Here is a 51247-nt window from a genome sequence, read left to right as displayed (position 1 = left end):
CATATGAATCAAAGAGTGATTCCAGAGCCTCCTGTTCTCAAGCGTGAGTAAATTCCGAAAAACGAATATTAGGAAATTTTGAATTTTGATCAGGGAACATTTTAGATAGCAATGTAGACTTAATATTCATTAAAAAGTCATATTTTTGCTGATGAAGTGTAAGGTAAGAATCTAAGGAAGTTAAAAGTTGGGAGATTTTTTGTTGTTCAGTTGTATTTTTAGGTTTTTTAAAAGTAATATTACTAAAATTTCCTAGTGTAATTGTTGGTATTGTACCAACAGTAACATTTTTAAGCGTTTGAGAATGAACATTTCATGTTTTTAGTAAATAATATACAAATTCCAGGTTAAATTTATTTCTTATTTCTATCCCTAAAATACCTTGTTTTGTGCAAAGGGGTATTTTATTGATAGAAACATTTCCAATAGTAGCTCCATTTGTAAAAATTATGCTATCTTTTTTAATCATTCATGCAGAAGAATTTTTTAAACCTTCTTCAGTAATAAAATTATTTGTTTGATAAACATATTTGCTTGATGTATCTTCTATTTTTAAAAAAGGAATTTTTCCATTTTTATAATAATTCTCTATGTTTGTATTTGGGGTTCCGCCCTCAGAAGCATAATCGTAAATGTTTCCCAAGAGATCCTCTTCTCAATCACCAGTAAATTCCTTAAATCTTATTTCAGGTATTTTTTTGTTCATCTCTACCACCTTTGGTTATATATTATAAATTATTTTCTATAACTTATTTGTTATTTATAAAATTCGATACAAAATATAAATATATCTAGTAATTAAAATCCACTCTTAATCAACTACAAAACAAAAAACGAAAAATAACCTATAAAAATGCAAGTTTTTTTATACTTTTTAGAAAAATAGTATAATAATATCCTAAATAAATAAAGGAGAATTAATGCAAAAAATATTACTTTTAGACGGTAATTTAATTAACAAGGATCATTCATCATATACCGGTGATACTATGGATTATCTTGAAACAAAATTTAAAAGTGAAGGTAAAGATGTTAAAAGATTTGATCTAAATGAAACTCATGGAGACATCTTTTTAACCAAAAAAACATACCCAGATTATTGAAAACAAATTGATTCAGATAAGTGAATTAATTTGTTAAAAGAAACTGATTTAGTAGTTATTTCTACATCAATGATTAACTTTGCTGCTTCAGTTGTAGTTAAAAACTTTATTGACAGTGTTTCGTTAGCTGATAAAACTTTTTCATATAAATATTCTAAAAAAGGTGAAGCAATTGGATTATTAGATCACCTTAATGTTTTGATTATTGCTTCACAAGGAGCGCCACAAGATTGGTATCAATGAGGTTCACATGTTTCATGACTTGAAGGAACATGAAAATTCCTAGGTGCTAAAAATGTGCAAATTTACCGTATTAATGGAACTAAGGTAAAACCTATTTCAGAAGAAAAAGCTACAGTTTATGTAGATAACCACAAACATGAACTTGATCATGTTCTTGCAAAATTCTAATCATTTAATTTTTATAAAAACAAAATTGTGATAGAATTAAGAAGCATAAATTAGCAGCAGTTTGTTATTGTTTTGTATAAATTTAACGCGTATAACTTGTTAGTAGATAAAGCTGAATTTTGAAAGCATTAAGTTAAAGTTATTAAACAAGAAATAAACCCTCTTCTATATGCAGAAAAGAGGATAAATGTCAAGATATACTGGACCAGTATTTAAAAAATCACGTCGTCTTGGTTTTTCAATTTTAGAAACCGGAAAAGAGTTTTCTAAAGGTAGAAAAAGAACATATGCACCAGGGCAACACGGAAATAAAAAAGTTAAACTATCAGATTACGGATTGCACTTATATGAAAAGCAAAAAGTAAAACACCTATTTGGACTTAACGAAAAACAACTTCGTAGAACTTTTGAAAGAGCAACCAAATTAAAAGGTATTACAGGTACCAACTTCCTACAATTATTAGAATTACGTTTAGATAACCTTGTTTATCGTGCCGGATTCGCTTCAACACGTAGACAAGCTCGTCAATTAGTTAACCATAATCATTTCACCTTAAATGGTAAAAAAGCTAATATTCCTTCAATAACTGTATCAGTAGGAGATGTTATTGAATTAAAAGAAAAATCAAGAGCAAATGTACAAATTACTGAAAGTTTAGCAAATAAAGTAGCATCTGCTTGATTAACCAGAAAAGACTTTAGTGTAAAATTGGATCGCTTACCAGAAAGAACAGAAATTCACCCAGAAATTAAAGACTCATTAGTAGTTGAGTTCTACTCAAAATAATAAGGAATAAATATGAAAAAAGATTTACACCCAGATTACCATCAAGTTAAAGTAACTTGTTCAACATGTCAAAGTGAATTTCAATTTAATTCAACTAAAAAACATTTTACAGTTGATGTTTGTTCAGGATGTCATGCTGTATATACTGGAAATAGAACACAAGCAAAAGCAACTGGAAGAATTGATAGATTTAACAAACGTCTTGAAAAGAAGGCATCTAAATAATATTATAGATACCAATATTTGTGATTAATAAAAAACTTATCCATATCGATAAGTTTTTTTTAAAACCATCATGCCAAGGTTTTTTTTGGTATCGTCCTTGTATTAATATAACTTTTATAATATGCATTATTAAATGTAATTCCTAAAAACATAAAATACACAAATCAGTTCACAAAGAATCCGATACTAAAAAAGAATCCTACTGCTGCTCCATAGTTATTATTGGTAAATAATCTACTTAAATATGTATATGCGATAACTAAAATAACAGATGGAAGAGCAGAAATAATAACACCTTTGTAAATGCCTTTAAAATTTATTTTAAAGGAAGGAACAAATTTAAATAAATATAAAAATATTATGATAAAAAATATTATAGTAAAAATAATATATAACAAGTCGTTAACACCACTTCCATCAAGTCTGTGTGCATTGAATAAACGAGCTTGAATAAAGATATTAAGAGTAGACATTGTTCATAAAATTATAGCTACACCAAGTACGATAAACAGCCCTTTTGCTTTATTGCCTCAATATGTTCCTACTTTTTCGTGCGAATAAATTACATTATAAGAAGTGATAAGTTTTCCATAACCACCTGCTGCTATGTATAAAGCAGGTAAAGCTACAAAAGAACCAGGAATCAAGGTGTATAACTTTTGTAGCAAATTATTAACCTGTATTTTACCAGGTGATGGGTTAAAATAAAGATCTCCACCTGGAATAAATTTATTAAAGATAGTAACATTAAAAAGTGCTTGAAAAGTACTAGTGTTACCATATTTGTTTTCAACTGTTTCTTTATAAAAACTATCTACATAGTTTGTAAATGAACCAATGTTATCATTTATGGTAATGTTTAAAAAATAAACAATATAAATAACAGAAACAAAGGAAATTAACATATAAAAAGCAGTAGAGAGTCAAATAAAATTATATTCAGATGAAGAGAATTTATCATAAACATAGTTTACAACCTTACGACGCTTAACTTTTTGATTTTGGTTATAACTACGAATTAAAACAAAAGCAAAAATACTAATAATTCCTTTGATAAAAAACTCATAAATCCAATAAAAGAAATCAAAGGTAGCAAAATAAACAATATTAAGATAAAATCTTTTATATATCTTTTTTGGTATTCGCATTTTAATTAGTTTTTTGTAACTAAGTGGTTTATTTTTTGAAGCGAGCATCGAGAACCTTAACTGCAATTTCGTTTGAAATTATCGGATTTACTTGTCCATTTGTCTGTTTCATTAAATTACCTAGCACAAACTTCAATACTTTTTCAGGCCGATTTAAGTATTCAGAAACTAATGCTGAATTATTTTCTATTATTGCTTGTAAATAATTTGTAATAAGTTTTGGATCTGAAATTTGTTTAAGTTGATGTTGGTCTAAAAGATCGTTGATATCAGAATCAAAGTTTACAAGTAAAGGAATCAATTTCTTTAGAGACTTACCTGAAATAACTCCTTGGTCTAAAAGTTGCATTGCTTTAGCGATATCCTCAACTTTTATCCCTAAATCATAGGCTAAAACACCTTTTAAGTTAGCAAGTGAAACTATTTCAGCAAAAAATACTTTTGATAAAGCTTCTTTATTTTCATAAGGAATCAAATCAAAATACTGTGCTAATTTAATATCATCTAATAAGCTATTGATATAAATATTTTGAATTTTTAGACTTTGATATCTAACTCTTCGCTCAAGTGGTAGTTCTTTTAATACTACTGAATTAATAAATGCATCAGAAAGTTTGATATAAGGAATATTAGGTTCAGGGAAGTAGCGATAATCAACTGCTGCTGTTTTAGTTCGCATTACAACATTAGCATTGCTTTGATCGTCAAATCTCTTGGTTTGTTGTAAAATTTCTTGTCCTAAAAGTAACTTACTTCTTTGTAATTTAATTTCATATTCAATTGCTTTTTTAATATTAGAAAGCGAATTCATATTTTTAATTTCAACTTTTGTACCAAATTTTTCTACACCATAAGGACGTAAAGAAATATTAATATCAGCACGTAATGTTCCTTGCTCTAGTTTTCCATCTGATATATCAAGTGACTGCACAGTCTTTTTAATCATATCGACATATGCTGCAGCTTCATCAGCATTTTTTATCACAGGATATGTTACAATTTCAATCAGTGGAACTCCGGCACGATTGTAATCTAATAAAGTCCCTTGCTCACTATGATGTTGGCGTGCTGTATCTTCTTCTAAATGGATTCTTTCAATTGCTATACTTTGTATTTTATCATTTACTATGATATCAATTTTACCGTTTTTACCTATCGGACGGTAAAATTGAGTGATTTGATATCCTTTTGGTAAATCAGGATAAAAATAATTTTTACGGTCAAAGTGTAATTGTGTATCAATTTGCATATTTAATGCTTTAGCAAGTGCAATAGCATACTTTACAGCCTGCTTATTAACTTGTGGTAAGGTCCCTGGATATCCTAAATCAATTTGATTTGCTGTGGTATTTACCGGTGCATTATAATCATTTAACATTGCAGAAAACATTTTAGTTTTAGTTTTTAATTCAACATGGATTTCAATTCCAATAATTGTTTCAAAATTATTCATGTTTTTCTCCGATTAGTTCTTCAAATCATTCTGCATATGCTAATAACTTTTTATCATCATAAATCTTGGTTTCTAATGCTATCGAAAATGGTAAATTATGATGCTTTGCTAATGGTAATGTAATCGATGGATTCCCTGCTAAATTGGCAGTAGTTAAGATATAACTCATCACATCGTAGTCTTTAGGAGCATCAAAAGTAGGAGCAACTGCAGCAAAGGCTGGGAAAATAACTAAATCACCTTGATCTTGCAAGGATTTTCAATACTCAACTATTACCCTACGAGCTTTTTGAGCCTTAAATAACATTTCTTCAACATTTTCAGCATATAAAAAGTAACTACCTAGCGACAAGCGTTCTTGAACCATTTTTCCAAAGTGTTTTGAACGAGTGCTACGAATAATTTCTTCTCATGAACTTGCATCAACACGATTTGCAAAACCGATACCTGTTAAATTAGCTAAATTTGAACTTGCTTCTGAATAAGAAATTATTTCATAAGCAGGTTTTACACATCTTAAAATATCTATATTTGGTTTAATTTTTTCAACTTTTATCCCTGTAGCAGATAACTTTTGCAACAATTGTTGATATGCATCATTGATATAATCTTCACAAAATTGTGAAAAATCAAGTGCAATTACACTCTTAGGTTTACTTTTAATAACATCTTTAATTTCAACATCTACAGATGTCATATCTTTGTTATCTTTACCATATAACACCTGTGACATTGCAATAATATCGTTAACATTATGAGCAAAATAAGCAACTGTGTCAAGCGAAGATGCATAAGCATATAATCCGTAGCGACTGATTGCTCCATATGATGGTTTAAATCCTGGGATTCCATTATAACTACCTGGTAATCTTACACTATCACCAGTATCAGAACCTAATGCAATCGAAATGTTTTCATTAAATGTAGCAACAGAACCTGATGAAGAACCACCTGCATAACGATTTTTATCTAACGGATTTGTTATTAACCCGTATCCACTGTATGTTCCGGTTCCTCCGAGTGCTAATTCATCAAGATGTACTTTGGCAACAAAGTGTGCTCCATTAGCATATAGTTTTTTAACTGCAGTAGCTGAATAACCAGGTTCAAAATTTTCTAAAATTTTTGATGATCCTGATGTTGGAGCACATTTAGTTGCATAGTTATCTTTAATTGTTAAAACTGCTTTTGATAAACTCATATCTTTGGTATAAAAATCTGTATTATAAGGAAATAAGTACGCAACAGCATTGTTTTTATCATTTTTTAAATCATTGTATGCAGCATCATAATTTCCAAGATGTTTGATTCTACGCACTATTTTACCACCTTTGTTAACTTAAGGTAATCACCATCTGATTCAGGTGCATTAGATAATATTCTTGCTTTTGTAATGCGATCTTCTTCATTATATTCATCTTCTCTAAGAAAATCAATTTGATAACTTTCATTAATATGACTCATTGGTTTAACATTTGTTAAATCTAATTTATCAAAATATTTAATTTGTTTTTGCAGTTTATTTCAATTTTCAAGGATGTCATTAACTACTTGCTTGGTAGGTTCAAACATCAAAGTTTTAACAATTTCATTCAGTTTTTCTTTAGTAATTTTAATCATATTTCTCCTATCACTTTGCTGGTGCATAAAATTCAAAGTTATTTAAATAAGCTAAATTACCAGATAAACCTACAAATTTTAAATAATATGAATGTAGCATCAATCTAGATGCTTTTTTACCACCATATTTCATATCACCATAAATTGGTTTACCTAGGAATTTTAATGATAAACGGATTTGATGTTTGCGTCCAGTCAGCAATTGTGCTATTTGTTTGTTGTTTTCTATTGAAAAGATAGTCTTAGCATATTTATAACCATCTTTAGTCTTAACTGATGTTTTAATTTTATTATTTTGCTTACCAAAATATAATTCAACTTCTTTATATGCTTCATTAAAGTCACTTTTAAATAAATATTTTTTAATAAAATTAATACTAGAAGCATTTAAAGCGACTAATGAAGCATAATTTTTAGCATATAAAATAATTCCACTGGTTTCTTTGTCTAAACGACCTACATGACTAGGTTTAAAACTATCAATTTGCTTATAATTAAGGTATGAAAGAACTTGCTGATCTAAACTATGTTCATCACCATGAACCACTACTCCTGCTTGTTTATTAATTAAAAGAATATTATCATCTTCATATAAAATATTTAAATCAAATGATACTTTTTTAAAGGTATTTTTAAATATATCATTTATCCCATATACAACAATTTCGTCATTTTCATTGATTATTAAATCTTTGCTTACTTTTCTACTATTATTAACTTTTATATCTTTTTTTCGAAAAAGCTTCTCTATCCGTGAAACTGGGACATTATTCAAATATTTAATTAAAAGCTTAAATAATGTTCGCCCTGAATCGTTATTTGTTGCACTAATTTCAAACATTTTACTCCTATATAAATTAAATTATACATTATTTTATCTTTTTGATTATTTGATGCTTTTATATAAGTTATAAATATATCAAAATTACTTTTAATACTACAAACAAGCATTAAAAGTAATTTTGATTAATGATGTATTTTTTTATGTATCCGATAACGAGAAATAACCATTGCAATAAGGATGATAAAGAATAAAATTGCATAAAGGATGAACATATATTCAAATCCATATGAATCATCTAATCAAGTAAATATAACTAAGATTAAACAATAAAAAATGATTCGTATAATTAATGTCACAGCATTTTGTTTATTGAACTCATTTTTATCAAAAATTAAGTACAAATAATTATTTCCGATAGGAAATAGCAATGATTGTGATAGTTGCATAAATGAGTTTAAAATTATATATGTGATAAGCAGTGCTAATTTGTCTTCCTTTACAGCAAATAAAATCGGGATTCAAATAAGATTTAAAAGAGAAGCAACAATTGTAAGTCCCATAAACAACCGATTTCGCGATACTTTCTTTTTTGCTGTTATATAACCTAAAATTGCACCGGTTCCTAATAAAGCTGAACCACCTATAATCATCGAAAATAAAAATGACCATTTTTTATAATCATATTTTATATAATTAAAAAACTGCAAAATCCCTGTTTGTTTAGGAAATAAGAATATCGAGAAAAATAATCCTAAACTAAGAGCAAAAATTCATTTTTCATATTTAATTTTTGCAATTTTATCTTGTGTATGTTCTTCAACTAACTTTAATGAATGCTGATTAGGCTTTAATAAAATAAAGAAAAATAAGGATATTGCAAATGTAATAATGTTAAAAATAACAACTGCAAAAAAAGGTCATGCAAATAAAAATAAAGTGAATAAAGGAGAGATGAATGTCGAAATCGCAATAGCTAATGCATTTGTGATATTAAACATCGGAAGTTCTTTGCTTTGGTTTGCTAAATAATAGACAATATTTTTAAATGCTAAAATTCTGAATGAGTTGACTATACTAAATAAACCACTAGCAACTATTAAAGAATATGAAAGTGCTTTATCATGTGTTTTAAATGCAATGATTAAAACTATTAATAATATAAATATACTTGCTGAATCAGAGAAAATTAAAATATTTTTGGATTTGAATAACTTTATAATTTTTGGTCCGAAAATAAAAACAAATATCATCGGAACTTGAATTAAAATATAATAAAGAGTGATATATCACAAGTTATTTAAACTTTGAAAAATATATACTGATGCTCCGATTTGAAAACCTTGACTACCAAAAAATAATACAAAAACTGCAATAAATCAATAAATTTTATTAGTGATTTGTCTATTAATGCTCACCATAAAATCTCCTTGTATTTATTATTTTACAACTTTATTTTTATTTTATTATTGTTAATGTAAAATTTAAACATTTAAGGAATATATGTATTATGTAAGCGATTATGATAAAGTTTTAAATGAAGTTATTGTAAAACTAAAAGAACTTGATATAAATTTCTCTAAAAGTTATAGTGATGGACGAATTAATTCAATTTTTAATGAAGAAAAAATAGTAAAAATTCTTTTAAATAGCCAAAAAGAAATAAATATTTTAAAAGAATATGATGTCAAAATTTATGAACAACCAAAACCAAGATTTTGATATGATATAGTAATCAAAAATACTGATAATTCGTTTTTTCACCCGTTGAATATTAAAATAACTAATCCAAATCTTAAATCAGCAAGTAATATAAGTTCGAAAACAGGTTTATATTTTGCATTAACAGGTGATATATATCCAAATTTTTCAAATACATGAGGAAATTATTTTTATAAGTTAGCAAAGAATTTAAAAGCAACACAAACAGATTATTATTTGCTAGTATTCAACAAAAATAATCCTAATGATATTTTCTTTACATCTTTAAAAAGAATGCAATCTTTAATTCCGAATGGTAATAATTTACCTTTTCAATTTAATCCTAATTTAAACCGTAAATTAGTTAATCGAACATATGCACAATCCAAAGAGTTTTTATTAAATATACTTTTTCAATCTGTTAAGAAGAGAGCAAAAATTTTAGATGATTTTAATGAAAATTTTAAAAATTAAATATTGCTTGTAAGATACTTTGTGTAAAATGATACCTTCCGTCTCTTTTTATTCCCATTAATTCTCAGTCAATGTTGTTTAAAATATCAACAATTTTCTTAGTATTTTGATAATCTAAATTTACATATATTGACAAAACTGATGCATCATAATGGATAAATTCGCCTTTTTCTTGAAAATCTAAAACATAAAAAGGTCTTTTATTTCTTGTTTTACAGTTAACAAAAATTTGATATGTAAATTTTCTTGGTGGGATGGGGACAGGTCGAATTCATTTATTTGGTTGATACAAAATATTATTCAGTTGTTTTGTTCTCTCTGTATGTGAAACAACAAAAGATATATTCCCTTTTTGCAATTTTGAATTGAAGCCACTTGCTCCACCTACTTTTACAATAATATCTGTAGGTAATTTTGGTTTTTTACCAAATAAAATTTTTCAATTAGATCAAAAATATTTAATTTTATCTTTATGATTTTTAACTTTAACTATCTTTATAATAGCAGTAGGAACAGAAGCGTTTTCTCAAATGTTTTCAGGGATTAATTCAAAGTATGTAATTGAAAAATTATCATAAATAATTTTTAACAAATACTTTGCAGAAGTTGTTGTAAAAATTGCAGCAGGAATTATTCAAATAAGTTCGCCATTTTGCTTTAAATCTGATAATGCTTTTTCTAAAAAATATAAATATAGGTTAGGTTTGTGGATTAAAAATTTACTTTTGGGTGCATCTATAATATTTTTATAATCTACATATGGTGGATTTCCTATAATAACATCTGGATGATAATTAGTATTAAAATATGATATGACTTTTGCTCCTACATGTGCTATATTTTCATCTATTTCTAATGCTATAAGATTATTATATTTTTTGATTAATTCAAAATAAAAATTACCTGTTCCAGATGAAGTTTCCAATATAAAAGAATTGTTATCAAAAGAAATTAAAGATATCATTTTTAAAACGATATCTTTTGGCGTAAATACTTGTCCATAATTAATTTTATTCATATTTTACTTTATCACCTTTAATTTTTGTTTAATTATTATATAACAATTTATGTTTAAAATATCAAAATTTGAAAATACAGCCTTATTAGGCTGCTAATGTTATGTCATTAAATATTTTTCATATATTGTAAAATCGAAAATATCAGAACATTCAATGTTTTTGCTTTTTTCAATATACTCAAAAAATAATTCATTTATTTGGTTATTTGATAATTCTTGTTTATTCGGTGTATTCATTTATCTCCTTTATTCTTCATTTTCATAATATGGTTTAGCATTTTCTAGAAATTTTCTGGCGTGGTATTCATATGTGGCACCATAATCTATTTTTTCATACATTTCGCTTCCTGTATAAGGATATCCAGAAGATGAAGGCCCTTCTCTGTATCTATACTTTGATTTTTTTGAAATACCATCATAGATATCTCTTAGTTCTTTTACCAGCTTGATTAATTCATTATAATTAATTATTTTTTTGTTCAGAACCGCAATAGTTACATCTTTTTCTCTGTTTAGCTCACCAGCTACACCTCATTTTCTTCTGTATTCATAATTTTCTAATTTTAAATCTTCATATTGTTTTTTTGTGAATTCATATTTATTAATCATACTTTGATAATCAGATAATAATTTAGTTTTATTGTCCTTTAAATCGTTGTTTCTCTTATTTAGTAACTGAATTTCATTTAAATTATTATTATTTTGGTTTTGTAAATTGTTGAAATTAGTAGTCAGTGTATTAAGTGATGCCTGAAGTCGATTCTTCTCTTGATCTGTATCTGCATATTTTTGGTTTATATCATTTAACTGTTCTTTGAGTTTGTTTATTTCTAAATACATTGCTACAATGTTTTCACCATAATTTTTGGTATTATTTGCTATTTCATCTCTTGCTTGATATGCACTTCTTAATGTTTGTAATAAGTGCTTTATTTCTTTGTCTTTTCCTTCAATAATTTTTGTATTTTCTGCTATTGTTCTTTGATGTTCTAAAATTTCTTCATCTTTTTGTTGTATTTGCTCTCTTAGTTCACTATTTTGATTTGTAAGTTGTTGTATTTCTTTTGCCTTTGCATTTATTGCATTTTGATTCTGTGTAAGCTGACCATTTAGTTGTTGGATTTGTGTATTTAAATTATCTATTATTTCAACTTTGCCATCAAGTTGACCATTTAATTGCTGTATCTTTTGTCTATTAAATTGAATTTGTTCTTGAATTTTTAAATTTTCTGTATTTATTCTGTCTATTTCGTTACGTTTTGTTTGAATTAATTTTTCATTTTCAGAATCTTTTTGTCTTAATATCTCTATTTCTTTGTTTTTTGTGTTAATAATTTTTAAGTTATCATCATTTTGTTGATTCATTTTATTTGTTATTTTTTTGGTTTCATTTAATTTTTGCTCTAGTTCTTTTTTATCATTATCTAACTGTGTTAATTTAGATTCAAGTTTTCTTTTTGAATCTGTTAAATCATTAATATTACCTTTTAATAAATCGATTAATTTCTTTTTATCATTAATATCTGTTTCTAGTAATGCTATTTGCCTACCTTGTGCTTTTATAGTACTCATATTTTCTTCATTGATAGAAAAAAATAATGAATTTGCATTAGATAATTGCAACGAACCAGTAAAATATTTATCGGTATTCTTTAATATTTCATCATATTTATTTATTTCTTGATTAATTTGATTTTGAGTTTGTTTTATTTTGTTATCAGTATCTTCAATTAATCTTTTAGTTTTATCTATATCTCTTAGAAAAATTTGCTTCTTTATATATAGTTCATCACTGTTATTTTCTTTATAAAGTTTGTCTATTTTATCTAACTCATTATTTTGTCTAATCAGTTCATTTTTTAAATCCATATTTCTATGATTTACTTTATTAAGTTGATTATATAAATTTAAAACTACAATATTCTTATCGTTTAATTTTATATCGTTATCAAATGCTTTTTTCGAAACATTATTCTCGTTATCTAAGACATTTTGACTTAGTTTATACCAATTCTTTTGTAAAAATCAAAAATCCTTACTTATAAAATTACTTATATTATTAAATTTATTTTCTGCTTTTTCTTCTTTGTTATATTTGTCTTCAAATTCTTTTTCTTGCTTGCTTATAGCATCATTCATATTGCTTGCTATTTTTTTTATATCATTGTTTTGGCTTGTTTTTAATGCGCTTTGATATAAAGTAAGTTGCTTTGTATATGCATCATTAATCACTTTCTTATAGTTATTTAGATAGTTTAAATAACTTTCTTGCTTTTGTTGCAGTGAGTTTTTAGATTCAGATAATGTCTTTTTTAACAAATTTGTTGATTCAATAAATTTGTTAACTGTTTCTTTATAAGTTTGCAAATTCTGATTTAATAAATTCATATTTTGTTGCAAACTTTTTAAAGAACTTTCGTTATTCTTAATCGAATTAGCATAATTGATATTAATATTCAAATCATGCTTTATTCAAAAATTTATGTATATATCGCTTGAATCAATTAATCCAATAACATCATTAATAATCTTATTTATATGATTATAGTAACCTAAAAAATCATCGGTTTCCAATCAAACATTATTATTTATTTCATTTAATAAAGTTTGTATATTAGATTCTAATAAAGCGGTTTGTTCATAACTTTGCTTTACTCATGGAATTTCATCTGTATCAGCTGATAGTTTTTTCAAATTTTCATTATGTTTTTTTATCAATTTTAGATAAATATCTCATTTAGAGTTCAATCTATTGTTATTTTCATCTAAAAAACTTTTTAATGATTTTATTTGATTTGAATTAAGTTCTTGATTCAACTTAACAGCTTGTATTTCGTTATTTTTGTCTATAATATCGTTTAAAAAAATTTTTAAATCTTCTTTAATCGGTAAGATATTTTGATTAAAAGAAAGATTTATATTTTGCGTTCGTTTTAGTTCGTCTTGGATTTTATTTTGAAAACCTTTTATTTTATTTATTCTCTCATTAATTTGGTTTTGTAATTTTACAAATGCATCTTTTTCTGCATTTAAATTATCAAAACTAGGTCTTTGCTTATTAAAATTGTCTATATTTTCAATTACCTTCTGATATTCAAAACTTTTTTGATTTGTAAGAACAGGTGAATTAGATGAATTTTTCTGCAGTTTCGTTATTGCAAGCTTAATTGGATATGCTGCTGCTCCTGCAACAACTGCAGTTGAACCTAAAATCATAATCAGTTTTATGTTTTTTGTCATTTTACCTCCACTTTATATATATTAAGAGAACAACAAAAGAACAAATTAGAAACAAAAAAAGTAAAATATTTTGATATTTTATAATATCAAATACTATATATACTTTTATAACAGGATTTATATAACTAAAAAGTTAAATTTTTATCATTTTTTTAGGAAAAAATTAATTTTTTGCTATTATTTATTGATATATAATTAAAAATCAATATATTAGGAGTGATTAAATGAAAAAAATTAAAGGAAAGAATTTTCTTTTCTATGGTATAAATTATATCGTCGGATTTGGTCTTCTTGCCTCGATTGCTAGTGTTTTAAAAACAGGTAGTTACAGTATTTTAGTATTTGCTATTACTTCCTTTATTGCAGGTGGTGTTATGCTTGCTTTTGCACGTGGAACCCAAATGTATTCAAAAGAAGTTGGTGGATCATATGTTTTTGTTAAAAAAGCATTCCCAAAAAAAAGATGACTATGATATTTTAACGGATGAAACCAGTTCTTGCAGGCTCCCTTGTTTTCTGCAACTACACCTTTGTTCTTTATATCTATTATTAGATTATTTATCAACAATTCATCAGTCTATGAGAAATATTCATTGTTAATACAACTTTTAGCATTACTATTTTTTATTGTTTTAACAATTATTTCAGCATTAAATTTTGGTATTTCTAAAAAAGTTATTGTTTGAACAGCTTATATAAAATGGATTGTTATTGCGATTATTTTTGCTTCTGTTATAGCTTTATTAATTCAAAATCCAGGGAATTCATTTATTAAAAACACAGAAAAAGTTACACCATTTATGATAATAAGTTCAATCTTAAGTTTCATATATGCGTATGGTGGCGTAGAAGGATTATCAGGTTTATCAACAGAAGTTGAAGCGAAAAACTTTAGAAAAATCTTGCTTTCTGTTTTTGGTATCATCTTATTCATTTATTTAGTATTTTATTTAATGTTTATTTTTATTGATTCATCAAGTGTTTCAACAAAAACTATCTCGAATTATACCGCTGCAATAATGAATAAGGTTATGGGAATTGCAGGATTGATTATATTTACTATCGGACTTTTATTTAGACAAGTTACTTCAACCGTCTTTTCAATGATATATTATGCAAAAGCAGTTGTTCCATTAGCACAAGATGGATTTTTACCAAGTCAATTATCACAAGTAGCTAAAAACGGACAACACCGTAAAGCAATCGTTTTTGCAGCATCCATTACTATAGCTTCAATGATTATCTTTACAATTCTACCAGGTTTATTGGGTGTACCAGATCAATTTGAAACTATCTTAAATGCAGGTAATTTAGTCTTCTTTGTGCAATATTTACTTGCTATTATAGCAGTATTAGTTCTTTCGAAAAAATTGCGCAATGAAGTTAAGTTTCCATTATGAGAAAAGATAGTATACATTATTACAAGTATCTTAATTATTATAGTATTATTAATTACATTTATTCCACCTATTGTAGGTGAAGCATATGATAGTTCACAATTAATAACAATATTAAGTTATATTGTATTTATGGTAATTGGATTTATTGTTTGAGGAGTATATTTATTATTCAAATGATTTATTGACTTTAAAAAAGCAATTATAAACCCACAAAATCAATCACAAAATCTTTCTTCAAAAGAATATACACAACTACTAAAACAAAATAGCGATCACACACATAATTGTGAAATTGAACATCCTAATACAAATTAAGAACTGCATCTTATGTAGTTTTTTTTAATATTTTTACACTAAATAAACATACTTTTAGTTTATTGTTCCACAAAGTTGCATAAGTTTATATTATTTTTAGCATTTCCCTAGAAAATTTATGAAATAGTTTATAATATATAAAGATTTATTTTAACTTCTTTAAAAGGAGGATTTATGAACAAAAATTATGATCATAAATTAGTTGAAAAAGGTATAGAAGCAAAATGACGTGATAAAAAATATTTTATTACCCACGATGTTAAGAAAAAACCTTTTTCAATCTTGCTTCCGCCTCCGAATGTAACCGGGATGCTACATTTAGGGCATGCTCTTGATTCATATATTCCTGACACAATTATTCGTTATAAAAAACTTAAAGGTTATGATGTGATGTGAATTCCCGGTATGGATCATGCCGGAATTGCCACTCAATCTAAGGTTGAAGATGTTATTTTTAAAAGTGAAGGTAAAACTCGACACGATTTAGGTCGCAATGAATTTATCAAGCGAGTTTGAGAATGAAAGCATAAGTATGCTGAAATATTTAAACAACAATGATACAAGATGGGATTAGCTCTCGATTATCAAAATGCACGCTTTACCTTAGATGAAAAAGCTAGTGCTGCAGTGCAAAAAGTATTTGTTGATATGTATAACAAAGGTTTATTATACAAAGGAATGCGAGCAATCAGTTGGGATATAAAATTACAAACTGCCCTTTCAAATATTGAAGTTAATAATGTACCTACCCAACAAAAAATGTATTATATTAAATACCCAATTTATAATTCAAATGAATCATTGATTATTGCTACTGTGCGTACTGAAACACTGCTAAGCGATGTTGCTGTTGTTTATAATCCGACTGATATTCGTTATCAAAAATATCAGGGGATGTTTGTTGTGCACCCGATTACTAAGAAAAAACTTCCAATTATAGCTGATTCATATGTTGACCCAAAATTTGGAAGTGGTTTAATGAAATTATCTGCACATTCTGAAGCAGACATTGAAATAATAACAAGGTTAAACTTACAAATTAATGAAACTATTGATAAAAACGGTTTTATTAATGCTCCCGGTTGTGCTTTTGATAAAATGGAACGTTTTCAAGCACGTTTAGCAATTGCTAACTACTTAAAAGAGCAAAATATGCTTGAAAAAGCAGAAGATGTAATTTCAAATATTGCTGTTTCTGATCGTTCTAAATCAGTTGTTGAGACATTGGTGCTTCCACAATGATTTGTGAAAATGGATAAGTTAAAAAATCATATATTAAATGATTTAAAATCCAAAAATGGAGTTAAATTCTATCCGAATAGGCTTAAAGACACAATGAAGCAATGGATGGAAAATGTGCATGATTGAACCATTTCACGTCAGCTTTGGTGAGGACATCGATTACCGGTTTGATATTATCAAGATCAAATTAAAGTCCAAATAGACAGTCCTGGTCCAAATTGGATTCAAGATCCTGATGTTCTTGATACTTGATTTTCATCAGGGATAGCACCATTTACTTTCTTAAACTGACCTGATTTGAATAATCTATTATTAAAAAGATTTTACCCTACATCTTTATTAGTTACAGGTTATGATATTATCTTCTTTTGGGTTGCTAGAATGTATTTTATGAGTTTAGAATTCATGAAGCAAATACCATTTAAACAATTGTTATTTCACGGATTAATTCGTGCTGAAGATGGACGTAAAATGTCAAAATCATTTAATAATGGAATAGATCCAATGCAATTAATTGATCAATATGGTTCCGATGCTCTTCGTTGATTTTTGCTAACTAATACAGCACCCGGAATGGACATTCGTTTTTCAAGCGAAAAAGTTGAAGCCGCATGAAGAGTAAATAATAAATTATGAAATATAGCAAACTACATTAAAGAACTTCCTGATTCAAAGGATAAATCATTAAGTCCAGCTGATAAATGAATTTTTAACAAACTCGCATTCTTGTCAAGAAAAATAAGCAAGTTTGTTAATAAATATGATTTTGCTGTACTCGGCAGTGAAATATACAAATATATTTTTAATGATTTAAGTGGTTGATATGTTGAATTTTTAAAAACTAATTCTAATAAAAAGATTGCATTGCAAGTGTTACAAAAAACATTAATTATTCTACACCCATTCTTACCTTTTTTAACCGATTATTTATACAAAGATATCTATAATACAGAACTTTTAGAAGCAAAATGGCCTATTTTGAAAATCAAAAAAGGTATTGAATATATTGATGAAGTCATCGAAATAACTACCGCTATTCGTCGCTTCCGTGATGATAATAAAATCTCTAAAAAAGATGTTATATATTACGATTATCAAGGCAATTTACCTAAAAATGCTATTGAAATGATTAATAAATTAGCTAATGCACTAGTTTCAGAAAATAATGATTTTCTTATTTCTATTCAAGGTAAAAACCTTTATATTAAAGTAGATGCAGCTTTAAAAGAAAAAAATAAAGCAGACCTGTTGAAGAAAATTAAGGATACTGAATTTGAAATACAGCGAGCTAAAAATATGCTTTCAAACCAAAAATTTGTTACTTCTGCACCTGCTGAAAAAGTTGAAGCAGAACGAATTAAGTTACAAAAATATTCACAAGACCTAGAAAAATACCAAAAGGAGCTTAAATGAAAATACTAAGTGGAAAAGAATTAGCCCAGGCAGAACTTTTAAAATTAAAAGCAGAAGTTGCACAACTCGATGATGAAGATAAACCGAATTTATCAATTGTGCAGGTTGGAGATAATCCAGCATCAAATAAATATGTAGCAGCTAAATTAAAAAAATGTGAAGAAATTGGTTTAAAAGGAACATTATATAAATTCCCTGAAACCATTACACAAAAGCTACTGCTTAAGAAACTTGATATTATAAATGAAAAATCTACCGGAGTTATCATCCAACTACCTTTGCCTGCACATATACCTCAGCAAGTGATATTAGATGCGGTCCCACACGAAAAAGATGTTGATGGACTTAGTGCAAAAAATGAATTTACACTTTATAACGATATTCCTACTAAGCATTTTGTTCCAGCTACCGCAAGGGCTGTCTTAGAATTAATGGAGTATCATAATATTGATGTTAAAGGTAAAAAAGTGTGTGTTGTAGGACGTAGTAAAGTGGTTGGTAAACCTATTGCTCATATTATCAAGCGTATGGGTGCAGATGTAGCCACCTATAACGAACGCACTGGTTTAAAGGGTGTGGAAAGTGGTGATATTATAATTGTTGCTATCGGTGTTGCTAAGTATGTTAAAGCAATGAATGTTAAAGAAGGTGCGATCGTAATCGATGTAGGAACTAATTTAGATAGTCAACTTAGCGAGACTTTAGCAGGTGATGTAGACTTTGAATCTGTAAAGGATAAAGTTTCAGCCATTACCCCTGTTCCGGGTGGAGTAGGACCTGTTACTGTAGTTTGTTTATTAAAAAACTTACTTGATATTGTAAGATAGGAGAATAATGAAGAAAATTGCTATATTAACTTCTGGTGGTGACGCACCTGGAATGAATAATGCATTAAGAGCAATTGTAAAAACTGCAAAAGCAAACGGAATCCAAAGTTATTTAGTATTTGAAGGATATAAAGGTTTATGCAATAATGAAATAATTCCATCAGAAAAAGTTAATTTAGACAACTATATCAATCAAGGTGGAACATGCATTTTTTCAGCCCGTTATCCAGAGTTTAAAGATGAAAAAACTCGTTTAGTTGCTGTAAAAAACCTAAAAGAACTTGGTATCGAAGCATTAGTTGTTATCGGTGGAGATGGAAGTTATAAAGGTGCTCAGTTATTACACGAATTAGGTGTAAAAACTATAGGTTTACCAGGTACAATTGATAATGATATCGCTTCAAGCGATGTAACCATCGGTTATGATACCGCATTAAACACCGTGGTAGAAGCTATTGATCGCATTCGTGATACAGCACAAAGTCATAAACGCATTATGTTAGTTGAAGTAATGGGAAATGGTTGTGGTGATTTAACTTTATATTCTGGTTTAGCTACTGGTGCTGAAATCATTGCAACCGCTGAATTAAATCTTTCTAACGAAGAAATTGTTGAAAAAGCACTAGAGTTATCAAAACAATCATGACGTCGCAGCATTATGATTGTAATTTCAGAGAAAAAATATGATTTAAATTTACTGCGTTCATTAATTCAGCAAGCAACCAAATGGGAAACTCGCATTAATCCACTGAATCACATCCAACGTGGGGGTAAACCGACTGCTGCTGAACGTGTTTTATCATCTGTGATGGGAATTAAAGCAGTGGAATTATTACTTGAAGGTAAATCTGGTTTAGCAATTGGATTAATAAACGGCATAGTTACTGGAATCCCTATTTTACAAGCTTTATCGATGGATAATCCAGCCAAAGATAAAGCAGTTGAACTAGCTAAGAAATTTAATAAACTAAATCAATCATAAAAGTCCCTAATTTAGGGACTTTTATTGATATTGAATTTCAATTTTGAATATATTTTCTTTTAATTCCGATTCATTTGGTTGCTTATTTGCATTCTGCTTTTTATTTAAAGCATCTAGATAATTATATAAATCATCTGAAATTTGGAAGAATAAATCAACATTAGAATTTTCTATAAAACTATCTTTATTGAAAAATAATGCAAAATTTGAGAATAATCCTGGGATGCTGCCTTCAAAACTGTCAGCATTATAATTATAATTACCGTTATCAAATTCATTTAATAAACCTAGTTTTAATACATTGTCTGCTTTATCATAATTTACTGAATTTACTGTAAATAAATTGATTAAAGCTAGTTTATATGGTTGTAATGCTTGCTCATCTTCTGGATTAAGAAACATTTCTCTTACATTAAAGTATGAAGCATATAAGTTAACAAAATCATTATGGGATAGGGTAAGTTTAGCAAAATGTTTTACATCATCAGGAATAAGTGTAGATAAATTTGTAGTATTATCATCCAAATCAAAGTCATTTAACCTAAATTTACCAGTATTATCCTTTGAATATACAGTTAAAAATAAATTAGCAGGATATTGATTATCGCGATACTTAAAAGTAGCATTTACAGGTAAAAAGAATTGATAATCAACATCATTTCTTATATCTGTTTCTGGTGTATTACCTTCTTTTAAAAGTTTTTCTTGAAGGTTTTTAAGCTGCTGAATTCTTGTTTCGTTTGCATTCTTCTCTTTTTCATCCTTGTCTTTATTCTTGCTTAATTTATCAATATAACTAGATAAAGGTTCATAATTATCTATGATTTGATTTTCTATCTCCAATTTAGTATCTTTATATTTACCGATAGCAAAACTTCATATTTGCTTTTTATGTTCTAATTGTAAATAAGTTTTTCAAAACTCATTAAGTTTTAAAAATGTATCATTTAGTTTTTTTGTTAAATCTTCGACTTTTGTAATTATTTCTTTATTTTCTAAATAGTTAGTTTCCTGGATTTGTTTTAAAATATCATCAATTTGACTGTGAAAATTGATAGATTCTTTTTGGATATCAGTTATTTTATTTTGATCGATTTGTTTAACGTTAGACAAAACATTTAAAACACTTTCCGATCAATATAAACGAGCTGTAAAATTCAAAAGTGCATATATTTCGCTATATTTTTTTACATAATCAGTTATTTTCTCTGCATCTTCATGGTTGGTTTGAAGTATTTGTGAAATTATATATATACGATTTTGAAAAATTATACGACCTATATTAGTAATTTTCGCTGTGAAATTATAGTATGGCTTATGTTGATAAAAGTTTGCTTCTAAAAGTTTCTTATTAATATCATTAAAACCATTAAGCAAGTCATCGTATTTAGTTAATTGTGTAATTTGGTTTTTTAATTCAGGATTCTCTGTGAATTGCTTCTGTTTATCTTTGTTATTTAATAAATCATTAGCACTTTTTGTTACCTGTGTAATAATCTGTGGGATGACTAAATTAAAAGCATAGTTATGTACTTTTTGCAAAGTTTCTATTCGTTGATTTTGGATTTTTATCTCGTTTTCTTTGTTCTCTGCTTCTTTATCTACAACATTTTCAGAGCTGCTGACTTGTTGCTTAGGTGAACAAGCTGCTGCTATTAATGTTGTGGTAGTAGCAAAGGTTGATAACAATGATAAAAATTTATATTTTCATTTTTTTTGCATAATTTTAATTATATTATATCTTTATAAAAATGAAAATACATAGCATATGATGAGTTGTAAAACAAAATTAATAAATTATGATATTTATAATCAAAATATTAAGAAAAAAATAGAATAATATATAATAATAAAACTTATAAGTAAGGAAATTATGATAGCATTAACAGTAATTTTAATTATTATATCTTTTGTAATCTTAATTGTCTCCTTTTTAATGTCACCTGATTCAAATGGTTTTTCAGGTGCATTAGTTGGTTCTGGAGACCTTGATTTATTTAAAATTTCAAAAGAAAGGGGAATTAAAAAAGCCTTAAAATATACTATGATTGCATTAGGAATTTTATTATTTGTAATTGCAATTTTATTAAGGGTTTTTGTTCGTTAAATTATGAATAAAGAAGAAGTTTTAAAATACATCCAGTCTGTTAAATCAAGAAGTTTTTTAGATATAGCAAGACGTTTTCGGATTCTGCCTAAGAACAATCGTGAACTAACAAGTTTATTATCTTTATTACAACGAGAATATAAGTTATTTAAAAATGTTAACGATGAATATTATGCACCAGTTTTAGTTGATAAAATTGAGGGTATTTTAAATGTCAATGCTAAAGGTCAATTTGGTTTTGTTGACTATAACATTGATGAAGTAAATAAAACTAAGGATCGTGTTTTTATTAAAAACTTTAATTTCAATGGAGCAATGAATAACGACAAGGTTTTTGTGTATGTTTATTCAAACCCGTATGAAGATAAAAACCAATTGAACTCTGGTGTAGTTGTAAAAGTTTTAGAACGTGGTAACAAAGAAGTCATTGGTTTTATAAAACATAAAAATTATTCAACTTATTTTATCCCTGTTGAAACTCGGATGAAAAATGTAACTTGAAATATTATCGAATCAAATGTTGAAACAAAATTTAATGATTTAGTAGTTGCAAAAATTATTAAATATGATGGAAAAACCGTTTCAATTAAAATTATTAAAGTAATTAGCAATGAAGCTGACCCGATGGTGTATGTTAAATCATACCTCGAGCATATTAAAGCCCCTTCAAATTTCCCAGATGCAATGACTTCAGAAGTTGCAAACATCCCACAAACAATAGACAATGAAGATTTAAAAAATCGTGTTGATTTAACTGATAAAATGATTGTTACCATCGATGGTGATGATACCAAAGACTTCGATGATTCAATTTATGTTAAAAAATTAGATAATGGAAATTACTTTTTAGGTGTATATATTGCAGATGTTTCCTATTATGTTAAATCTGGTAGCGCAATTGATCATGAAGCACTAAAACGTGGGACTAGTATTTATCTACCGGATCGTGTTATACCGATGCTTCCTATTGAATTATCAAACGGAATTTGTTCTCTTAATCCAAATGTTCGACGTTTTGTTATGGGTTGTGAAATGGAAATTGATAAGGATGGGAATAACGTTTCAACAAAAATTATTCAAGGAATCATAGAAAGCAAGTTTCGCTTAACCTATAAACAAGTTGATAAGTATTACCAAAGTGGTTTAATTAATGAAGAATGCGATCCAAAGCAAGTATCACAACTAAAACAGATGTTAAATGATGCAAAGGAACTGAGTTTAATTTTACATGAATATAAAATTAAACAAGGTTATGTTGACTTTGAACTTCCCGAACCGAAAATTAAACTTAACGATGATGGAACTGTTAAAGAAGTTTTAATCAATGATCGTGGTTTTTCTGAGGTGCTAATTGAAGACTTTATGGTTAGAGCCAACGAAACAGTTGCTAAATTCTTATTTGATCATAAATTACCTGTTTTATACCGTGTTCATGAGGCTCCCGATGCTGAAAAATTAACATTATTATCAAACTCATTGAACGCAATTAATATAAGCAGTGAAGCAATCAATTCAAATACTAGTATTAAACCAAATAAATTTGCTGATTTTGTAAATCATGTAAAGCAAATGCGCAATGATGATTTTATTAAATTACTATTTTTACGTACAATGCAAAAGGCAGTTTATTCACCAGATAACATCGGACATTTCGGACTAGCATCAAAGTTCTATTGTCATTTCACCAGTCCAATTCGTCGTTACCCAGATTTAGTAATCCATCGCATCATTCGTGACTTTATTATCAATAAAAATAAAAAGAATCTTGCTGAATATAAACATCAAATCAGTATATTCGGCGATCTAAATACTCGTTCTGAACAAAAGGCAGTTCAAATCGAACGCAGTGTTAATGATTTAAAATTTGCAGAATTTTTAAAAAACAAAGTTGGACAAACTTTTAAAGTCCAAATTGTTAGTGTTCTTAATTTTGGTTTCTTTGTGGAATTTGACTTTATGGCATCTGGTTTAGTTCACAAAACTACATTAATCGATGATATTTATGAACCTAACGAAAACCTTACTAAATTAATTTCAAAAAAACGCACCTTTGCTATTGGTGATTATGTCGATATTGTTGTTTTAGATGTCGATTTAGTTGAAGGTAAAATAGATTGCTGCCTTGCTGATTTATATACTGAATATGTTAAGAAAAAATTCCATCATGAACGAATTAGAAAATAAATTACCAAAACAAAACTGAATCAAAAACTCTTTAGGTTTTGATAGTGATTTATATGTTTATCAAGACAAAACGATGTTTAATTACTCAGTTGATACAATTTTACTGGGTAATTTTGTGTTTTTATCAAATCATTTTACAAATGCTCTAGAAATTGGAACTAATAATGCTGCCTTATCAATTTTTATCGCAGCACGCAGTGAAAAACTACATATTGATGCAATTGAAATACAGCAACAAGCAATACAGTTAGCAAAATATAATGTAGCTTTGAACGAACTTGATAAGCAAATAAATGTGATTAATGCTGATTTTAATTTATACTGAAAGCAATTTAATCAACAAAATCAAAAAAAATATCAAATAATTTTTTGCAACCCACCTTTTTATCGTTTTGATGCATCCAAAATTAAGCAAGATATATCAAAAGCAAAATTGATTGCAACCCACGAAATTACACTTAATTTAGATGAATTAATCTTAGGTTGCTCAAAAATAATAGAACAAAAAGGATTTTTATCACTAGTTTTACCTGTAGAACGTTGCATCGATGCATTTGAATTATTGCGTAAATACAATTTCGAACCTAAACGCATTCAATTTGTGCATCCGAGGTTGCAAGATAAAGCAAAATTTGTTTTAATTGAAGCGCGATATCAAGCCGGCTGAGGTTCACACTTTTTACCTAATTTATATCTTCACGATGCAAAAGATTTAAATAATCATGATTATCTACCACAAATAAAACAACTGTATAAACCTATAAAATTAAATAAGGAATAAGATGAAAAAAACTTTTTATATTACTACTCCTATTTATTATGCAAGCGGAAACTTACACATTGGACATTTATTTACTACCACACTCGCTTGAGCGATTACAAATTATAAAAAAAGTCAAGGTTATGATGTCAAAATGCTCACTGGTTCTGATGAACACGGACAAAAAATACAACAAATTGCACAGCAACATAATTTAGCACCCCAGCAATTTGTGGATCAAGTTGTAAGTAAATTTAAAAATATGTGAGAAGTTTTTGATATTAATTATGATTATTTTTCAAGAACCACATCTACAAAACATAAACAAATAGTTAAAGATATTTTTAGTTATTTTTTAAAGCAAGGATATATTTATAAAGGTAAATATCAAGGATGATATTCAATTTCAGATGAAGAGTTTTTAACCGAAGCACAAGCAATTAAAAAAGATGGAAAACTTTATCATCCAGCTTCAGGACATGTACTTACAAAAGTAAGTGAAGATAGTTACTTTTTTAAAATGAAACTATTTGAAAATTGACTCAAAGAATATATTAATAATAATCCAGACCTTTTATTCCCTAAAAAAACAGAACATGAGATGTTAGTTAACTTTATTAACAAAGGTTTAGAAGATTTATCAGTAACAAGAACTAATATTAACTGAGGGATTAAAATCAACGAAGATACTAATCATACTTTATATGTATGATTAGATGCTTTATGTAATTACATTAGTGCATTAGATTTTGATATAAATGATATTGATAAACCAGGTGATTTTAATAAATATTGAAACAACGAAAACTCTGAAGTTGTACATATTTTAGGTAAAGAAATTTCGCGTTTTCATATGATTTATTGACCTATCTTTTTGAAAGCATTAAACATCAAACAACCAAATCGCATCCAGGCACACGGTTGAATTGTTACATCACAAGGAAAGATGTCTAAATCAAAAGGCAATGTAATAGATCCCTTTGATTTAGTCTCTAAATACCATCCTGAAATGATTAAATATTTCTTTATTTCACAATTTGCCTTAGGTGAAGATTTAATCTTTGATGAAGATCGTTTTATTGATGTTATTAATTCACAATTAATAAATAATTATGGTAATTTAGTATCACGCACCTTAAAGATGATTTCAAATAGTTTTAACAGACCTTTAAAAACAAATGAATATTTAAACGAAGACTTACAAATGCTTGAACAAATTAAAGAATCAAAAGAAAGTTTTTGTTATGAATTTGATCGCTATCAAATCCATAAAGCATTTGCAATTGCAACAAATTTATCAGATAATTTAAACAAATATATTGATGTAACTAAACCTTGAACACTGACAAATGATTTAATCAGATTGGAAGATATTTTATTAGTATTATTAAATGGAATTTATGCTGTTTCAACATATTTATCTATTTTACTACCTAAAAAAGTTTCAGAAGTTGCAGATGCTTTATGCATATCTGGTTTTGATTTTCAACAAATAATTAATTTTCATAAATTTGATAACATCATCCCTAAATCACATTTTATTTTATTTAATCGCATCAAAAAAGGAAACTAAATGATTTACACAAAAGCCACACAATATATAATTAATCCTGAAAAAATGAAGGGTTTTATTGATTATTTATATGTTTTTACACAAAAAACACGTATGCAAGAAACTAATTTATCTTTTGAATACGGAATACAAGCAGATGATAAAATTTTAGTAATTGAACGTTGAAGCAATTTTAACGAATTTGATAAATTCATTAAAAATCCTGAATTTGCTAAAGAACTACAAACTTTATCAAAGATGTCCAAGGCTGTTAATGTTATTTATCAATTGTCAATAAATCGTTAGAACCATATTGGTTCTTTTTGTTACTTATGAAAAAAATATGAAATGAATTTTCACTTCTTAGCAAAAGATTATTAAATAACCTTATAAAATAAGCATATTAAAACTTACTATAGAAAATAATATATAATTTATACAGAAATAAAATTTCTGCTCTATATAACATAAATAAATAATTTAGGAGATATACATAATATGACAAAGAAGTTAAAAAAATATTTACTAACCTTATCAGGTTTAGTGGGTAGCACCACAGTAGCACTTGCTGCTGCATGTGGAGGTGGTAAATCTTCAAGTGGTGAAGGAAATAATACTGGTGGAGGTAGTGCGACTACACCAGGAAATCCAGGTAACCCAGGTTCATTAGTTATCAAAAGCGACTTAGAAACTGCGACACAAGAAGATCGGATTCAAAATGCTCAAAATGATAAAAACAATAGAAGTCATGGTCAAAAAGAAAAGAAAGATTCCAACGGGAATAGATATATTAAATTAGGAATTACCTTTTCTCAAAGTGGTGTTCAAGGTAATACAATTAGAGCTATTGTTGATGTATATAATGATTTAGTTAGCAAATATCAAAAATTCGTAAATGATAATAAAAACGCAACCGACGAACAAAAAGAAGCAAAACTAAATGAATTAGGAATCTCTGCTGCTGCTGAAATAGTTAAGGTAGATAACTATGGAAACAGTTATCCAGACGGGGTGCAAAATGTTGGAAAACAAATTGCAGCTATACACGGATTAAAAAAAGAAGAACAACAAGATTATTATAATTTATTAATCGGTTATCCTGTAATTGCTTCAGTTTTAAACAGCAATGGAGAAAATTTATTATTAAATTTCAATTCACAAGATAAATCTTTAAATACTGATTTAGATGATTTTGCTAAAAGTTTCGTTAATGCAAACTATACAACTGAAAATATTACCAAACCAGGAACATACATTCTTCCATTATTCAAAAGTTCAAATGTTTTATCAATTAATGCACCTGTTTTAGGATACTTTTTAGATGAAATGAAAGCTAAGGGTGTAAAAATTAGTGATGAATTCAATGACATTATTGATAAATCACATGCTGATCGCAATAGCGTTACAGCAATTTGAGGAACTCCTGTTGCCAATGCACAAGATATCCTGAAAAATGCAGGATATTTAGATCCAAATAAAACTATAACTAAGGATGATTTATTCGGAACATACACAGGAATTATTAATTTCTCAAAAACTATGCAAAGTTTATTTACAAACTCAGCAAAGACAAATGATACATCATTACATGTTTTCGGAATCGATGATATGGTTGGAGTTTATGATTCAGCATTATTTTCTAGCTTAGGTGCTGATTACTCAAAAATGATTTCAACAGCGATTCGTCAAAATGATAAAACCGTAATTCAATATAACGCTTTAAAAAGCAAAGGTAGTGATGCATATACTGTATCACAACAAATTTGAGATAAATTTACTGAGGGATTTGAAACCAAAGCAATTTATGGTTTTCCGGGCGGACAATATTCATCAACTGATCAAATTAAACATAAAATCGCATTTTCAATCGGTTCAACTGCAGGATATTCAAAAAATTATAAAGATATTAAAAATGATGGTGCAACTGAAATTGATGATAAAAATGGTGCAACTGAAATTGATGATAAAAGTGGTAACTTCTCATTTGAACCATCAAAATCTAACACCTTTACTTTTATCCAAAATCCTACATTCAAGAAAAATAGAGATGGAAGTACATCTGCAATTGAAGAATTATATAATAAATACAAATCAAATATTCTAGCTGTTTATGGTGGTTTTAAAAATTTTGTATGATCTTCTATACCAAAAGATGATAAAGGTAATGATATTTCAATCGGAAAATATGATTTACTTCCTGCTGATGATGAAAATAAAACTAAAATTGAAAATCTTAAAACAAGTGGTAAAAACTTAGGTTATATTGTTTCATTAAAAGATAATCCAAAAAATACTAATTTTATCCAAAAAGCTAAAGATATGTTAAAAGATAAAACAGATTCTAAAGTTGAAATTATTGATATGAAGAATTCATCAGGTGATTCATTTGCGTTCGTAATATTAAAAGATGTTCTAAAAATGAATACAACAGAATACGAAGATTATGAAAAAAATATTGATGATACAGACAATAAATTTACTAATGCTTTAAATGAAGTTGGATTGCACAAACGTATATTAAAAGCTACTGATGTTCTTTCCGAAGATGAATTATTTGCTCTACCAACACCTAAAAAATGATCTGCAAAGTCAACCGATAAAAATGTTTTATACCTTCAAGGACCTTCATTGATGGGTGTTAAATCAAATGATATTGATGAAGATGCAACTCGTGCTTTTGTAAAATGATTGATTACTACTACAAAAACCTTTGACTTTAAAGTTGATAAAAATACTATTACAAACACACCTTTAAGAACCTTAGAACAAGGAATGTCTTATATTTCAGGAACAAATGACTTAGTTAATTTAGATCCTGATAAATTTGCTAAAACTAAGAGTGGTACAAATAAATATCTTCAAGTTGTGTTAGCGGAAGCAAAAGAAGCAATTAATAAACCAGATGAAATCCATACATTTGAAGAACCTGCTGGAACATTCTCTGATACATTTAGAGAACAAATCAAAAATGCATGAAAACAAACCATTGATCAATACAATTTCAATAATCCAAGTCAAGAAAAATTCAATTTCACCAAATTTATTGATGCTATCACAATCGGAGTAAGTTAATATTATAAATATAATTTGCTTAGGCAAGTTATATTTTAATGAAAGGAAAATATGTCTAAGTTTACTAAATTAATAAAAGTGATTGCTTTACCAACTTTATCAGCAAGTAGTTTAGTTGCTGCAGTAGCTTGTTCTAAATATGATCCTGCTAATGACGAAAAACTCCCTATACTTGAATATAAAGTTGATGCTTCTGTTTCAAAATATCCACTTATTTTTACAGAAGATAAAAAAGACTATCATTATAACATCACAACCACACCAGAAGTTCTAAACAATACATTAAAAAGAACTTCATTTTATAATGATATTGATAAGATAAAAGAAAAAATTGCATCATCAATACAAAATCAATTTAAACAACAAATCCATTTGACTTTTTTACAACCACAAAAAGCTGTATTAAGAATCGATGATGCTAAGAGTAGTTATCCAAAACTAGTTCGTATGAAGTTTTTTGATAAATATGTTGTATTTAAGTTTTTATATGCTAGTGTATCACTTAATTTAGATGACAAACTGAAAGAACCTGGACAAAATAATCCTCTATCGCAATGAGATTCTAAAAGCATAAAAGACAAAATAACCTTAGGATATCAAATGTTTTATCAAAATCATCCTGTTGATTGAGTATCTGTAGTTAATATTGAAAAACCATTTAGTTTTGATGTCCCTATTAAGGATATGAAAGTTGATACAGATGAAAAAAACTTTGTCCCATTAGGAATAAATTTTAATCAAGAACGCTTTAAAAATAAAATATTACGTGCTAAACTTGTTTCCGATTCAGATGGTGATACATTTACCATTGAGCCACTAGAAACTAAAACAATAGGTAATGCTGAATTTAAAATAGGCGAGCAATATAAAATAAGATTACGTGGAATTGATACCCCTGAAAAAGGAATAGGTGGTGGAAAAAATTATAAAACTGCTAGTCCTTTTGAATCACATTTTGCTTATAAGTCAACTGAATTTGCTGAAAAAATTTTCAATAAATATAAAGATGATGTTTTAGTTGCCTTTCCAAGCGGAAAAGATACATATGGTAGAAATGTAGCAGATATTATCTTTGGTAGCAATGATTCAAGTCAACCTATAAATGATTATAGTAAATATAAATATAGTTATGGTGTTGAAATTATTCGTGCTGGTTTAACCCTTCCACTTTCTGAAGCGGCTTGAAGTGTGGATTTTAAACAAGCAAAAACAGATGACTTTATATATAATATTTATCCAAAGATGGCACAAGCAGCTGACCAAGCTGTAGCAGAACAAAATGGATTCTTTAAATATTTTGACACCCCTGATCAAGTTTCATTATATGTATATTTAAGCAAACGACCTAATTCATATGCTCCATTTTATTCCAGTGAACCTGGTGATGCATCTAATAAAGTTAAAACATATACTAATCAAAAATAACGAAAGGAATTTATGTTATTACTGAAGAAGTTAATTCATAAACTTAAAACTCAGTCTATTAATATCACCGATTCAGATTTAATGAAAATTCAAAAATACCGAGATGAATTTCGAGAAAAAAACCTAGATTCAGTTCCTGCAATTGAGTTGAAAAACTTAAATATCGATTTTGGTGAAACCTTAGCTGTCGATAATGTTAGTTTTAAAATCCCAGATGGTAAATTAGTAACTTTATTAGGTCCATCTGGTTCTGGAAAAACTACTACATTAAATGCTATTGCTGGTTTATTAACAGTAACATCAGGAAAAATTTTATTTAAAGGAAAAGATGTTACCGATTTTACTCCACAACGTCGCAAAATCGGATTTGTGTTTCAAAACTATGCTTTATATCCACATTTAAGTGTTTATGCTAACATTGCTTTTCCATTAAAAAATGATTATGATTGACAGTTTCGTACAATGTTAAAAAAGCAACAAGCACAAAATGAAATTAGAATTTTATATCTAAATGCGCTTGGTGCAAGTAAAAATGAAACAAATTCATTAAGACAAGCTTTTGATGACTGATTACTTTTATCTTATAATTTACAGCACAAATTCAACGAAGCATATGCTCGTATGATTGAAAATCTTGAAAAAGCTCATACTGATTATAAACTTGCCGTTTCACATGAAACATCTGAAATTTCCCTTTTAACTAAAAATGTCTTGAAAACTAATAAGCAAGTGGATCTTGATACTAAAACTAAAAAACAAGAAATTAAAGACAAATACCTATCTCAAAAAAGTAACAACTTATTAGAAGACCTTAAAAAAGCCGAAATTTTATCTAATATGGATCTTAAACTGCTACATTTTAAACCATTAAAACCTGAAGACATCCCGGCTCATTTAGAATTGCTACAGCAAGCAGTTGCAAATTTAGTTTCTGAAAACCTTGACCATCTAGAATTAAATGAGCGATTAAAAATTGTTTCAGTAGAAAAAAAATTATTGCATTTAATCACTCGCTATAAATATATTTTAAAACGTAAAGAAATATATGCTAAATATGCCGAGGAAAAAGCAAAAACCAAAGAAATTTATTTAGCTGCAAAAAGAGAATATAAGTTAGCAAAATCCGAAGATCTTAGTTTTAAACAACTTAAAGATGATAGCGAAAGATTACCATATGCTGCTCAAAAACACTTCATTAACCAAGTTAAGGAGTTAAGCAAAAGATATGATTTAGACAATAAAATAAAACAAGAACGCAAGAAAATTATTCCCCATATTCTAAGCGAAAGTGATCGCCAAAAAGTAAAAGAATTAACAAAAAATGTAATCTCTCTACGTAAAGCAATTCATAATGAAGTTATCGAAGTAGCAAAACGTGTTGAAATAGTTCCTATTTTACAAAAAAAACCGACTCGTTTATCTGGAGGTCAACAACAACGTGTTTCAATTGCTCGTGCAATTGTTAAAAAACCTGAAATATTATTAATGGATGAACCTCTTTCTAACCTTGATGCAAAACTACGGATTTCAACCCGTCAGTGAATTCGGGAAATTCAACAATCGCTCGGAATTACTACTGTATTTGTTACCCACGATCAAGAGGAAGCAATGTCAATTTCAGATATTATTGTTTGTATGTCAACTGCAAAAGTGCAACAATTTGGAACACCAATGCAGTTATATAATAAACCTAAAAACCAATTCGTGGCCCGTTTTTTAGGGATGCCTGAAATGGGATTATTCCCTTCAGAATATAAGGATAACAGAGTATATGTTGCTGGTAAATTGCTTGAAAATGTACTTATAAAAAATGTGTCAAATCCAAGTTTAAACATTGGGGTTCGTTCAGAAGACTTTATTATTAAAAACAACGAAGAAGCGATGTTTAAAGGTAAAGTTATCGTGCAAGAGAACTTCGGAAAAGAAAGTAAATTAATAGTTGAAGTTAATAACATCGGAAGAATTAACTTTTTATTAGATAATGATTTAGAATATCGAATCGGGGATAATATTTATTTTGATTTACCTATTTCAAAATTGCATATCTTTGATGCAGTTTCCGAAGAAAGATTAGAATATGAAATATCTAATTCGTAAGTTGCACTCTTTTATCTCGATTCATATGGGGTTTTTACTTAATTGGTCACTAAAAAAACAATCACAAAAGAAAGTCGTTTTATCACATTCAATTTTAGAACGTCGTACCCCTTTATATATCCCATTACTTTTACTACTCCCTGGATTTTTACTCATTTTAATGTTTACATTAGTTCCAATGGGAATTAATATTTATCAATCTTTTACAACCGAAAGCGGTGAAGGAACATGAAAGAATTATGAATATGTGTTTAAAGATGCACGTTTTGCTACTGGGGTAAGAAACTCATTTATATATGGTTTAGTCGTGCTACCATTTGTGATGTCCTTTTCACTAATTATTTCTTCAATTATTGCAAAACTACATCGTAAATATGCACGTGGAATATGACAAACTGTATTCTTTATGCCTTATATCACTAATGCTGTTGCAGTTTCACTGGTATTTATCCAATTCTTTGCTCCAGCAGGGATATTAAATAAAATTACCGGTTCCACTCGTGCCTGATTAAACACATCCGATCCATATACATTCAATGCATTGATTGCAATGTTTATTAACGGGATTTGAGGTGGATTAGCATTTAACATCCTTATATTTACCACAGCAATGCTCGGAGTAGATAAAAATCTTTATAAATCTGCTTCTATCGATGGATGTGGTGGGATCAAACAATTCTTTAGCATTACTTTACCATCAATTAAAGGGACCATTAACTTTATAATCACCTTAGGTATCATCGGAGGCTTAAAAGTCTTTCCACTTGCTTTATTCAATAATAACCCAACCGATGCCTTTTCATACGGTGGTGGAACCTTAATGTTATATGTATATTTAATGACTAAAAGCGCGCAATTTCATAATGCAGGTGCTGCAGCTATCTTGTTATTTATCATAGGTGTAAGTTTTTCATCTATTATTCGTGGAGGATTTTTTATGGTGCAATTATCATTAAATAATTTAGGAGAAAGAAATGTTTGAGTTAAAGTTAAAAATTCAACAACTTCTAATACATAGAAAAATCCGTCGCAACCAAGAAAAAGTTACCACCCAAGTAATCGACAGCAATCCTGCATCAGCAATTTTTTTATCGGTTTTAAAGTTATTAGTGTTATGTTTTTTTGGTGTTCTAATATTATTCCCATTTTTCTTTATGATTTCAATTTCATTAATGACCGATGATGAAGTAGCAAACCTAAGTACTAATTTTCGATTTGTTTCTGATTTTACCGAAGGAAATACATATTATCAAGGGACCAAAGGTATAGGTGATACTGTTGCTTGGTCAAAAGTTGTTGCAAATACCTACCATCGTGCATTAGCAACTGGTTATTGAAATTCATTAGGTTTTACTGCATTAAATGTTATTATATCGGTTGTTTTAAAAGTATTTATTACCTTTTTAATGGGTTATGCTTTTGCTCTTAAAAAGTGACGTGGAAAAGGTTTGGTTTGATTCTTAGCACTTGCTTTATTAGTGCTACCTGAAGTTGCCTTATTATCTGGACAATATATCGTGGTATTTCGTACTAATATGCGTGCTAATTATACTGGTTTATTATTTGCCATTGCTCTTCCGTTTGTATCTAGCATCTTTAATACTGTTATGTATAAAAACTCATTTGAAGCAATTCCAGGACGCATTAAAGAAGTATCATTAATTGATGGAGCAGGCGGGATAAAATATATGTTTAAAATTGCCTTTCCAATGGTAATGCCTACTACTTTAACTATTGTTATTTTAACTGCTCTTGCTTCTTGAAATGCTTACTTGTGACCATCAATTCTAGTTTCCGATCGTAATTCATTACAACTGCTATCAGTTTGATTATTTAATGCTGGTATGGATTTTAGCGATGATAACAGTGCTGGTGTTCCACTCCAAAATATTAAAATGGCTGCAGCTATCTTTGTAATCTTGCCAATGTTTATTATTTATTTATTACTTAGAAAAAGAATTATGAATGCAATCAGCAGACAAGGTTCAACTATTAAAGGATAAAAATGAGAACATATAAACGCAGAATTATTATTTGAACAATTATTGCTGCATTGGCCTTGATAGCAATCATCGGATTATCAATTTTTATCCACCAATTAGGTTATACCATTGAATTAAACAAAAAAGTCGAACTAGATCGGAGCATCATAGATGCATTTCAGTTTTCTAAAGCATATTCTATAGGAGGTTTAGCATTTTCTTGTGTAGTATTTATCATCGGTGTAATTATTTCATATGCTGGTTTTAAATCTTGAAAATACTCAGAAATGTTTAGTTAATATGAACAAAAAAATTAAATATCTCCTTTTTACAACCTTATCTTCATGTGTCGTTCCTTTAACAGCCGTGTCCTGTTTATACCAAGGTGATAAAACAATTCAGTATGCTAAGGATTGAGTCCAACAAAACGGATTTAATATCAAACAAAGAGTTGCTGACAAAAAAATTCCTGCATTAGTAAAATTTGAAAATAATTTATATACAGCAAACTGACTAGCATATACATATTCAGATGTAGACATCAGATATCAAAATTTAAATGTCTCTATTAATAACTCGTTTTTAAAAACAAGCCTACCAACAATTATTACAACAGCAGGTAAAGGTGTTGCATTTAACCAAGATAATATCAACTTTTTAGCAAATAGTATCCTTTTGATGCAATACAACTTTGATCAATATAATAAAAAACATAAATACCAGCGACAAGGACAAGACTTAATTAATTCAAATATCATTTTGTTAAATGATATTCACACAAAACAAAAACAAATCTTAGAGAAACTAGATGCATATCATAAAATCAACGGAAAACGTTCTGTTGCACAAATATTAGTCCACAAATATGGAACAAATGAAGCAGGGGATGATATCGATTTAGAAAAACAAATTTTAACTTTATATCAATCATTAAGCAAAATTGAATATTATCAAATTGATGATTTTAATAAAGTTATTACCGAAGATAAAGTTAAAAGCATTGTATATAACTTCATCAAAGATACTCCATTAGCAGTTGGGATAAATTATGTCGATTATGCTAACAAGGAACAGCTAGAAGCATTTAAACCAGTGAATAAACTTTTAACTTATAACAATGCTGACATTTCATTTAAAATTGATTTTGCAAATAACATCCGTGGAAACACCATTGATACTAATTTAGTTAATTTAACTCTACAAAAAAATAAGATTCTTGATTCAAAAATTGATTACACCAAAATAGATGCTAAAAATACTTTAAAAAACATTTGAAATGTGTTTTATAAATTATATCCTAATTATCGCATTGAAACTGATGAATCACTTCCTGCAAACTTGGAAGATGAAATTCACGGAATTACTCGTGGATTTGGTCCTACTTACTTAATTTTTGGAATTTCACCATCTGCAACATCTGATACAAAAGAAAATAAAAACGATGAATATAAAGTCTTTACTGAAAAACTCAGTGAATCAGAACAAAGTGAATTTTTATCAAAACCAAAAGAATTTATCCAAAATCACATCGATATGCTTTATTATAAAACTTATCATTCATACATTAATACCTTACCCGAAACTCTTGAAACAATTAAAAAAACGCAAGAGAATATTGAAAAACTACAACAAGAAATCAAACAACTTCAAAATGATAATGACACAAAGAAGTTGGATGAAAAAATTTCTGCTTTAAAAGCTGCAGAATTGTTTGTAAAAAATACCAATAAAAAAGTTGATGTTTATAAAATTGTTATAGATTATTTTGAAAAAACTCTGCCGGCTGTTAAAAAAGCATCTGAAGCATTGCGAAATCCTAATCTTAATGCTACTACAAAGGCACAAGCGACAAAAACTATTAATGACTTTTTAAACTTTGAAGTTGTTAAATTTGATTTGGATAATATTTACAAACTAATCGATAAAAGTTTTGCAGAATCTAAAACATCACAATATTCATTAGCTGATTTATTCGCTAAACTCTTATTTTTAAATAAAATATATAAAACTCAATCTGTTTTAGGATATAAAATAAATACAGATTCTAAGAAACTTACATACTGAGTAGAATTTTATAATCAAGAAGATAAAAAATGATATTTATTCGATGTATATGGATACTATAAATCCATCAAAAAAGATAAAAACTCAAATATTGATACATTTATCTTTGATAAATTAGATAATCATTTTGAAAAACTACCAAATTCTAATTCAGAGTTATAAAAGTTGTCTATACACTTTGTGTAGACAACTTTTTATACCCACAAAATAGTGCCTATAAAGCCATATTATGTTCTTTATGGTTAGTGACTTTATTATTTTGTTAAACAGTATACATTTATCTGCTAAAACATATCACACTTACATCACATTCTCTTTTACATCTGATTTTTCATCACTATATAACTCTTTTAATTCATTAAATTGATTGAAAACATTTTTATATGTATAATCAAAGTATTGGCTATATATACCATTTTTTTTTAAATCTAAATTCATTTGATATACTTTTTTTTCTAGTAAATGATATCTTATCTCTTGCATCTGATTGGCTGATAATTTTGGGTCCAAATATGAATATACATTTATATCTACATGTATTCCTAGTTTGATTTGTTCTTGTTGCTGCTCATTAAATAAATGTAACTGTGAATTTATTTCATCTACTTTAGCGACCTTATGTTTGATGTTTACAATTTCTCTGTGACTACTGCTCTCAGATGTAATGTGTTTTCGTTTGTGAACTTCATCCAAAATTGCATCAAAATATGGCATATTCAACTTGTTCATATATTCACTATTTACTCCTTTTTCTTTTACATCATCGCTAATAACCTTCTTTTTATCTTCGAGTAATGTATTTCTAATTTGTTGCATTTGATAATATGATAATTTTGAATCTAGGTATAATTTCACATCCAACGATAACTCTAGTCCTTTTCTTATCTCTTGCATTTGTTTTCAATCGTATTTTGGATCTATATATAAATATACCTTATCTAATATATAATCTTTTTGTAAACCAAGTCTTATCTGTTGCATTTGAAAACCATTAAAAATATTTTTTGTATATTTTTTAACATCTAAATTTGCTTTTAAACCTAAATATATTTGTTCAAGTTGGCTTGAATAATATTTATTAAAATCAAATTTATTATCTGTAATAAAACTTGAAAATTCACTTGAAATCTTATTTTTATATTCATTAAAAAAATTAATTTCATTATGAATATCAGTTAATTCTAAATCACAACCTTTTGATAGTTCCTTAAGTTCAAACAGAATATCATAATTGTTGTTACGATAATTTATAATTTCATTATATAACTCTTGTTTTTGTATAATTTGTTCAACTGAAATATTACTTTTTGATTTATATGTATTTAATTCCATATCAAGAAAATTTTGATGGCTATAAAGTGTTCTTGATTTAACTTCTTCATCATAAAAATATATCTGACTTATCGAAACAAACGGAGGATTATTTTTTAAATTACGATATAACTGTGAATAAATTTCATCAATATCATCTATATTAAAATATTCAGTATCTAAAAATAAGACAGAATCCTTTTCAAAAACCTTGTATAAATCTTCCTTTGCAATATTTAATTTATAAATTTGTGTTGTATCTATATAACTGTCATTATATAGCAATCCATTGCCTGACTTTTTAATTAAAACTTCATATTCATACGGTTTTCTTTGGATTTGTTTTTTATTATATGCACTTCTAGATTTAAGATAGTAAAATGAACCTGTTAGATCGCTGTAAAAGAAAATAACAGGATGTATTCCATAATCTTCTTCAAACCTATCAAATGTAATAGGTTTTTTCGGTAGTATTGGTTTCATATTATATCCGTTTGTTAATTTGTATTCAAAATTTTGTTTTTGTGTCATATTTTCCTTAATTTAATTAAATATCCTTTGTTTATTTATCCTAATTTCTTCCTTATATTGATTATCATTTCCAAATTGTGAATATATTAAATCAATTTTTTCTATAATTATGAAAAAATCTTTGTTTTCTATATTATCGAACTTCTCTGTATTTAACCCGCATCTCAATACATTAATAAATTTACTAAATGAATAGTTTTCATTTCCAGATTCGATATCACTTTTAATTGTAAATGTCTTAGCGACTAATGCTAAATATTGAAAATTTACATCAATATAATGTGTGCTATTATTCGGATGTGCCATTAAGAAATGTTGATTTGGTGTTAGTGCAATTAAATTTTCTAAATAATCTGCTATTTGTGGAAATTTAGACTGTGGAAAGATATGAAGCACTTGTGTTGCATCGTTATTATCCGTTAATCCTATAATTTCACTTTTATTGTTATTATATTTTTGATTCAACATTTTTATTGCTTTTTTTGCTTTATCGATTAAGTATTTTCGATATGTTGTCTCATTAATTTTTCTTATTTATAACTTGTGCATAGTCATTTCTAGACATATTTTTAGGTTTTAGATCTCTAAAATTTGTTTTATTGTATGTTAAATCATCTAATGTAATAATATTTTTAGACAAATAACCTTTTTTAGTTCCTAAGGATTTATTTACAAATGAAAGTGGATTTATAATTTTAGTAAAAATTCTATAAATTTCTAATGTCCCCTTAATTTTTGTATTTTGTTTATAAAAATTTGTTAAATGTTCATTTAATATTTAAAGGTATAAGCATTGGTGTTGTTTAAAAAATTCACAAAATAATGATATATATCAGTATCTTTTAAAACCTTTTTGATATACTCGTATAAGAAGTTTAGAGCATTCATTGGTCTTAATGCAATATATTCTAAAATTTTTTTATTAATTACTTCAAAGTGCCTTACATTATTTACTTTGTTTTGTTTTAAAACTCCTGCATATACAAGTAAATTGATAGGTTGTCCAAAATATTTATCGTATTCTCTTGATGATTTATTAGTTGGATTTGGTTTGGTAAATAGATTTGAAACATTTATAACTGTATATTCATTAAATCAAATGTCTTTTACTTTAAATGTATCCTTTTTATTATTGATATATTCTAAAATACAATCAGAAACTATTGACAAAACATCATATGTACACTTTTGATCAATTCATCTAGAATTTTTTGAAATTCTTAAATCATAATTCTTATCATCGAAGAAATCGCTTAATAATTTATACATCTAATTTAGCTCCTTGTTTTTCCCGAATCAAAAAACACTTGAAGAATCAATGTTTATTGAACGAGTTTGATAATTTCGTGCAATATGATAGAACTTTCTAAACTCATCGGTTGAAATATATTCTTTTTGTTTGTCATTTAACTTTAAATTATTCTTAGGTATTAATATCGCTACTGATCCGTTTGTTAGATAACCCTTTGGTTTTGATATTAGCCTAGGTTTATAAGTCATATTAGGTGTTAAATAAGCATTTTCATAATCAAGATATTTATAGACATCTAATTTTTTTGCAACAACATCCAGGATGTAAGAATCATAATTTTCTATTTCGCTGATACTTTTTCCACTATCATCAATGTTTTTAGACTTCAAGACTCTTATTGTATTTTGTTTGTTATTAATGAGTATTGAATTAGTAATTTGACGGTCTCTAAATACCTTAAAAATATCAAATTCCATTTTTTTATATACAAAATCAAAAAATTCATCACGATAAATAACTCAGTATGGCAATTCCTTAGAGAAAATATAGTCCCTGAATTGATAATTTTCTTGTTTTTTGGGTAATGATTTAATATAAATTCTATCTATAATACATTTTGAAATTGTTATATTAATAGTTTCGATTAAAATATCATTAAATCCTTTTTCGCCAAAATCTATAATTGATGAAATATTAAAATTAACTAATAAGTTACGTGTTTCTTGATATTCTGGTGTATTTAATAAATTTTTTGGCATTATCAGTGAAATGTTCTCGGCTTCTAATAAAGATTTTTCTAAAAATAATCCCTGCTAAATTTTTTAAATTTTCTGAATATTGATGTAAATTTTGATATTCAACTTTTTTAATTTTATTTATTTTGGTAAACGGTGGATTTCCAATAATTAAATCAAATTTTTTATTAAATTTTAACATTAAATAATCATCATTTACATATTTAATCTTAAAATTTTCAGGTATATTGTTTTCATAAAGAATCTTTAAAAGTTCTAATGATTCATTATTTATATCAATAATTGTTAAATTCACAATATTATTTTGATATTTTCTAAATAAAATAGGTAAAAAATTACCTGAACCCACTGCAGGTTCTAAAATATTAATTTCTTTCTTTGTAAATTCGGGTAATTGTGAATATATTTGCTCTAAAATAATTTGTGGTGTATAAAATGCTGCATAATGATTACGCTTACTATTAGATAATTCAATTATTCTAGATAAACTATTGAAATCATATTTTTGTTTGTTATCTTTAATAAATTTAATTAAATTCTGATGGTTTATTAATTCGTTTTCTTCTATAATTTGTTTTATTTGTTGTTTATTTAAACTTTTCTTCATCAAAAAACTCTTTCTTAATATTCTTAGCAATTTGTTCAAAGATTACGGTAGGTACTGATTCACCGATACAATGTCTTATATTCATTTCATTCTTTTTTGAAAAAGCAACTTTTTCATCATAAGATAACTTATTCAACTGTGACAGAGGGATATTAGTTCATTTAAAATCATTTGGTATTGTCATCATTTTCATTAACTCTCGAATAGAAAATACTCTATTTTGATTCGGATGAATTGTATTTTGACTTGCTAGTTGATCGTTTCTAGTATGAATACATGGAGCAACCTTATCAAAACTTTGTCTTTTATACTTATCACCATTTTTATTTTTATTTATTATTATTTTACCATTAATAATTTTATGTGGCTTATTTATATCTTCTAAATTATCAAATGCTGATTGTCCTGGTTTGATATTTTGTATTCATGATTGCATATGGTGTTTATAAGTTCGGAAGCTATGAAAAAAATCTTCGTTATCATATTCACCTCATTTTAATGATTTCATATCACCAATCACATGATAGAGCGTTTTTTCACCCTGATATTTAGGAAAGATTTTCTCAACATCAATTTTATCAGTTAATTTCTTATGAACACCAATGACTAAGGTTCGTGTTCTTGATGAGTTGCTCCCATAATTTTTGAAATTTATAATTTTATGTTGATATTCATAATCTTTACCTAAACTTTCTTTAATAGCTTCTGATATTGTAACGATTTTTTTGTTATATAAACACCCCGTCTTTCAAAAGGAAGCAACGTTTTCAAAAATAAAAAAATTTGGTTGAATATTGTTTATTAATTTTATACTTTCTACAATTAAACTATTTCGGTTTATATCATTGTTATTCTTTTTATGATTTGCAACACTCATCCCTTGACACGGCGGAGTAGCAATAATTACATCAACAACATTATTACCAAGCAAATGTCATCTTTGTATCTCATTATATAAATTATCATAATTTTCTTTGATATCACCTAATAAGTAACCACTTTGATATTTACATTTATTATTTATTCGTTGTATATTTAAACGTTTATCAAGTAATTCACTTGTAGCGATGCATTCATATCCTTGCTTTTTAAACCCGAAACAACCAACTCCTGCTGATGAAAACAGTGTAATATAAGTTAATTTATTATCAATCATTTTACCCCTTTATTTTATTATATATAAATTTAAAAATTTGTTTTTGCTTTATTTTAATGTTTTATAATTTTATTAAAGGAGTTAATATGTCAGAACAAAAAGATAAAATACAAAAACATTTTGAACCATTAAAACCTTTCAAACCATATGAATCAGTTACCTTTGATCGACTTGAAAATAATTTTGGTGTACATCCAATTGTAGTTTTTTTAGATATTTATAAAGATGTTTATTACTACGTTAAAGCGCGAAGTGCCAAAAACAAATTTCATCATAAGCGAGCTAAATTGGAATATGAAATCAAGGTTCCTAAAGCAAAAACTGGTTTATTTATCCATGATAGCTTTATAGATACATCTGAAATTTATAAAATAAGTGACCATGATCTGCATGAAGTTTTTGATGAAGAATCAATTTATTATTTAGAAACAGATTTTTTTAACATCGAACAAATTCATGAGTTATATAAAGGGATAATTGATAATTTAAGTAAAAATCGACCTCTTGTATCGCTTTCGCATGTATATATTGATAAAAAAAATCAAGTGCGTGCTAAGACATTATATGCTTGTGATAACTTTTTAAAGCGTGATTATGATTGAGTGCGTGATGATGCAACTTTAACATCAAAACAACGCGAAGCTAAGAAAACTTTATTGCTTGAAATCGAAAAAAAACGTAACAAGGACCCACAAACACTTAAAGAACTACAAAACTTATTAATTTGAATTAAAAGGGAATACCAAGAAGCATTATTTGAATATCAAGGTCGTAGTCGCGAACAAGAGTTGTTAGTTAATCAATTTCCAGATTATGTCGAATTATGAAATAATGATTTAGATTCGTATTGTCATGGGCAATTGCAGGAAATACGTCTTGGTTTAGAAAGTGGAGTTGATACCAGTTTATATTCTAGTGGTCTTTTTGATGCTTGACAGATGGAAGAAATACGACTTGCCTTAGAATCAGGATTAGATTTTAAAGAATTTGCAAATCCAAGTTTATCATGAGAGCAGATGCGAGAAAAACGTAAAGAATTATCGGGTGATAAATTCATTGACGAATCAAATTATAAAGAAATAAAATAATACCTTTTTAGGTATTATTTTTATATTTCTTGTATATCATTTAATTGATAATCAACATTATATCCATTTGCCTTTAATTGATTATATAAATTGGTTGCGTTATTTGGAACAAAGATTTTAGTTGTTTCTTTAAAGAAAGTTCCATCGCTATAAGCAATCAATGTTGATAAGTTAGCTAAACCAGTTCCATCTAAAGTCGCACCTGGTATTTTTGGTTTAATTAAAATATTCTTGGTTCCTTTGACATTTGAAAAAATAATTTTAGAGCGAGGCATCGGGATATCTTTTGCTAAAACCATAGCGAATTGTGCTTTATTCATATTATCAGTATCAGTTTCTCATGTATCGGAATTATTATATAAGACAATTCTGGTTAATTTACGTAAGGTTGAATAACCGTGATCTTCATCATAGAAAATCATATTTTTAAGTCCTTTTGCTTCTTTAATTCGAGATAAATCTAAACCAGTCGGATATGAATTTCCAGAAGCATTACGATCGGGTTTCAACCCTGGACCCATTGCACCTTGGAAAATACGTTCATTATTTCTGGTTACATATGCCATACGTAATCCATTATTAATTGTTGTCATATCATTTTCACCATGTCAGTCATCTTCATCAAAAGCAAGTGAATTAAAAGTAATTCTAGTAGTAATTTTTTCATATCGATTATAATCGGAACTTACATTATAGTCTAAGGTATTTACTCAAGCTACATTTCTTAGCGCTCATGGATTAATTGATCATCTTTCATCAAGTGAATTTAAGCTGGTGTATAAACCAAGTTCATCAATATTTTTATCAGAAATAGCTTCAAGAGCAGATGTGTTAAAGCTATCAAAATATAATTCTAATAAAGGTAAATGTTTAGGCAACACTGATAATAAACTTCTAATATTTTGAGCATCATCATATTTACCGATGTTTAATATTCTAATTCCCAGCGGAATATCATTTGCAGCTACCATATTTTTAATAACATTGGTTATTTTAGCAAATGCTTTTTCATTAGCTAAATCAGCAGTCATTATAAATGCTTTTTTAGGCCCATTAGGATTTGCAGTATTCGATGATTCTTTGTTATATTCAGTTACTGAAATTCCATCACCACTTTCAAAACCATATTTACGGTATTTATATGACATATCACCATCATATTTTCTTCACCCAGGATAATTACCACGGGCAATGTCATCAGGACTACGAGTTCATTGTGTATCATATCCTAAAGCTCGCTTTTCAGCATTATTTCGTTTCATTTCAGCAACAACTGAATTGAAAATTGGACTTACTGCATATGAATCTAGTTCACCTTTATCATTTACATAAACATTTCTTTCATCTTTACTGATATAAAATCCTTTTGCAAGTTCATTTTTAAGGTTTTGTGATAATTCTTTAAACTTACTTGGGTCCATATTCATTGCTATTCATAATCACCCTACTTTTAAATACTCTTTTCCATAACCACGAACTGGTGGGATATATTCTAAAGTATCGGTACGGCTAAATCATTCATCATATTTATTTTGAACTGAATCATACATAAATTTCTTAGCATTACCAGCCTCAATTACATTACGATATTTATCATATAATTGTAAAATTAAATTTAAATCATTAGGACTATTATTTAAATAATTTTGCAATTCATCATGACCTCTAGAAATATATAAGTCTTTATAGTATTCTTGAAGTGGACCAGGTTTTCCTGGAACACCTGCTCAAAGATTACTAAAGGCTTTCAATGATGCTTCTCCATTTGAAACTGTTTGCGCATAGTTTTCAGCATTAAGTTTAACATCTTTTAAATCAGGAACTAATTCAGCACGATATGGTATACGATTTGTGATTCCTTTTTCTTGATCGCTACGTTTATCTACACGTGGAGGAACATCTTCAACAGTAACTTGAATATTACCTACATCTGTTTGCACAGTTTTAGTAACTGTTTTTGGTTGTTGTGGTTTTTCAACAGGTTGTACAGGTTGTATAACTTGTTGTGGTGGGATAATTTCCGGTTTCTTTTCTATAGGTTTAGGAGTTTCAATAACCTTAGGTGGTTCAACTACTTTTGGCTGTTCGATAGTAGGTGGTGGAGTTTCTGTAACTTTTTCTGATGTACCAGGTTTACTAATCGGTTCATTAGTAAGTTGTGGTGGGTTAGGTTCCTCAGGTTTTTTGATTTCTTCTTTTTTTGGAGGCTCTTGTGGTTTTGGTTGTACTTTAATAATATCTTCTTGATGTACATCCGAAGGAATAGTTTTGATTTCTTCTTTTTCAGGAGTTTTGACTGTTTCTGGATCTTTATGTTTTAGGTTATAATCCTTTGAAGTCTTACTTCCTTCTAAAATAAGGTTACTGCGAGTATCAAAGGTTTGTTGATCACTAACAGTAAATGAGTGATAACTGTTATCAGCAGCAGTTGCAACAATATTAGCAAACACCCCAGATGCAGCCGAGGTTATCACAATAGAAGAAAGAGCAATTAAACTAATTTTTCAGGTCCGTTTCATAATATATCTCCTTGTATTGATATTATAACACTTTAAAAAATTTTTTATATTTAGTATAATATCAATGATTTATTTGAAAATATTTTATTACTTTTGGAAAATTAAAAATATTTTTTTTAAAATTAAAGTAGTAAAATTTATTCAAATTATCTTATATTAAATAATAAGGAGAAATTATGCCATTAAAAATAAAAAAATCCAAGTTTTTATCTAAATTCTTGCTTTTTAATGCTACTGCTGCTTTTATAGCTATTTCTGCTGTTGCATGTGGAACAAAAACCAATTCAAATGCAAATGAAGGTGAAAACAAAAAAGAAAACCCTGATAATCCTGGTTCTGGAAATCAAGGGACTAATCCTGGAACAAATCCACAAAATCCTGGTAATACACTTACAAAAAATGAATTACAGCAAAAAGTTGAAAAATCTTCTTTAAATGATTTATTTAATATTGATTTTTCAGGAAATAAGTCAGATGTATATGCTTCAAATGTTGATGTAACAAAGGATGCAATTGCTATTAGGGAACCAGGAAAACTTATTTTAAAATTATCAGCAAAAGAAAATGAAATTCCTCAATTTACCATAACAAATACCAAAGTAGATGATGCTAATGGTAAAATAACTATATTTATGGCTTTTGGTAAAGATGCTGATGTTTATAAAAGTTTTACAATCGATGGATTTAAGAAAAAAGAAGAATTTAACTTTGGTCAAACCAAAAATGTTAGTGAAAATGACCAAGTAAACTACTTTATTAATATGAATCAAGATCAACAATTTGATTATGATTGAAATTTAATTAAAAACAGATACCTTAGCGCAGATTCGACTCTTACAAGTAATTTAACTTCGCAACAAAAACAAGAAATTGATGCAAAATTAAAAAAACTGGATATGCCAAATTATGATGAATTAAGAATCAAGGGGTATTCAATTGCAGTTAATGATAAAGATAAATTGAAATTACAACTTCCTAATATCAGTCCTCGTGTGGCTGCTAACTGAACTGATGCTATTAATAATCCAGAAAATAATACAGGAGTCGCACGAACTATCACTAACCAACAATATTCAGATTTTGCCAAACAATCTTATCATGTAAGTATTAATCATTTTTTATTTACTAAAGATGAAAATCAACAAAACCTTTTAACCACTGCATTAACAAATAATATAGATTTGGGAAACTTGATAAATCAACTTAAAGATTCAGATACTAAAACAAAATTATTAGACAGATGAAACAAATCGAATGGTAACCGTGGTGTTTGAAAACTTATCCAAGATGATACCGAAAAGCAACTTGTGGCTGACTATGGAAACGAAAAGGAAGGTGGTAATGAAAAAGATGCAGTCATATATACTAATTGATTAAAATCTGAATATGATAAAATTTACAAAAAATTAGATGAAACAGCCGGTTTAGATCCAACCGTAAAACAAAAAGTTAAAGATTATATTAGCAAAAATAAACCAACTGATTTCAACCAATTAGTTGGATATCCAAAAAAACAAGAAACTGAAGCGGGAACTGCATCAATAATTGATTATGAAATCAAAGAAGGCCAAAGTTATCCAACCAAATTCTACTTTATCACTAACTACCACGTGGTAAATGGTATAAGTTCTTTACCTGATTTTACCTTAGGATTAACTCGTTTAAATAATAATGGTAGTTATATTGGTAATCAATTAAAAACTATTCCTTTTGATCAGTATTTTTCAAGTTTTAGCTTTGATAAAAATTCTGTTAAGGTTATTTTAGATGGTCGTAACTTCTTTAAATTTGACCCTACATCAGTTGCAACTAATGCTCAAAATGCAAAAGAATTTTTAGATTTTGCTATCTTTGAAGTAGATGTTGATAAATTACCTGAAAACTTGCTAAATGGAAAAACCAAAGAACAATTTGCTAAAGATATGTCAAATGATTATGTAAACAATACAAATAAAGTATCATTTCCTACTTTTGATTACTTATCACAAAGTGGTTATGATAGTGTAGATGGGCCAATTATTAAACGTCAAATTGATGATCACAAGAAAAAACCTGTTTCTGATTACAACTTACTTTACCTTGTTGGTTTTCCAGCAACACAAACTAAATCACAAGGGTTTGTCGACTTCTTTTTACAAGAAGGTGATGGACAATATACAAATAAAGATTTAATAACTAGCGCACCTTATTCATATTCATTATGAACTAATGCCAACCGTTCTTTATACGGAAAAAGTTCAACAGATTTAGCAAATAATCCAAGAGCACAACGTGGTGGATTTTTATCACATTCAAATGTACTTTCTGAATTTAAGAACCGCAAAGGTGTCTTTGATCGCTTTTTAGCACTTCCGTTTTTATCTTATGGTGATAATAAACCAAATCTATTTACATCCAAAGATGATGGAAAAGAATACTACCATTCAGGACTGTCATATGCGATAAGAGACTTTAATGTTGGTGGTGGTGCATCTGGAACAGGTGTTAGAACCAAGAAAAATGAATTAGTTGCTTTAGTTGATTCAGTATTCTTTATCTCAAGGGTTACTATTGCTACAGCATTGCGTTCATCGGGTGTTAACTACGATGGAGCATTTGGTGATTACAACACCCCTCAATATGATGTTATTTATGGTGGAGGTAAAGATCAAAATAATTCCTTTAAGCAAGCTCTTGAAAAACTTTATGGAGCAAATTACAAAACACACCTTTTTGATAAAGGAGTAAATTCTGCATACTCAGATCATGCATTCAAGGATAATGTAAATGCAAAAAGTTAGAACACGTTATGCACCAAGTCCTACCGGTTATTTACATATCGGAGGAACTCGAACAGCTTTATTTAACTATTTATTTGCAAAACATTATAATGGAACATTTATCTTCCGTCTTGAAGATACAGATGTCAAACGCAATGTTATCGGTGGTGAAGCATCACAGATAGATAATTTGGCTTGATTAGGTATCATACCTGACGAATCACCTTTAAAACCAAACCCAAAATATGGCCAATATCGACAAAGCGAAAAACTAGGTCGCTACCAACAAGTTGCAAATATGTTGTTAGAACTAGGATTTGCTTATAAAGCATATGATACAACCGAAGAATTAGAAGCACAAAAGCAAGAAAGCGATGCAAAAGGTATTCCTAGTTTTCGTTATAATCGCAATTGATTAAAAATCTCCGATGCAGAAAAACAAATTCGTGATCAAAATGGTGCTTATTCGATTCGGTTAGCGATGCCAAAAAATCAAGTTTATCAATGAAATGATATAGTACGTGGACAAATAAGTTTTAACTCAGATGAAATTGGTGATTGAGTAATTATTAAATCTGATGGATATCCTACTTATAACTTTGCAGTAGTAATCGATGATTATGATATGCAGATTACACATATTTTAAGAGGTGAAGAACATATCGGAAACACACCAAAACAAATTGCTTTATATCAAATGCTTAACTGAAATATGCCTGAATTTGGACATCTTACCATTATTACTAATATGGATGGTAAAAAACTCTCTAAGCGTGATACATCATTAAAACAATTTATAGAAGATTATAAAAATGAAGGATATTTACCTCAAGCAATATTTAACTTTTTATCATTATTAGGTTGAACTGCAGCAGATGCTAATGAAATGATGTCGCATTCCGAAAATATTTTAAAATTCGATCCAAATAGATTAAGTAAAAGTCCATCAAAATTCGATATTTTGAAAATGAATTGATTTTCAAAACAATATATGAAAACTCAAGATAACAATGAAATTTTAAAACATTTATCACTTGATAATAGTAATAAAAGTTTACAATGAATTAATTTATTTATCGATACATTTAAACAAAGTGTTATCACATATTCTGAAATGAATCAAAATTTAATGCTTTATCTTAATCCTATTGATAAGCACTTTGAATTTAATGATAATGAAATTCAAGTTATCAATGAATTTAAAAATCATATAGACTTTAATAACTTTAGTATCGAAAATATTCAAGATGCAATCAATACCACTTCAAAGAACTTAAACATTAAAGGTAAAAATCTTTTTATGCCCATACGTCTTGCAACTACATCGCAACAACATGGTCCTGAACTAGCAAAAGCAATATATTTATATGGACCAGAATTTATCAAGGATGCATTAAAAAAATATGAAAATTAATTTTAAATCAACAACAAAACAAAATGGTGAATCAAAAGATATTGATTTTATTTCTGTGTTAGATTATGAATTTGATGATGGTTATCACATTTTAACTTTTAGCGAACCTTCACAAGGAATTCGAAATCGAATCGAAATATCAGAAACCAATATCAATATTTATGCAGGTGCTACAACCGTATATTTAAAATACCAAAAAGAATTTAAGTTTTTATTAGATCTTGAAGGTTATAATTGACGCAACCAAGCAATCGAACTAGTATCAAATTGGTTTTATAAAAACTTTGCTGATGATTTATTTGAATTCACTTATACACTAGCTAAAGATGGACAACTTTTAGGTGAGTATTCCATTAATTTAACCTTAATTAAGGATTAAAAATATCCCGAAAAACTTGTTTTTTTGGGATATTTTTTACCTGCATTTCCCACTTAAGTGGGATTTTTTATTTGATTATTTAACTCTCTTATA

At 27.7% G+C, this 51247-nt stretch carries 42 protein-coding genes; 24 read left to right on the top strand and 18 right to left on the bottom strand.

What is annotated here, in order from left to right:
* The coding region (locus ACXYRN_RS02125) for a restriction endonuclease subunit S (RefSeq protein ID WP_458607500.1) at nt 1-706 on the bottom strand (706 nt) is incomplete at its 3' end.
* Between the two features lie 214 nt (nt 707-920).
* On the opposite strand from ACXYRN_RS02125, the gene ACXYRN_RS02120 reads away from it, so the two are divergent.
* The 3 genes from ACXYRN_RS02120 to rpmE all read left to right on the top strand — a co-directional run bounded on the left by ACXYRN_RS02120 (nt 921) and on the right by rpmE (nt 2526).
* Nucleotides 921-1514, top strand: a complete 594-nt coding sequence (locus tag ACXYRN_RS02120; protein ID WP_458607499.1) for an FMN-dependent NADH-azoreductase — start codon at nt 921-923, stop codon at nt 1512-1514.
* Nucleotides 1515-1701: 187 nt separating this feature from the next.
* Entirely contained in the window at nt 1702-2301 is a 600-nt protein-coding gene (gene rpsD / locus ACXYRN_RS02115; protein WP_458607498.1) for a 30S ribosomal protein S4, read from the top strand.
* Between the two features lie 12 nt (nt 2302-2313).
* Nucleotides 2314-2526: a 50S ribosomal protein L31 gene (gene rpmE, locus ACXYRN_RS02110; RefSeq protein WP_435130593.1), complete on the top strand. Its 213-nt coding sequence runs from the start codon at nt 2314-2316 to the stop codon at nt 2524-2526.
* Nucleotides 2527-2585: 59 nt separating this feature from the next.
* On the opposite strand, the gene ACXYRN_RS02105 is transcribed toward rpmE, so the two are convergent.
* From ACXYRN_RS02105 to ACXYRN_RS02080, 6 genes are all read right to left on the bottom strand, one after another.
* Entirely contained in the window at nt 2586-3722 is a 1137-nt protein-coding gene (locus ACXYRN_RS02105; RefSeq protein WP_458607497.1) for a YhjD/YihY/BrkB family envelope integrity protein, read from the bottom strand.
* The gene (gene gatB / locus ACXYRN_RS02100) at nt 3703-5127 is read right to left on the bottom strand and encodes an Asp-tRNA(Asn)/Glu-tRNA(Gln) amidotransferase subunit GatB (protein ID WP_458607496.1); all 1425 of its coding nucleotides are present in this window, start codon (nt 5125-5127) and stop codon (nt 3703-3705) included. Before gatB ends, ACXYRN_RS02105 begins: the two co-directional genes overlap by 20 nt.
* A complete protein-coding gene (locus tag ACXYRN_RS02095) occupies nt 5120-6445 on the bottom strand; it encodes an amidase family protein (protein WP_458607495.1) in 1326 nt (441 codons plus the stop codon). The genes gatB and ACXYRN_RS02095 overlap by 8 nt, the downstream gene beginning before the upstream one ends.
* On the bottom strand, nt 6445-6747 hold the full coding sequence (locus ACXYRN_RS02090) for an Asp-tRNA(Asn)/Glu-tRNA(Gln) amidotransferase subunit GatC (RefSeq protein ID WP_458607494.1): 303 nt from the start codon (nt 6745-6747) through the stop codon (nt 6445-6447). Before ACXYRN_RS02090 ends, ACXYRN_RS02095 begins: the two co-directional genes overlap by 1 nt.
* A 7-nt stretch (nt 6748-6754) precedes the next feature.
* Nucleotides 6755-7588: a pseudouridine synthase gene (locus ACXYRN_RS02085; protein ID WP_458607493.1), complete on the bottom strand. Its 834-nt coding sequence runs from the start codon at nt 7586-7588 to the stop codon at nt 6755-6757.
* Between the two features lie 125 nt (nt 7589-7713).
* Complete coding sequence (locus ACXYRN_RS02080; protein WP_458607492.1) at nt 7714-8949, bottom strand: MFS transporter; 1236 nt, start codon at nt 8947-8949, stop codon at nt 7714-7716.
* A gap of 82 nt (nt 8950-9031) precedes the next feature.
* On the opposite strand from ACXYRN_RS02080, the gene ACXYRN_RS02075 reads away from it, so the two are divergent.
* Complete coding sequence (locus ACXYRN_RS02075; RefSeq protein WP_458607491.1) at nt 9032-9703, top strand: hypothetical protein; 672 nt, start codon at nt 9032-9034, stop codon at nt 9701-9703.
* Here the strand turns inward: ACXYRN_RS02075 and ACXYRN_RS02070 are convergent.
* The 3 genes from ACXYRN_RS02070 to ACXYRN_RS02060 form a co-directional block, all read right to left on the bottom strand.
* On the bottom strand, nt 9693-10721 hold the full coding sequence (locus ACXYRN_RS02070) for an Eco57I restriction-modification methylase domain-containing protein (protein ID WP_458607490.1): 1029 nt from the start codon (nt 10719-10721) through the stop codon (nt 9693-9695). The genes ACXYRN_RS02075 and ACXYRN_RS02070 overlap by 11 nt on opposite strands.
* A 99-nt stretch (nt 10722-10820) precedes the next feature.
* Nucleotides 10821-10958, bottom strand: a complete 138-nt coding sequence (locus ACXYRN_RS02065) for a hypothetical protein (protein ID WP_435130575.1) — start codon at nt 10956-10958, stop codon at nt 10821-10823.
* Between the two features lie 9 nt (nt 10959-10967).
* Nucleotides 10968-13961 carry a hypothetical protein gene (locus tag ACXYRN_RS02060; RefSeq protein ID WP_458607489.1) on the bottom strand — a complete coding sequence of 998 codons (2994 nt, stop codon included), beginning with the start codon at nt 13959-13961 and terminating at the stop codon, nt 10968-10970.
* 224 nt (nt 13962-14185) lie between these two features.
* Between ACXYRN_RS02060 and ACXYRN_RS02055 the strand changes: the two genes are divergently transcribed.
* The 4 genes from ACXYRN_RS02055 to pfkA all read left to right on the top strand — a co-directional run bounded on the left by ACXYRN_RS02055 (nt 14186) and on the right by pfkA (nt 20140).
* Nucleotides 14186-15676, top strand: a complete 1491-nt coding sequence (locus ACXYRN_RS02055) for an APC family permease (protein WP_458607488.1) — start codon at nt 14186-14188, stop codon at nt 15674-15676.
* A 174-nt stretch (nt 15677-15850) separates the two neighbouring features.
* Nucleotides 15851-18340, top strand: a complete 2490-nt coding sequence (locus ACXYRN_RS02050; RefSeq protein ID WP_458607487.1) for a valine--tRNA ligase — start codon at nt 15851-15853, stop codon at nt 18338-18340.
* Nucleotides 18328-19158 carry a bifunctional 5,10-methylenetetrahydrofolate dehydrogenase/5,10-methenyltetrahydrofolate cyclohydrolase gene (locus tag ACXYRN_RS02045; protein ID WP_458597384.1) on the top strand — a complete coding sequence of 277 codons (831 nt, stop codon included), beginning with the start codon at nt 18328-18330 and terminating at the stop codon, nt 19156-19158. The genes ACXYRN_RS02050 and ACXYRN_RS02045 overlap by 13 nt, the downstream gene beginning before the upstream one ends.
* A gap of 7 nt (nt 19159-19165) precedes the next feature.
* Nucleotides 19166-20140 carry a 6-phosphofructokinase gene (gene pfkA / locus ACXYRN_RS02040; RefSeq protein ID WP_458597383.1) on the top strand — a complete coding sequence of 325 codons (975 nt, stop codon included), beginning with the start codon at nt 19166-19168 and terminating at the stop codon, nt 20138-20140.
* A gap of 21 nt (nt 20141-20161) precedes the next feature.
* On the opposite strand, the gene ACXYRN_RS02035 is transcribed toward pfkA, so the two are convergent.
* A complete protein-coding gene (locus ACXYRN_RS02035; protein ID WP_458607486.1) occupies nt 20162-21862 on the bottom strand; it encodes a hypothetical protein in 1701 nt (566 codons plus the stop codon).
* 151 nt (nt 21863-22013) lie between these two features.
* On the opposite strand from ACXYRN_RS02035, the gene secG reads away from it, so the two are divergent.
* The 12 genes from secG to ACXYRN_RS01975 all read left to right on the top strand — a co-directional run bounded on the left by secG (nt 22014) and on the right by ACXYRN_RS01975 (nt 37545).
* On the top strand, nt 22014-22247 hold the full coding sequence (gene secG / locus ACXYRN_RS02030) for a preprotein translocase subunit SecG (RefSeq protein ID WP_458607485.1): 234 nt from the start codon (nt 22014-22016) through the stop codon (nt 22245-22247).
* Nucleotides 22248-22250: 3 nt separating this feature from the next.
* Entirely contained in the window at nt 22251-24431 is a 2181-nt protein-coding gene (gene rnr / locus ACXYRN_RS02025; RefSeq protein ID WP_458607484.1) for a ribonuclease R, read from the top strand.
* Complete coding sequence (locus tag ACXYRN_RS02020; protein WP_458597379.1) at nt 24412-25212, top strand: tRNA1(Val) (adenine(37)-N6)-methyltransferase; 801 nt, start codon at nt 24412-24414, stop codon at nt 25210-25212. The genes rnr and ACXYRN_RS02020 overlap by 20 nt, the downstream gene beginning before the upstream one ends.
* 1 nt (nt 25213) lies before the next feature.
* On the top strand, nt 25214-26764 hold the full coding sequence (gene metG / locus ACXYRN_RS02015; RefSeq protein WP_458597378.1) for a methionine--tRNA ligase: 1551 nt from the start codon (nt 25214-25216) through the stop codon (nt 26762-26764).
* Nucleotides 26765-27049 carry an antibiotic biosynthesis monooxygenase gene (locus tag ACXYRN_RS02010; RefSeq protein WP_458597377.1) on the top strand — a complete coding sequence of 95 codons (285 nt, stop codon included), beginning with the start codon at nt 26765-26767 and terminating at the stop codon, nt 27047-27049.
* A 192-nt stretch (nt 27050-27241) separates the two neighbouring features.
* Complete coding sequence (locus ACXYRN_RS02005) at nt 27242-29815, top strand: P68 family surface lipoprotein (RefSeq protein WP_458607483.1); 2574 nt, start codon at nt 27242-27244, stop codon at nt 29813-29815.
* A gap of 51 nt (nt 29816-29866) precedes the next feature.
* Nucleotides 29867-31240, top strand: coding sequence for a thermonuclease family protein (locus ACXYRN_RS02000; protein WP_458607482.1), 1374 nt, complete (start codon nt 29867-29869; stop codon nt 31238-31240).
* A 12-nt stretch (nt 31241-31252) separates the two neighbouring features.
* On the top strand, nt 31253-33337 hold the full coding sequence (locus ACXYRN_RS01995) for an ATP-binding cassette domain-containing protein (RefSeq protein WP_458607481.1): 2085 nt from the start codon (nt 31253-31255) through the stop codon (nt 33335-33337).
* Nucleotides 33318-34355 (top strand): carbohydrate ABC transporter permease, encoded by a 1038-nt coding sequence (locus ACXYRN_RS01990; protein WP_435130539.1) that lies wholly within the window; start codon nt 33318-33320, stop codon nt 34353-34355. Before ACXYRN_RS01995 ends, ACXYRN_RS01990 begins: the two co-directional genes overlap by 20 nt.
* Nucleotides 34312-35340 (top strand): carbohydrate ABC transporter permease, encoded by a 1029-nt coding sequence (locus tag ACXYRN_RS01985; protein ID WP_458607480.1) that lies wholly within the window; start codon nt 34312-34314, stop codon nt 35338-35340. Before ACXYRN_RS01990 ends, ACXYRN_RS01985 begins: the two co-directional genes overlap by 44 nt.
* Nucleotides 35341-35342: 2 nt before the next feature.
* Nucleotides 35343-35618: a hypothetical protein gene (locus ACXYRN_RS01980; RefSeq protein WP_458597372.1), complete on the top strand. Its 276-nt coding sequence runs from the start codon at nt 35343-35345 to the stop codon at nt 35616-35618.
* 1 nt (nt 35619) lies between these two features.
* The gene (locus ACXYRN_RS01975) at nt 35620-37545 is read left to right on the top strand and encodes a hypothetical protein (RefSeq protein ID WP_458607479.1); all 1926 of its coding nucleotides are present in this window, start codon (nt 35620-35622) and stop codon (nt 37543-37545) included.
* A gap of 138 nt (nt 37546-37683) precedes the next feature.
* On the opposite strand, the gene ACXYRN_RS01970 is transcribed toward ACXYRN_RS01975, so the two are convergent.
* From ACXYRN_RS01970 to ACXYRN_RS01945, 6 genes are all read right to left on the bottom strand, one after another.
* Entirely contained in the window at nt 37684-39225 is a 1542-nt protein-coding gene (locus ACXYRN_RS01970; RefSeq protein ID WP_458607478.1) for an Mbov_0400 family ICE element protein, read from the bottom strand.
* 12 nt (nt 39226-39237) lie between these two features.
* Complete coding sequence (locus ACXYRN_RS01965; RefSeq protein ID WP_458607477.1) at nt 39238-39693, bottom strand: hypothetical protein; 456 nt, start codon at nt 39691-39693, stop codon at nt 39238-39240.
* Between the two features lie 303 nt (nt 39694-39996).
* Nucleotides 39997-40494 (bottom strand): hypothetical protein, encoded by a 498-nt coding sequence (locus ACXYRN_RS01960; RefSeq protein WP_458607476.1) that lies wholly within the window; start codon nt 40492-40494, stop codon nt 39997-39999.
* Nucleotides 40495-41235, bottom strand: coding sequence for a hypothetical protein (locus tag ACXYRN_RS01955; RefSeq protein ID WP_458607475.1), 741 nt, complete (start codon nt 41233-41235; stop codon nt 40495-40497).
* A complete protein-coding gene (locus ACXYRN_RS01950) occupies nt 41189-41839 on the bottom strand; it encodes a methyltransferase (RefSeq protein WP_458607474.1) in 651 nt (216 codons plus the stop codon). The genes ACXYRN_RS01955 and ACXYRN_RS01950 overlap by 47 nt, the downstream gene beginning before the upstream one ends.
* Nucleotides 41820-42995, bottom strand: a complete 1176-nt coding sequence (locus tag ACXYRN_RS01945; protein WP_458607473.1) for a DNA cytosine methyltransferase — start codon at nt 42993-42995, stop codon at nt 41820-41822. The genes ACXYRN_RS01950 and ACXYRN_RS01945 overlap by 20 nt, the downstream gene beginning before the upstream one ends.
* Before the next feature lie 86 nt (nt 42996-43081).
* Between ACXYRN_RS01945 and ACXYRN_RS01940 the strand changes: the two genes are divergently transcribed.
* Nucleotides 43082-44083 (top strand): Mbov_0400 family ICE element protein, encoded by a 1002-nt coding sequence (locus ACXYRN_RS01940; protein WP_458607472.1) that lies wholly within the window; start codon nt 43082-43084, stop codon nt 44081-44083.
* 20 nt (nt 44084-44103) lie between these two features.
* On the opposite strand, the gene ACXYRN_RS01935 is transcribed toward ACXYRN_RS01940, so the two are convergent.
* The gene (locus ACXYRN_RS01935; RefSeq protein ID WP_458607471.1) at nt 44104-46602 is read right to left on the bottom strand and encodes a putative immunoglobulin-blocking virulence protein; all 2499 of its coding nucleotides are present in this window, start codon (nt 46600-46602) and stop codon (nt 44104-44106) included.
* Nucleotides 46603-46778: 176 nt separating this feature from the next.
* On the opposite strand from ACXYRN_RS01935, the gene mip reads away from it, so the two are divergent.
* The 3 genes from mip to ACXYRN_RS01920 are packed head-to-tail and all read left to right on the top strand — an operon-like array spanning nt 46779 to nt 51154.
* Nucleotides 46779-49382: an Ig-specific serine endopeptidase MIP gene (gene mip, locus ACXYRN_RS01930; RefSeq protein WP_458607470.1), complete on the top strand. Its 2604-nt coding sequence runs from the start codon at nt 46779-46781 to the stop codon at nt 49380-49382.
* Nucleotides 49369-50775 carry a glutamate--tRNA ligase gene (gltX, locus tag ACXYRN_RS01925; RefSeq protein ID WP_458607469.1) on the top strand — a complete coding sequence of 469 codons (1407 nt, stop codon included), beginning with the start codon at nt 49369-49371 and terminating at the stop codon, nt 50773-50775. The genes mip and gltX overlap by 14 nt, the downstream gene beginning before the upstream one ends.
* Complete coding sequence (locus ACXYRN_RS01920) at nt 50765-51154, top strand: hypothetical protein (RefSeq protein WP_458607468.1); 390 nt, start codon at nt 50765-50767, stop codon at nt 51152-51154. Before gltX ends, ACXYRN_RS01920 begins: the two co-directional genes overlap by 11 nt.
* Nucleotides 51155-51247: the final 93 nt, after the last annotated feature.

This window comes from Mycoplasma sp. 4423 (assembly GCF_054353855.1).
The sequence above is the reverse complement of the archived record's forward strand: the minus strand, read 5'-3'. Positions and strand labels throughout refer to the sequence as shown.